Genomic DNA, 55,342 nt, shown 5'->3' with positions numbered 1-55,342 from the left:
GCGGAACCGCGGGGCGGTCGGGTCGGCCGCCATGGCGAGGATCGGCGCTGCGGCCGAGGCTCATGCCGGCTCTGCCACCACCGGGTTGCGCAGGATGCCGATGCCGCTGATCTCGATCTCCACCACGTCGCCGGGCACCAGCCAGGGCGGCGGCTTGCGGGCATGCGCCACGCCGTCCGGCGTGCCGGTGGCGATGACGTCGCCGGGCGCGAGCGGCGTGAAGGCGGAGACATATTCGATCAGCTGCGGCACCGACAGGATCATGTCGGCGGTGCTGGTGTGCTGGCGGCCTTCGCCGTTCACCCGGGTTTCCAGCGTCAGCGCCGCCGGGTCGGGGATTGCGTCCGCCGTCACCAGCCAGGGGCCGAGCGGGCCGGTATGGGGGAAATTCTTTCCCGCGGTGACCGAGTGCTTCTGGTAATCGCGCAGGCTGCCGTCGTTGAAGATGGTGTAGGCGGCGACATGGTCCAGCGCGCGCGCCGCCGGGATGCGGCGGCCGGGCTTGCCGATGACGACGGCCAGCTCGCCCTCATAGTCGAAATGCGTGGAGTTGACCGGACGCCAGAGCGGCGCGCCATGGGCGATGATGGTATCGGCCAGGCGGGCGAAGATGCGCGGGTGCTCCGGCACCTCCCGCCCTGCGGACTCGGCCACGTGCGCCTGGTAGTTCAGCCCGACGCAGAGCACCTTGCGGAGTGGGGAGGGTACCGCGGGCAGCAGCGTCACCTCTGCCAGCGCGAAGTCGGGCGCGGCCGCGGCATGGCGGGCGAGTTCCGGCAGCGCGCCGGCCGCCAGCACGGCGGAGACATCCGCGAAAGGCGTGCGGCGGCCGAGATCGACGATGCCGTCCGCGGTGACGATACCGAAGGACGCACCCTGGGCGGTGGCGTAGCTGGCGATCCGCATGGCTCAGGCCGCCCCGAGCCATCGGTGTTGGAAGCCCGGGTCGAAGACCGTCTCCGCCATGACCTGGCAGCGCAGCATCAGCCGCTCCTCGTCCGGGCCGTAATCCGGGATGGCGTTGTGCAGGGTCCCGAGATGGTCCCAGATCAGCACGTCGCCCACCGTCCAGCGATGGGCGTACTGGTACTTGGCCTGAAGCTGGTGCGCGAAGAGGAAATCGAGCATCTCCCGGCTCTCCGCCTCCCCCAGTTCCAGGATTCGCTCGGCATAGCCGGGGTTGCAATAGAGCACCGTGCGGCCGCTGATCGGATGGGTCATGCAGACGGGATGCACCGCGGGCGGCCGCTTGGCGCGCTGGTCGGGCGTCAGCGGCGCGCGGGCGCTGCCGGGGCGGGTGCGCATGGTTTCCCAGAAGACGTTGAAGTCGTGCCGCGCGGTCATCCCGGCGAGGCGCCGCTTCACTTCGGCCGGCAGGTCCTCGTAGGCTGCATGCATGTCGGCAAACAGCGTGTCGCCCAGCGCCCTGCCGTCCCGCATCGGCACCTTGACCGCATAGAGGACATTCACGAAGCCCTTGGTCGCCGTGTAGGACATGTCGGTGTGCCAGTCCTGCCCGGCATCGGCGATGCCGATCGGCGCACCATTCTCGACGATATTGGAGAGGATGCCGACCTCGGGCACCTCCCGATGGTGGAACTTACCCGTCACCGAGCCCTGGATGCTGCCGAAGCGGCGCGAGAAGTCGCGCAGGTCGCGCGCCTCGATGCGCTGGCCGGGGATGCGCAGCACGCCATGCTCGCCGAGCGCCCGCAGCATGGTGGCGAAATCGGCATCCGCCAGCGGCTGGGCCAGGTCCAGCCCGTGCACGGTGGCGCCCAACACCGCGCCGGTCGGTTCGATCGAGAGCATGGATACTTCCCCCTTGCCCGGATTCTCGCAGCCCCGCCACGGCCGTCAACAGTCGCGTTCGGCGGCGCAGGATATGGAACGCTGGCCGACGCGGCGGATCTCCTGGCCAGGCGCGCTACATCGGCTTGATCGTCGCCCCGAGTTGGCCTTCCTTCGCGGCGCCGGCATAGAGAATGGACAATTGTCGATCCATGATCGCCTTGTGCCGCGCCAGGGCATGCGGGTGCAGGTCCTCCTCCGGCGCGGTCTCGTGCTCGAAATGGCCGAAGCCGTCATGGCCACGCACCAGCAATGCGCTGTCCTGCGGGCCGCCTGCCTGGCGGACATGGGTCGGGACGTAGCGCACCGCGAGTCCGATCCGCGGCCAATCCGCGTTGTTCGGCTCCGACCCGTGCACGATCAGGACATGGTGCAGGCTCATCTCGCCGGGCTGCAGGGTGATGTCGACGGCGTCCTTCTCATCGACCTGCACCGCCACCTCCTGCCCGCGCGACAGCAGGTTGTCCTTGGCGAAGGTGTCGGTGTGCGGGACCTTGCCCCGGTGCGTGCCCGGCACCACCCGCATGTTGCCGCTGGCAGGGATGCTCGGGGTGAAGGCGATCCAGGCGGTCACGACATCCGGGCTCGACAGCCCCCAATAGGTGCCGTCCTGGTGCCAGGAGACATAGGCCGGGTCGTGCGCCCCCTTCATGAAGAACTGGCTGCTCCAGCAGAGCAGGTTCGGTCCCAGGACGCTTTCCACCGCGTCCAGCACCGCCGGGTGCTGCACCACGTCGCAGATCCAGGGAAACAGCAGATGCGGCTTCTGGTTCATCCGCCCGGCCAGCCTGCCGCCGAGCTTGGCTTCCGTGCCCTGCAGCTTCGCCAGCAAACCGGCGGCTTCGTCCGGCGTGAAGGCGCGGATGGGGAAGTGGTAGCCGAGGCGGTTGTAGTCGGCCACCGCGGCCTCGGAGAGGGAGGCGGGCATGCGATTTCCTCCGCGCCCCGTTCCAGGGCTTGCGGGGAAGCCGAGCATGGCGGTGATATGGCTGTCAATCACGCGGCCCGCCGCGCCACCGGAGGATCATCCATGGACACGCTGCTTCCCCTCGGCGCCCGCGCCGGCGCGCTGTTGAAGGCGCGTGGCGAGACCGTCGCGGTGGCGGAAAGCGCGACCGGCGGGCTGGTCTCGGCGGCGCTGCTCGCGGTGCCGGGCGCCAGCGCCTATTTCCTCGGCGGCGGCGTGGTCTATACGCGGGCGGCCCGCACCACGCTGCTCGGCGTGCCCATCGCGGCAGTGAAGGCCGCCGCACCCGCCTCCGAAGCCATGGCCGCGCTGCTCGCCGAGGCCGCGCGCGAACGCCTCGGCGCGGTCTGGGGACTGGGCGAGGCCGGGGCGGCGGGGCCGACCGGCAACAGCTACGGCCATGCCGCGGGGCACGGCGTCTTCGCGGTCGCCGGGCCGGTCGGCCGCTCGCTCACCATCGAGACCGGCGACGGCGACCGGATGGCCAACATGCGCGTATTCAGCGCGCGGCTGCTGGCCCTGCTGGTGGAATGCCTGGAAGCGGCGCCTCAGAAGTAGCCCAACCCCATGATGCCGTCCGGCCCCAAATCCTCACCGGCCAGCTTCCGTCCGATCAGGTCGCGCAGCGTCTCCGAGGCGCCGCCGCCGAGCGAGCCGTAGCGCGCCCCGCGGTACAGCCGCGAGACCGGATATTCGTCGGTGAAGCCGAAGCCGCCATGCAGCTGCACCGCCTCGTTGGTCACCCGGATCGCCATCTCGTTGCAGAAGACCTTGGCGGTCGCGGCCAGGAAGGGGTCGGGGAAGGGGTCGGCGGTCCAGCAGGCGCGGTAGAGCAGGCCGCGCGCCGCCTCGATATCCTTGTACATGTCGGCCAGCTTCCAGCGCACGCCCTGGAAGTCGGCGATCGGCTTGCCGAAGACCGGCCGGTCCCGCACGTAGCGCGTGGTCTCGTCGAAGGCGCCCTCGGCCAGGCCGAGGCTGATCGAGGGGTTCAGGCAGCGCTGGGTGTTGAAGGCCGACAGCAGCCGCTTGAAGCCATCCTCGCGCAGGACGAGGTTCTCCAGCGGCACCTCCATGTCGTTGAACTGCACCTCGTGCAGGTTCTCGCCGCCCATGGTGTGGTAGGTGCCGGTGACGGCCAGGCCCGGCGTGCCGCGCTCGACCAGCACGCAGCCGATGCCCTCGCGCCCCGGCCGTCCGTCGATGCGGGTGAAGACGACGAACATGCCCGCCTCCTCCGCCCGGCTGATCAGCGTCTTGGTGCCGTTGACGATGACCCGGTCGCCCCGCACCACCGCATTGGTGCGGTAGTTGGCGACGTCGGTGCCGGCGTGGGGTTCGGTCATGCAGATCGACAGGATGCAGTCGCCGCTGACCACCTGCGGCAGGATGCGGGCGCGGATCGACTCCGGCGCATAGCGGGCGATGACGCGGGTCTGCACGCCTGCCTCGCCCAGCACCGCCATCGCCGTCGGGTAGCAGACCTTGGCGATCTCCTCGAGCACGAGCGCGGTCTCGAAGACCGGCAATCCCAGGCCGCCGTATTCCTCCGGCACCGTCATCCCCAGCACGCCGAGACCCGCCAGGTCGCGGATGTTGTCCCAGGGGAAGGTGCCGTCCATCCAGCGCAGCGCCCGTTGCCGGAAGACGGTCTGCGACATCTCCCGCACCGGCGCGATCAGCGCGCGCTGTTCCCCGGTCAGCCGGAATTCCACCGGATCAGCCCCTGAACTGCGCGCCGCCATCGACGTCCAGCGTCGCGCCCGACAGGTAGCCGCCGCGCGGGCTGGCGCAGAACACCGCCAGGTCGGCGATCTCCTCAGGCTTGCCGGCACGGCCCAGCGGCAACCCCGCGAGCATCTCCTCCCACCGGCTCTCGTCGCCGAACTTGGTCTTCGCGCGCGACTTCGACAGGGTGATGATCCGGTCCGTCATGGTGGCGCCCGGGGCGATGCCGACCACGCGCACATTGTGGTCAGGCGCCTTGCCGCCCAGCGCTGCGGTGAAGGCGATGAGGGAGGCATTGCCGGCCGCGCCGCAGATGTAGTCGGCGCGCGGGCCGCGGCCGGCCATGCCGATGATGTTGACGATGACGCCGTCCTGCTTCGCCTCCATCCCCGGCAAATACAGCTGCGTCAGGTGGATGTAGCCGAAGACCTTCAGCGCCCAGGCCTGCTGCCAACGGTCGAGGCTGATATCGTGCACCGTGCCGCCCGGGATGGCGCCGGCATTGTTCACCAGCACGTCGATCTCCGGGTGCGCCGCATGCAGCGCGACACGCGCCGCGCTGTCGCCGAGGTCGCCGGCGAAGACCGCGACGTTCACGTTGTGCCGGCCGCGGATCGTGGATGCCGCCGTCTCCAGCGCCGCCGGGTCGCGGGAGGCCAGGACCAAGTCGCAACCCTCCGCCGCGAAGGCCTGGGCGCAGGCCAGGCCGATCCCCTTCGAGCCGCCGGTGACCAGCACGCGCTTGCCGCGGATGTCCATGTCCATGATCGTCGCCCCCTGCTTGCGGCCGGGCTTGGCACATGCGACCGCTTCGGCACGCCGCGCAGGACCCGTCCCTTCCGCATGACTATCGCCGCCGTTACCCGACGTCGCAAGGTCATGACGCTCGGGCTTGCCCTGCTGGCCGGCTGCGCGAGGCAGCCGCCGCTGCCCTGCGCCGCGCGGCCGGTCGGCCCGATCGCCTGGGTCGTCGACCAGGGCTGGCATACCGAGATCGCGCTGCGTGCGGCGGATCTTACCGGCCCCCTCGCCCGCTTCCGCACGATCTTCGCCGGGGCCGAGACGGTCGTCTTCGGCTTCGGCAAGCGCAGCTATGTCCTGGCGGAGGCGGGCGCCTTCGCCGAATTGCTGCTCGGCCCGCTGCCCGGTCCCGGCGTGGTCCAGCTGCGCGGCCTGCGCGCCCCGCCGGCCGAGGCCTGGCCGGGCCGTGCCGCCGCGCTGCCGCTCACCACGGCCGGCCTCGTCGCGCTGTCAGGCTTCATCCGGGACAGCATCGCGCCGCAGGCGGAGGAATTGGCTCTGCATGGCAGCCTCTTCCTCGCCGCCAGCCGCGACTATACGCTGGCCTTCACCTGCAACACCTGGACGGCGGCAGGCTTGCAACGCGCCGGCCTGCCGGTCGACCCCGCCGGGGTGGTGCTGGCCGGCGCCCTGCTGGCCCAGCTCCGCCCGCTTGGCTGCGCGGCCTAGCGGCAGGGTGGCGCGTAGCCGCCCGGGCAGACCACCGTGCTGCCCTGCGGCACCACGATCACTTCGCGCGGCTCGGGGCTGCTGAAGGTCGGGCTGCAACCCGCCAGCAGGCCGAACAGGCTGGCGGCAAACACGATTTTGGCCATGGGCACCCTTCTCTCACGCGATTGAGCCGCAGGGTGGGAAAGATCGGCGGTTGCCGCAACGCCGCGCGCGCCCGTCTCGCGCGCCGTTGATGCAGTGCACCGATCCGTGCAGCGCGCGGCTCAGAGCTTGGGCGCGATCCCCGACACGCCGGTCGCCGATTCCAGCTGCGCCAGCGACAGCAGATAGGCATAGCGCGCCTGGTTGGCCTGGATCCGCGTGGCGTTCAGCGTGCGCAGCGCATCCAGCACGTCGATCAAGGAACGCCCACCGGCCAGGTAGGCCTGCTCGGTGCTGCGATACGCCTCCTCGGCCCGGCTCAGCGCCCCGCCGGTGAACAGCGTCAGCAGCGCGCGGGACTGTTCGTAGGTCGCCCAGGACGCGGCGAAGTCGGCGCGGGCCTGCAGCAGCGCGGCGCGGGCCTGCGCCTCCGCCTGGCCGGCCTGGGCGCTGGCGACACCGATATTCCCCTCGACGATCCGCCGGGTGAAGATCGGCACCGACAGCTGGATGCCGAAGCTGTTCACCGCATCCAGCGGGTCGGTCGAGTTCGGCAGGTCCTGCGACAGCCGCGACCGGGCATAGCTGCCGTTCAGCGTGACGTCGCGCGACCGCCCCGCCTCGGCCAGCAGCCGGTTGGAATTCGCCGCGGCCAATTGCCGCTGCGCCGCGACGACGTCGGCTCGGGTCTCGATGCCGCGGGCCAGGTCGTCCCGCGCGATGCCCAATTGCGGCACCGCGTCGAACCGGCCACGCAGGTCGAAGGCGACCGGCGACAGGATGGTCCGCACGCTGGTCGGCGCACTGGCCGGGCCGGCCGGCGCCGCGGCCCGCTGGCTGGGTGGCACCGCGCCGAGCGACCCCGGCACCGATGGCGTGATGCCGAGGGCGCCGATCTGCCCCGCCCCCGCCTGGAAGGCGGCCGGGTCAGCCGAGAGCAGCGCCGCCACCGCGGCGACGCCGGCGGCATAGGCCTGGGCGTTGGTGGTCACGTCGGGCTCGAATTGCAGCCGGCTGGCCTGGAAGCGCAGCAGGTCGCCTTCCGGGATGGCGCCGTCGCGCAGCTGCCGGCGCAACAGGGTCTCGGTTCGGTCGAGGCTCATCCGGTTGCCCAGCGCCACTTCCAGGTTGGCCCGCGCCAGCAGCGCGCCGAGGAAGCCCTGCCGCAGGGCGAACAGCTGGGTGCGCACCGCGTCCAGCACCAGCGCCTCGGCCTGGCCGATCTGGTCCTCGGCGACCCGGGTGCGCAACGTCCGCTTGCCGCCGCGCTCGACCAGCACCGACAGGCCGGCGACGATGTTGTTGCTCGGGCTGAGGAAGCGGGCACCCTTGGTGCCGCCGCCCTTGGTCTCGTTGAACTGAGCGAAGCTGTTGCCCACCGTCACCTGCGGCGGCGGCAGGGAGGCGGCGACCAGCCGGTTGGCCCGCGCCGCATCCACGCCGCGCCGGGCGGCGATGACGCCCAGGTTGTGCTCGATCAGCAGTTGCTCCGCCTCGGCCAGGGTCAGCCGCGCCGCGTCGCGGCCCAGTGGCAAGGGCAGGCTGCCCGGCGTCGCCGGGGCGGTCTGCGCCCGGGCGGGCGATGCCAGCAGTGCCAGGCCCAGCAGGGCGATCCGCAGCCTCATGCCCGCACGCCCAGCGCCCGCGCGGCGGCGCTTTCCTGCCGCAGATGGCGCGGCTTGCCGAAGAGATCGATCATGACCGGGAAGACCACCAGGATGAAGAGCGGGACGAGGCCGATGCCGCCGACGACGACGAGGGCGAGCGGCTTCTGCACGTCGGCGCCGATGCCGGTGGCCAGCGCCATCGGCAGCAGGCCGGTGAAGCTGGCGAAGCACGTCATGAAGACCGGCCGCATGCGGTCGACCCCGGCCTGGTCCAGGGCCGTGCGCCAAGGCATGCCTTCCAGCCGCAGGTGGTTGAAGTGCGACAGCATGATGATGCCCTCCATCACCGTGATGCCGAACAATGCCAGGAAGCCGATGGCCGCGGGCACCGAGAAATTCAGCCCCGCCACCGCCAGCGCGGCGATGCCCCCGGTCAGCGACAGCGGCACGATGGCGAAGACCAGCAGCGTCTCCCGCAGCGTGTTGAACTGGACGTAGAGCAGCACGAGGATGAGCGCGAGCGCCGCCGGCACCACCACGACCAGCCGGCCGATCGCCTCCTGCAGGTTGCGGAACTCGCCGACCCAGTCCAGCCGGTAGCCCGGCGGCATCTCCACCCGTTGCGCCACCAGCTCCTGCGCCTCGGCCACCGTGGAGGCCGGGTCGCGGCCACGGACCGAGAAACGGATCGGCACGTAGCGGCTGGCATCCTCGCGGTAGATGTAGGAGACGCCGGAGACCAGGCGGATGTCCGCCACGTCGGCCAGGGTCGCCGCCCGCGTGCCGCCCACGGGTACCCGGCCGATCGCCTCCATGCTGTCGCGGAACGGCGCGTCGAGCCGCACCACCAGGGGGAAGTTGCGGTCGCCGCCGGGCTCGTAGAGCCGGCCGGCCTCGCTGCCGCCGATTGCCGCCTGCACCACCTCGTTGATGTCGCCGACCGAAAGGCCGAAGCGGGCGGCCCGCGCCCGGTCGATCTGCACCGCGACGGTCGGCTGGCCGAGCGAGCGGAACACCGCCAGGTCGGCGACGCCCTCGACCTCGGTCATCACCCTGCGGATCTCCTCCGCCTTGCGGGCGATGATGTCGAGCTCCGGCCCATAGACCTTGATGGCATTGGCGCCCTTCACGCCGGAGGCGGCCTCCTGGACGTTGTCGCTGATCGCCTGGGCATAGCTGAACTCGATGCCGACGAACTCGCGCGACAGCCGCGCCTGCATGGCATGCACCAGACCGTCGCGGTTCGGCGCGGTGGTCCACTGGTCGGGCGGCTTCAGCGGCAGGAAGAACTCGGCATTGAAGAAGCCGGCGCTGTCGGTGCCGTCGTCCGGCCGGCCCTGCTGGGACGTGGCGGTGACGACCTCGGGGAATTCCATCAGCACGCCGCGGATGCGGTTCACCGTGGCGTTGCCTTCCTCCAGGCTGATGGTGCCCGGCATGGTGGCGCGGACCCAGAGATTGCCTTCCTCGAGCGTCGGCAGGAATTCGGCGCCGAGGGTGGACAGCAGCAGCAGCGCCAGGCCGAACAGCGCCGCCGCCAGGCCGAGGCAGACCAGCCGCGCCCGCATCGCCAGCCCGTAGAGGTGGCGGTGGCAGTAGCGCAGCACGCGGACCAGGTAGGTGTCCTTCTCCCGGCTGTCCTCCTTCAGCATGGCCGCGGCCAGGGCCGGGGTGATGGTGAAGGTCGCCAGCAGGGCGCCGATGATGGCGTAGGCGTAGGTCTTCGACATCGGGCCGAAGATCCGGCCCTCGATCCCGCCGAGCGTGAACAGCGGGATGAAGGCGGCGATGATGATCAGCGCCGAGAAGAAGATCGCCTTGTCCACCTCGCCGGCCGCCCGCAGCACGGTCAGCGACAGGCCGGACAGCTCCTTCGACCCGGCCGGGGGCACGTAGCGATGCGCCGCCTGCCGGGCGAGGCCGAGATGGCGGTAGATGTTCTCCACCATGATGACGGTGGCATCGACCAGCAGGCCGAAGTCGAGCGCGCCCAGGCTGAGCAGGTTGGCGCTCTCGCCCCGGCTGAGCATGAGCAGGATGGCGAAGAGGAAGGCGAAGGGGATGGTCGCCGCCACCACCAGCGCGCCGCGGAAATCGCCGAGGAAGAGGTACTGGATCACCAGGATGAGGATCACGCCCTCGATGATGTTGTGCACCACCGTCCGCGTGGTGATCTTCACCAGGTCCTCCCGGTCATAGAGCGGGTGGATCCTGACCCCCGGCGGCAGCACGCCGCCGGCATTGATCCGCGCCACCTCGGCCTGCACGCCGCGGATGGTGGGCAGGGTCTGCTCGCCGCGCCGCATCAGCACGGTGGCCAGCACCACGTCGTCGTCGTCCTCGTGGCCGGCGATGCCGAGCCGCGGGGTATTGCCGATCTCGACCGTGGCGAGGTCGGACAGCAGCACCGGCACGCCGCCCTCGGCCGAGACCACCACGCCGCGGATGTCGTCGAGGTTGCGGATCAGGCCGATGCCCTGCACCACCGCGGCCTGCGGCCCGATCCGGATGGTGCCGGCGCCGACCGTCGCGTTGCCGGCCCGCACCGCCTGGATCACCTGCGGCAGGGTCAGGCCGTGCGCCGCCAGCCGCGGCAGGTCGACGACGATGTTGTAGCTCTTGGTCAGGCCGCCGAAGGAGGTGACGTCGATGACACCGGGCACCCGCTTGAAGCGGCGGTCCAGCACCCAGTCCTGCAGCGTCTTCAGGTCGGCCAGCGAATAGCCGGGCGGGCCGACCAGCCGGTAGCGCATGATCTCGCCGATCGGGCTGAGCGGGGAGATCTGCGGTTGGGCGCCTTCCGGCAGCCCGTCCAGCTGGCCCAGCCGGTTCAGCACCTGCTGCAGCGCCTGGTCGTAGGTGTAGTTGAAGTTGAACTGCACGCGGACGTCGGACAGGCCGAACAGGCTGGTCGAGCGCACCGAGGTCAGGTTGGGGAGGCCTGCCATCGCCACCTCGACGGGGATGGTGACGTAGCGCTCGATCTCCTCGGCGGACTGGCCGGGGTTCTGGGTGATGATGACGACCTGCGGCGGAACCGGATCCGGGTAGGCCTCGATGTTGAGCCTGGTGAAGCCGAACAGGCCGATGACGATGAAGGTGAAGAACAGCAGGATGACCAGCGGCCGGCGCTGCAGCGAGAAGGCGACGATCTGACGCATATATGGAGTCCCGGCGGGGTTCGGGGCGGCTTGCCGCCGCCCGCGTCACGTCGTTGTTCAGGTGCGGTTCCGCCCCGGCCGGGCCGGGGCGGGACGGATCAGTCGATCCGGGCGGCGCGGTCGATGAACAGGGCGCCGCCGGTGACCACGTGCTCACCCGGCTGCAGCCCTTCCGGCACCTCGACCATGTCGCCGCTGCGGATGCCGGTCTTCACCCGGCGCAGGATGAAGCGGTTGCCGTCGAGCGCGACCCAGACGCTGGCCTCGGCGCCGCGGTAGATCATCGCGTTCACCGGCACCGCCACGGCCCGCCGTTCCTCGCCGACCGAGATGCGGAAGGTGGCGAACATCTCCGGCTTCAGCAGGTGGTCAGGGTCCAGCACCTCGGCCCGCACGGTCATGCGGCGGGTGGTGGGGTCGAGCCCGGCGCTGGTGGCGGTGACGCGGGCATCGAATTCGCGCCCCGGCAGGGCGCCGACCGCGACCTTCACGCCCTGGCCGACCCGGATCAGCGGCGCGTCCAGCTCGCGCACCGCGGCGACCAGCCACATGGTGGACAGGTCGGCGATGGTGAAGACGGGTTCGGCGGCCCCGGTCGAGAGCCACTGGCCGGGGCCGACCCGGCGCTGGGTGACGGTGCCGCCGATCGGCGCCGGCACCACCACCACGGCATCGACCATGCGGGACTGCTCGATCTTGGCGATCTGCTCCGGGCTGCGGCCGAGCACGCGCAGCTTGTCGCGGCCGGCGGCCAGCGTCGCCTCGGCGCTGCGCAGGTCGGAGGCCGCGCCCATGGCGGCGACCCGGGCCTGCTCGACGTCGCGCTGCGAGGCGGCGCGGGCGGAGAACAGGCTGTTCTGCCGGCTTTCCTCCCGCTTCGCCTGGTCGAGCGCGGCGCGCGCCTTGCCGGCGGCATCGGCGGCGGCGAGCAGGTCGTTGGCGGCGCCGGCGAGGTCGGTGGTCTCGATCTCCAGCAGCGGGTCGCCGGCCTGCACCGTGTCGCCCATCCGCGCCAGGGCGCGGACCACACGCCCGTTATAGGGTGAGAAGACCGGGGTCGCGCGATCGTCGTTGTAGGCGATGCGGCCTTCCGCCACCCGCTCGGCATGGAAGTCGCGCAGCTGCATCTCCTCGATCCGCAGCGCCCGCATCTCGTTGTCGGACAGCCGGAACTCGCCCTGCGACATCGGCTCGGTCACGCTGGCGGCGGGCGAGATCGGCACCACCAGCGGCTGGTGGGTAAAGAAGTAGCCGGCGGCACCCCCGCCGGCGAGCAGCAGCAGCAGGGCGGGAATCCAGAGCCGGCGACGCGACGGCGGCGCTGCGGCGACCGGCGGCTCGGCCGCGGCTTCCACCGGCGGAACGCTGGGGGAGGGCGGCACGGCGACGCTTTGCACTGGTTGCCGCATGACGGTGTCCGCCGGCACAGGATGCGGCTGGGGGATCATGTTCATTGGTCAGTAGGACCCGCCGCTCGCCGCATTGCCGTGTGCCTCCCCCCGATATCCCGTTGACGCCCCGGGACATCGCGGGCCGGCTGGGGCAGTGGTCTACCCCAGTACCCGGCACATTGCACCAAGGCGCATTACGCGGACATTGGGCGAAACCTGAACGCTAGGAAAGTCCGATCATCGTCCCGCGTCTCATGCTGCGGCACAGCATGCACGGAACGCGACATCCCACGGGTCGCGTTCCGCGCGCATCGCTAGATCATCAGCTCGATCAGGAAGGGCCCGGGCCGGGCGAAGGACTGCGCCATCAGGTCGCCCAGCGCGTCCAGCGTGCTGGCCTGCGCCGCCTCGACCCCCATCGAATTGGCCAATTGAACCCAATTCAGGTCGGGGTTGCCGAGGTCGAGCATGTCCATCGCCGTCCGCCCCGGATTGGCGCCGACATTCTGGTACTCCCCGATCAGGATCTGGTACTTGCGGTTCGAGAGAAGCACGGTGGTCACCGGCAGCTTCTCCCGGGCCTGGGTCCAGAGCGCCTGCGGCGTATACATGGCGCTGCCATCGGCCTGCAGCGCGATCACCCGGCGCCCGGCGGCGCCGATCGCCGCCCCCACCGCGACCGGCGGGCCATAGCCGATGGCACCGCCGCAATTCTGCAGCCAGTCATGCGCCGGCGCGGCATAGGTCTCGGGGAAGAAGCCGCGGCCGTAGGTCACGCTCTCGTCCACGATGACCGAGTCATCGGGCATCAGCGCCGCCACGGTGCGGGCCAGCCCCTCCGGGCTCAACCCGCCGCGCGGCGCCTGCGGCCGCGGCCCCGGGTTCGGCATCGCCGCCTTCGGCGCGCCAAGCGCGTCCGCCAGCGCCCGCAGCGCCCCCTCGGCATCCTGGTCGAGGCGCGTGAGCAGGTGGATCTCGCATTCCGGCGGCCAGAAGCGGCTGGGCTTGCCGGGATAGCCGAAGAAGCCGATCGGCTCCTTGGCATTGACCAGCACCAGGTGCTCGATGCCCTTCAGGGCGGCGACCGCCTGCTCGTTCACATAGGGCACGCGGTCGAGCGCCAGGCGCCCCTGGCCGCGCTGGATGCGGGCGTTGGAGCCCTCGGCCAGCAGCCGGCAGCCGGTCGCGGCCGCGATCCGGTTGGCCTGGACCTGGGCGCCTTCCCTGAGCGCCAGGCCGCCGAGCAGCAGCAGCACGTTCTTCTTGCCGCGCAGCACCCGTGCCGCCTGCTCCACCTGATGCGGATCGGCCTGCGGCACCGCGGGGACGGTCAGCGGCGCCGCCACCACGCCGCCCTCGTTCCAGGACGAATCGGAGGGCAGGATCAAGGTCGCCACCTGGCCAGGCGAGGTACGGGCGGCCTGCACCGCCATCGCCGCATCGGCGCCGACATCCTCGGCGCGGGAGGAGGTGCGGATGAAGGCGGAGACGCCGCGCGCCCAGCCCTCGGCATCCGCGGTCAGCGGCGCGTCGAACGGCCGGTGGTAGACCGCCTGGTCGCCGACCACGTTGACGATGCCGGACCGGGCGCGTCGGGCGTCGTGCAGGCCGGCGAGGCCGTTGGCCAAGCCAGGGCCGCAATGCAGCAGGGTGGCGGCCGGCTTGTCGGCCATCCGCCAGTAGCCGTCCGCCGCGCCGGTGACGATGTTCTCCTGCAGGCCGAGGACGCAGCGCATGCCGGGGACGCGGTCGAGGGCTGCGACGAAATGCATCTCGCTGGTGCCGGGATTGGCGAAGCAGACATCGACGCCCCCCCCGAGCAGCGTCTTCACCAGGCTTTCGGCTCCGTTCACGGCAATTCCCTTCCCAGGCGGTTCCACCGGCCAAGGTGCGCGGGCCGGCGCCCGGCCGCAAGATGCCGAGGGGTAGCGTGACAAGCGGGCCGGGAGGGCGATAGCGTAACAGATGCTCCGCATCCTCCTGTTCGGCTTCGCCGCCGGCTTCGTCGCGGTCCCGGTCTTCCACCAGGGCACGGCCTTCCTGCTGCACACCGTCGGCAATGATATCCCGGCGGTGGTGGCTTTCCTCGGCAAGACCGGGGCGCCGTTCAACATGGCGCCAACCAAGCCGCTCGGCGTGCCGGTGATCGGCTCCCAGGCCTTCTGGGGCGGGGTCTGGGGCATGCTGCTGGCGCTGATCCTGGTGAAGCTGCGGCCGCCGGCGATCCTGTTCGGCACCGTCTTCGGCGCCCTGGCGCTGACCGCGGTGGCGGTGACGCTGGTGCCGTACCTGAAGGGCCTGCCGACCTGGAACGGCGCGATCCCCTGGCGCGGGCTGCTCTACAACGGTGCCTGGGGCTTCGGCGTGGCGCTGCTGCTGCTCATGCCGCTCGGGCTGCGGCGGTAGCCCCCCCTGCTGACGCTTGCGCCGGCGGCTGGGCGTGCCACCTTCCCGGTGACGAGGACCTTCGGGGAGAACGACCGGATGACCATCCACCGTTTCACCGTCTCGCGCCGTACGGCGCTCGGCCTGGTCGGCGCCGGGGCGCCGCTGCTGGCGGCCGTCCCCTCCCCCGCCCGGGCCCAGCCGAAACTCGACAAGGTGAGCTTCATCACCAACTGGCGCGCCCAGGCGGAACATGGCGGCTTCTACCAGGCCCAGGCGGCCGGCCTCTATCGCGCGGCGGGGCTCGAGGTCGAGCTGCGCACCGGCGGGCCGCAGATCAACCCGGCGCAGCTGCTGCTCGGCGGCCGGGTCGACATGGCCATGGGCAACGGGCTCTCGGCGCTGAATTTCGTGCGGGAGGGCATCCCCTTCCTCTGCATCGGCGCCATCTTCCAGAAGGACATGCAGGTCCTGATCGCCCACCCGAACACCGGCTTCACCGGATTCGAGGCGCTGCGCGGCCGCACCATCCTGGTCGGCGCCGAGGCGCGGGTGACCTGGTGGCCCTTCCTGGTGAGGAAATACGGCCTGAAGGAGGACCAGCTGCGGCCCTATACCTTCAACATGCAGCCCTTCCTGGCGGACAGGCAGGTGGTGCAGCAGGGCTATCTGGGGTCCGAGCCCTTCACCATCCGCCAGGCCGGGGTGAATCCCGACATGCTGCTGCTGCACGATGCCGGCTTCGAGAATTACGGCACCACCATCAATATCGGCGCGAAGACCCTGGCCGACCGGCGCGAGGTGATCCAGCGCTTCGTCGACGCCACCATGGCGGGCTGGGACCAGTACCTGAAGGGCCCGGCCGGGGGGGTGGACACCGCGCCCGCCAATGCGCTGATCAAGGCGGCCAACCCGGAGATGGGCGATGAGCTCATCGCCTTCGGCACCCGCATGATGAACGAGGCGGGGATCGTCCGGTCGGGCGATGCGGCGACGCTCGGGATCGGCGCCATGACCGAGGCGCGCTGGCAGCGCTTCCATGCGGCGATGGCCGATATCGGCGTGCTGCCGGCGGCGCTGGACTGGCGGAAGGCGTTCGATGCTTCGCTGGTGAACAAGGGGATCGGCAAGGCCTGAGTCGGAAGCAGGCTTGGGGCGGGAAAGGTGGTCCCTCCCCATTGGACGCACCGGGTCCCACGGGAGGATGCCGCTTTCCCGGCCGCGCCTGACATGGGCCACTGCCCCCTGCCGCGTCGCAACCTTTCGGCAGGGCCGACGCTTCACCCCGCGGCCCGTGGCGTGCATCCTGGCGCCGCCGGAGCCCGGGGGAAGGCGCATGCGGGCGCAGCGGCTGACGATCCTCATCATGGTCGGTATGGTCCTCGGGATCGCGGTCGGCCATTTCTGCCACATCCTCTGGCCCGACCCGGACACCGCCAAGGCGATCGCCGGCTACATCTCCCTCGTCACCGACATCTTCCTGCGGCTGATCAAGATGATCATCGCGCCGCTGGTCTTCTCGACCCTGGTGGTCGGCGTCGCCCATATGGGCGACACCAGGGCGGTCGGGCGGATCGGCGCCAAGGCGATGCTGTGGTTCGTCTCGGCCTCCGTCGTCTCCCTGGTGCTGGGGATGGTGCTTGTGAACATCCTGCAGCCGGGGGCGCGGCTGGACATGCCGCTGCCGGATGCCGCGGCGGCCAGCGGGATCGGCACCTCCTCGCTCTCGTTGAAGGACTTCGTCGCGCATCTGGTGCCGCGCTCGATCTTCGAGGCGATGGCGACCAACGAGATCCTGCAGATCGTCGTCTTCTCCATCTTCTTCGGCGTCGCCTGCGCGGCGCTGGGGGAGAAGGCCAAGACCGTGGTCGCCTGGTGCGAGGAGATCAGCCACGTCATCCTCAAGGTGACCGGCTACATCATGCTGATGGCGCCGCTGGCGGTCTTCGCCTCGATGGCGGCGATCATCACCACCCAGGGCTTGGGCATCCTCGTCACCTACGGGGTCTTCGTCGCCGAATTCTACCTCGGCCTGGCGATCCTCTGGTGCCTGCTGGCCGCGGTCGGCTTCCTGATCTTCGGCCGCCGGGTCTTCGAGCTGATCAGCCTGATCCGCCAGCCCTTCCTGCTCGCCTTCAGCACCGCGAGCTCGGAGGCGGCCTATCCGCAGCTGATGGAGCAGCTGGTGCGCTTCCCCGTGTCGCGGAAGGTGATCAGCTTCGTGCTGCCCTTGGGGTACAGCTTCAACCTCGACGGCTCGATGATGTACTGCACCTTCGCCACCATCTTCATCGCCCAGGCCTACAACATCGAGCTCTCGATGGGCCAGCAGATCACCATGCTGCTGCTGCTGATGCTGACCAGCAAGGGCATGGCCGGCGTCCCGCGGGCCTCGCTCGTGGTCATCGCGGCGACGCTGGCGACCTTCAACATCCCCGAGGCCGGGCTGCTGCTGATCATCGGCATCGACCAGTTCCTCGACATGGGGCGCTCGGCGACCAACGTCATCGGCAACTCGCTGGCCACCGCCGTGGTCGGCAAGTGGGAAGGCGAGATGGCGCCCGAGCCGGAGGACCGTGCCGACGCGGCCAGCGACCAGGAGGGCTATGCAGCGGCCGGACGAGTCGCCTGACCCCACCCAGGCCGATACATGAAGAAACGCTCATGTTCACCGATCGTTAGCGCCGAAAGCATCCCATCGGGACCGTAGATGGAGATGCCCCGATGTTCGGCAGTTTCAAACGCGATGCCGGCGCCGCGCCGAGGCTGGCGGCCCTGGATGCCGTGCATACCAGGATCATGGTCGCCGACGACGATCTTACCATCACCTACATGAACCCGGCGGTCGTCGAGCTGATGCGGGAAGCCGAGGCCGATCTGCGGAGGGAATTGCCCCGCTTCAACCTGGCCACCCTGATCGGCAGCAATATCGACGTCTTCCACAAGAACCCGACGCATCAGCGGCAGATGCTGGCGGGGCTGAACAAGCCGCATGCCGCGACCATCAAAGTCGGCCGGCACGTCTTCGACCTTCTGGTCACCCCGCTGCGGCAGGATGGCCGGCGGCTCGGCTACGTGGTGGAGTGGGCGGATGCGAAGGAGCGGCTGCTCAACCTCGACTACGCGGCGCAGATGAAGGCGGTCGACCGTGCCCAGGCCGTCGTTGCCTTCGCCCCCGACGGCACGCTGCTGCAGGCCAACGAGAATTTCCTGCAGGCGATGGGCTATTCCCCCGCCGAGGTGGCCGGCAAGCACCAGTCCATGTTCATCGACCCCGCCCAGCGCGACAGCGCGGACTATAAGGAATTCTGGGCAGCGCTGCGGCGCGGTGAGCCGCAGGCGGGTCAGTTCCGCCGCATCGGCAAGGGCGGCCGGCCGGTCTGGGTCGAGGGCTCCTACAACCCTATCCTCGACATGCACGGCAAGGTCACCAAGGTGGTGAAATTCGCCAGCGACGTGACCAGCCAGATCGCCCTGCTCGCCGACCTCAAGAAGCTCATCGACATCAACTTCGGCGAGATCGACGGCGCCATCGACCGCTCGACGCGGGAAGCCGGCTCTGCCTCCCATGCAGCGGAGGAGACCTCGAGCAACGTGCAGATGGTCGCCGCCAGCGCCGAGGAACTCGCCGCCTCAATCGCCGAGATCGCCCACAACATGGCCAAGTCGCGCACCGCGACCGAGGACGCCTTCGCCCAGGCCAATGCCGGCGGCGAGAGCACCGGGCAGTTGACCAACGCCGCCCAAGCGATGAACGGCGTGGTCGGGCTGATCCAGGGCATCGCCGGGCAGATCAACCTGCTGGCGCTGAACGCGACGATCGAGGCGGCACGGGCCGGCGATGCCGGCAAGGGTTTCGCCGTGGTCGCCTCGGAGGTGAAGAACCTGGCCAACCAGGCGGCCAAGGCGACCGAACAGATCTCGCGCGAGATCGAGGGCATCCAGGCGACCTCGGCCACGGTCGCCGCGGCGCTGACCGCGATCCGCGGCGCGGTCGAGGCGGTGCGGGAGCATGTGGCGGTGACCGCCTCGGCGGTCGAGGAACAGAGCGCGGTGACCCGCAGCATGTCGGCCAACATGCAGTCTGCCGCCAATGCGGTGCAGACCGTCTCGGGCAACATCACGGAAATCGCCTCCGCGGTGCACCAGGCCGCGGGTGCGGTGACCAAGACCAAGGAGGCCGCGGCCGTCCTGGTGCACTGAAATTGCAAAAGGAGCGGCCTGGCGGCCGCTCCCTTGCACCATGCCGTCCCGGCCCGGCTCGGTTCAGCCGCGGTCGAGGTAGCTCCGCAGCGCCCGGCCGCGCTGGCCGTTCTGCAGCTTCTTCAGCGCCTTGGCCTCGATCTGCCGGATGCGCTCCCGCGTCACGTTGAAGGTCTTGCCGACCTCCTCCAGCGTGTGGTCGCGCTCCATGCCGATGCCGAAGCGCATCCGCAGGATCCGCTCCTCGCGCGGCGTCAGGTCGGACAGCACCCGCGCCGCGGCCTCCCGCAGGCCGGACCGCGCCACCGCCTCGAAGGGGTGGATCGCGTTGCGGTCCTCGATCAGGTCGCCCAGGCGCCCGTCGTCCTCCTCGCCGATCGGCGTATCCAGGCTGACCGGCTCGCGGACGATGCCCTGCACCGACTTCACCTTCTCGGTCGGCACGCCGAGCCGCACCGCCAGTTCCTCGGCGGTCGGCTCGCGCCCGGTGCGGTGCGCCAGGATGCGGCCGAGGCGGGCGATCTTCGAGGCCGTCTCCGCCATGTGGACCGGCACGCGGATGGTCCGCGCCTGGTCGGCGATGGCGCGCGTCATCGCCTGCCGCACCCACCAGGTGGCGTAGGTCGAGAACTTGAACCCCTTGCGCCAGTCGAACTTCTCGACCGCCCGCATCAGGCCGATATTGCCTTCCTGGATCAGGTCGCCCAGCAGCAGGCCGCGGTTGCGGTACTTGCGGGCGATATGCACGACCAGGCGCAGGTTGGCCCGGGTCAGCTCCTCCTTCGCCCGGCGCATGTCGCGCTCGCCGCGGCTCATCTCGGCATGCAGGCGGCGCAGCGAGGCGGCGGCGACGCCGGCCTCGACCTCGACCGCACCGACCTCGACACGGATCTCCCGCAGCTCGCCGCCGGCGGCCTTCAACTTGGTCGCCAGCTTGGCCGTGCCGGCCTCGCCGCCGTCCCACAGCTTCAGGAAGTCGTCGCGGCTGACCTTGGCCGTGGCCGCCAGCCGCAGCGCACGGCCGTCGAGCGCGGTCAGCTTGCGGTGCGCCGCGCGCACCGCCTCGATCAGCGTCTCGATCCGGTCGGCGCGCAGCCGCAGCGCCGCGACCAGGGCCGCGGTTTCGGTCGCCGGGGCATCCGGGTCGCCCGACAGGGCGGCATCGAAGGCGACCAGGATCTCCGGCCGCAGCCGCTGGTCGAGCGTGCCCTCCGTCGCCTCGCTCTCCTCGCCCTCGGCCGGTGCCTCCGCCGCGGCGGCCATGGCCTCCAGCTCGACCAGGTCGCGCAGCGGCAATTGGCCCGCGGCGACGGCATCGCGCCAGGCGCCGAGCTGGGCGCGGGTCGCCGGGCAGGCGCCGAGCGCCCCCAGCATCGCCTCGCGGCCGGCCTCGATCCGCTGGGCGAGCGCGACTTCCTGCTCGCGCGTCAGCAACTCGGTGCGCGATGCCTCGCGCAGGAACATGCGCACCGGGTCGTCGGTCCGGCCCAGCGAGGCTTCGTCGTAATTGCCGGCAGCGGGCTGCGCGGCCTCGGCGGCGGGGGCGGCCTCGCCGTCCTCGCTCTCCTCCTCGACGAGTTCCTCGGGGGCGTCGTCGCCCTCCTCGGCCGCCTCGCCTTCCTCCCAAGCGGCATGATCCTCACCCGGGACACGAGCCACCAGATCATCGAAGGCAGGCGCGCCGTGGGGACGCGAGACCCGGATCTCGGGCTCGCCCTCATCCAGCATCGTCTCGGTGACAAACCCGTCCATCACTCGATCCACTCCTCGGCGGGCCTTCGCGGGCCCGCTGCATGTCGGCCAGCACCCATGCGGCGCGACCCTCAAACGACGAAACGCCGGCCGGGCCGCAAAGGCGGCACGGAGGAGCGAAGGCCGTGAGGGAGGCACGCCACCGGGGGGTGCAGGGGGATGTGGTGATAGACGCAAGCGTTAACCAGCCCCGCTGCGCAATTGGCAGGGCTGGGTTGCGTCGACGGCATGGGTGCCGCTCAAGCTCGTCTCTAGGCACCGCCAAGAGGGCGGGTCAAGGGAGACAGGCGGAATTTTGGTTGACTTTTCGTGAGTCGGGCGAGCGCGGCATTCGCCGGCCCGACCAGCCTCCGTGCCGCATCCCACCGAGCCCTCCAGGCCCGAGCCTGCCGTCCGCTTTCGCCCGCCCTATCGCGGCGGTACCCTCAGCACCATCCCCGGCCGCAAGGCCCCGGCACCCGACAGCACCGCGGCGTTGCATTCCAGCAACCAGCCGGCGCCCGCCGTGTCGTGATAGTGCCGCGCCGCGATCCCCTCCAGCGTCTCGCCCGGCTGCACCAGGTGCAGGATGCTGCCGCCCGGGCCATAGCCGGTATCGCCCGGGTCCGGCACCGCGCGGTGCACCGCGCGCTCGGCGGCTTCGGTGCTGGCGCTGCCCGCCGGTAGACGGGCGAAGCCGCCCAGCGTGTCCAGCAGCCCGGAGCCGCGCGCCACGGTCAGCCGGTCCTCCACCCGCGCGATGCCCTGCAGGTTGCCCACCACGAGCAGCACGCGTTCCCGCGTCGCCTCGTCCGGCACCTGGCCTTCCAGCGTCGCGGCATCGTCGTGCCGGGTGATCATCACCCCCTGCCGCGTCAGGCCAAGCTCGGCGAGCCTGTCGCTGATGGCGGCGGCGGTCGGCGCTCCGCCGTCCAGGGCCAGGCCGGCCTCGGCGGGGAAGCGGTAGGTGGGCATGTCGTACCTCCCTGAAACGTGGTGCAAAACGCCAACGCCGGCACGCGGGTTGCGCCGCCATGCGCGTCGCACCACCCTTTCCCGCATGGAAGAGATCCCCTTGCTGGTGCAGCCCGATCCCGCCGATCCGCGGCTGACGCGGCGCGTCACCGGCATCGACCAGACCGGCGCACCGATCGAGGCCAGCGTAACCGTCGAACGGCCGCTGACGCTCTACCTGAATGGGCAGGAGATCGTCACGATGATGACGATTCTCGACCGGCCGGAGGATCTGGCGCTGGGCTACCTGCTGAACCAGGGCATGCTGCGGCGGGACGATGCCGTCACCGGCGTGGAGTACGACGACGACCTGCAGGTGGTGGTGGTGCGGACCGAACGCCGCACCGACTACGAGGCCAAGCTGAAGAAGAAGACGCTGACCAGCGGCTGCGCCCAGGGCACCGCCTTCGGCGACCTGCTGGAGGATTTTTCCAGGGCGCGGCTTCCGCCATCCGCCGAGATCCGGACCAGCTGGCTGTATCGCCTGCTGCACCGGATCAACACCCTGCCGACGCTGTATCTGGAGGCCGGCGCCATCCATGGCTGCGCGCTCTGCGAGCGGGACCGGCCGCTGGTCTACATGGAGGATGTCGGCCGGCACAACGCGGTGGACAAGATCGCCGGCTGGATGTTCCGCAACGCCTGCCCGCCCGGCGACAAGGTCTTCTACACGACGGGGCGGCTGACCTCCGAGATGGTGATCAAGACGGTGCGGATGGGCATCCCCATCCTGGTCTCCCGCAGCGGCTTCACCGCATGGGGGGTGGAGCTGGCGCAGGAGGTCGGCCTGACGCTGATCGGCCGCTGCAAGGGCAAGCGGTTCACCGCCCTGGCCGGGACCGAACGGATCGTCTTCGACGCCGACCTGGATTACGTCGCGGAGGAAAGCGCCCGGCACTGGCGGAAGAACAGCCGGGAGGCCTTGGGTGAATAACGTCATCGCCGTCGTCCTGGCCGGCGGCCTCGCCCGGCGGATGGGCGGCGGCGACAAGCCGCTGCGGCCGCTCGGCGGCCGGCCGCTGCTGGACCACGTGCTGGCCCGGGTCGCGCCGCAGGTGGCCGGCGTCATCCTCAACGCCAATGGCGATCCGGCGCGTTTCGCTTCCTACGGGCTGCCGGTGGTCGCCGACCCGCTGCCGGATTTCCCGGGGCCGCTGGCCGGGGTGCTGGCCGGGCTCGACTGGGCGGCGGCGCACCGGCCGGAGATCCCGACGGTGCTGTCGGTCCCCGGCGATGGCCCCTTCCTGCCGGCCGACCTGGTGGAGCGGCTGGAGGCGGCGCGCGCCGCGGCCGGGGTGCCGATGGCCTGCGCCGCATCCGGCGGCTGGACCCATCCGCCGATCGCCCTCTGGCCCGTGGCGCTGCGCGGCGAACTCCGCGCCGCCCTGCTGGCCGGGGAGAAGAAGATCGACCGCTGGACCGCCCGCTTCGGCTGCGCCGCGGCGGAATGGCCGACCGACCCGATCGACCCCTTCTTCAACGCCAATGCGCCGGAGGACCTGGCCGCGGCCGAAGGCCTCTTGCAAGGCAACTGACGCGGACCCATACGCAGACCGCTGAACCCAAGGGAGACCGCCGACGTGAAGGCCATCCTCACCGGCATCCTCGCCGCCCTCGCCATCGCGGTCTGCGCAGCGGTGGTGCTGGACACCGAATTCCAGAAGACCGCGGCCGACCGCTTCCAGACCGAGGGCGTGCGGCTGTAGCGATTAGCCGGGCGCAGCGTGGCGGCCGATGCCGCGATTCCTCCGCCGCCACTCCAGCCTCCTCGTCATCCTGTCGATCGGCCTCGTCTCCGGCAGCCTGGTCTGGGTGCTGCATGGGCCCGAGGCCTTCCGCCGCGCGCTCGGCGTCGCCTTCGATGTCTTCCTCACCGTGCTGCCGGCGCTGCTGGCCGGGCTGCTGCTGGCCGGCAGCCTGAAGCAGCTGGTCCCGCCCGGCGCCCTGGCGAAGTGGATGGGCGCAGAATCGGGGACGCGCGGGCTGCTGGTGGCGACGCTCTGCGGCATGGCGATGCCGGGCGGGCCGATGGCGGCCTTCCCGCTGGTCCTCGTCCTGGCCCAGGCCGGGGCCGACCGCGGCGCGCTGATCGCCTTCATCGTCGCCTGGGCGCTGAACGGCTTCCAGCGCGTGCTGGTCTGGGAGGTGCCGCTGCTCGGCGCCGATTTCGCCCTGCTGCGCTTCCTCTGCGGATTGCCGCTCTCGGTCGTCGCCGGCGCCGTCGCGCGCCGCATCCCCATCGCCTGGGTGCCACCCGGCACCTCCTCCGGAACCCGCGCGTGAGCATCGGCCAGGCGATCCTGCTGGTCCTGGCGCTCGGCGCCTTCGGCCTGACGCTGCGGCGCGGCGTGCCGACGGCGCAGCGGGCGCTGCGGGAGACCGGCGAGACCATCCTCCGCGTCCTGCCGCTGCTGCTGGCCGCGCTGCCCATGGCGGCCTTCCTGGCCGAGCTGATCCCGGCCGACCTCGCCGCCGGCTGGCTCGGGCCGGAATCGGGCCTCGCCGGCATCGCCATCGCCGCCTTCGCCGGCGGCTTCATCCCGGGCGGCCCCTTCGTCTCCTTCCCGCTGGTGCTGACCTTCATCAAGGCGGGCGCAGGCGGGCCGCAGATGGTGGCGCTGATCACCGGCTGGGCGATCCTCGGCTTCCACCGGGTGATCGCCTGGGAATGGCCGGTGCTCGGCGGGCGCTTCATCCTGATCCGGCTGCTGGCGTCCGGCCTGCTGCCGATCCTGGCGGGCGTGCTGGCGCAGTGGCTGCTGCCGCTGTTCCCGCACGCCCTCGTCAGACCTTGAGCCCCCACCCTGCCCGCGCCGGCCTCAGGCCGCCTTTTGGTCGTTCGCGGCCAGGAGGCGGGCGCGTTCGGCGTGCCAGAACTGGAAGCGGTTGTTCTGGGCCCCGAGACGCTGCTCGATCCGATTGGTGATCTGGCGCAGGCGTTGGACATGCAGGTCGTCAAGCGCGTTGTCGACCAGCGCCACGATCGTGTAGTCGTCGAGAACCATGTCCGGCGCCGCCCTGAGATCGGTCAGGGTTGCCGGGTCGGCATCCGCGATCAAGGCACGGCCCACTGCTTGGCGCAGTGGCCGGGTGCTGTAGCCCGGCGCCAGGACGGCCCTTTCGAGATCGAAGATGGTGCGGATGCCGAGCTTCTAGAGCCGCAGCACCGCATGCGGCCCGACCGCGGCGCAAAGCTGCGCCTGGGCCACCCAGTCGATGGACTGGTAGATCCCGTAGGGCGTCTCCACGAACAGCATGATCGGGTTGGCGGTCGCCAGGTTCTGCACGCTGACGATGTTGAGCTCGGCCAGGCGGCTGCGGATTTCGGTGTCGATGCCGTCGATCACCTCGACCGGGGTCGCCTTGAAGCTCCGGTAGAGGTCGCTGTCCTCGAGCTTGAACAGCAGCAGCTTCGATGAGCGATAGAGGGTCCGCAGGCCGAACTCCGGGATGAAGCCGATGATGAAGGCGACGACGATCGCGCCCGGCACTGCAACCGATGTCAGTGTCCTGCCCTGGATCAGCGACCCGAGGCCGCCGACCATGATCACCAGCGCGGTGGCGACGCCGAGCAGCAGCTGCAACGCCGCGGCGACGAAAGAGCCGGGCGTCAGGTCGAAATTGTTCACCACCCGCAGCAAGCTGCGCACGGCGAAGAGGTAGCCGCCAAGAAAGGCGACGATGAAGACCCAGAGTCCGGCGATCCATTGTTCGGACATCCCGCCGCCCGTCACGTGGCGGAAGGGTGGCAGCCCCCCGCTGCCGAGCCCGGGCGTCAGCAACTGCGCCAGGATCATGCTGATGGCGACGACGCTGAAGGCGAGGACGAGCAGCACCAGCGGCAAGCTGCAGATCAGGTAGGTCAGGAGCGATGCCTCGGCATCCGGCGCCCTGCCTTTTTCCTTCGCCAGGGTGCTGGCATTCGGCTCGGCCCTCGTGGCGCCGGCATCGTCATGCGCCTGAGCCTTGGCTTCCGAGCGTGGAAAGTATTTGTACTTCACGAATTCGAAGGAGGGGATGATCGCCTCCTCGCCGGTGCGCGTGTCGCCCAACTCGAACATGCGCTGAAGATCGAGGATGACTTCCTGCCGCCGCAGGCGGACCGTTCGGCGCAGCGACAGAATGGCGAAGGGCAGCACCGCACTGAAGCAGACGGCCAGCCCATAGGTGAGCCATGCGAACATCCCGGGTACCTCGCGATATGACGGCCGAAATCGCTTCCGGCGCAACTCCGTCCGAACCTGGACGGCAGGACAGGGTGCGGCCGCGATCGCGCCGGGGCCTGTGCGCGGGCGCACAGACCCTATGCGTGAGAATGAAAAAGCCCTGGCCGCCCTGGCATCGCGCCGCACCCGTATGGTGTTCGCGCTGGTGTTCCGGCATGGTCCGCGCCGCATGGATGGATCGACCCTGGCTCCTGATTGGGACGCATTGCTCGCGCTGCGCGACGCGCCCGGCCGGCTGCCGGCCGGGCCGCTCGGCGCGCTGTTCGGCCCGTTGCTGGCGCCGCCGCGCGCGGCCGATGGCTGCATGGTGGTCGGCCGACTGGCGCAGACCCTGGACGGGCGGATCGCCACCCTGTCGGGCTCCTCGCAATGGATCGGCGGGCAGGGCGACCTGCTGCACACCCACCGGCTGCGGGCGCTCTGCCATGCCGTGGTGGTCGGCGCCGGGACGGTGCGCAACGACGATCCGCGGCTCACCACGCGCGATTGCCCGGGGCCGAATCCGGTGCGGGTGGTGCTCGACACCGACCGCCGGCTCGGCCCCGACTATGGCGTGTTCCGCGAGGGCCCGCCGACCCTGCTGCTCTGTGCCGCGGACGCGCCCGGGCCCGAGAGGCTCGGCATCGCCGAGGTGCTGCGGCTGCCGCGCGATGCGGTGGTCGGCGGGCTGGCGATCCCGGCGATCCTCGCAGCACTTGCGGCACGCGGACTGACGCGGCTTTTCGTCGAGGGCGGCGGCGTCACCGTCAGCCGCTTCCTCGCCGCCGGCTGCCTCGACCGGCTGCACGTGACGGTGGCCCCCGTCCTGCTCGGCTCCGGCATCCCGGCCTTCACCCTGCCGGAGGCGGCGCGGATCGCCGATGGGCTGCGCTTCGGCTGGACGGTGCACAGCCTCGACCCCGACGTGCTGTTCGACATCGCGCTGGACCGGGCGCGGCCGGGGGTCTGCGGGTGAAGGCGACCGCCCTGTGGACGGTGGCGCCCGGCGTCGCCGAGCTGCGCGAGGAAGTGCTGCCGCCGCGGGCCGAGGACCAGGCGCTGGTCCGCACCCGCGCCACCGCCCTGTCGCGCGGGACCGAGCGCCTGGTGCTCGCAGGCCGTGTGCCGCCCAGCCAGTATGCCGCGATGCGGGCGCCGCTGATGGCGGGCGAGTTCCCCCATCCCGTGAAATACGGCTACTGCGCCATGGGCGTGGTCGAGGCAGGGCCCGCAGCGCTGCTCGGCCGCCGGGTCTTCGTCCTGCACCCGCACCAGGACCTGTTCCTGGCGCCGGCCGCCATGTGCATCCCGATCCCCGATGCGGTGCCCGACCACCGCGCGGTGCTGGCGGCGAACATGGAGACGGCGCTCAATATCCTTTGGGATGCGCGGCCCTTGGCCGGGGAGCGCTGCCTGGTGATCGGCGCCGGCGTGGTCGGGCTGCTGGCGGCGGCGCTGCTGGCGCGCATCCCCGGCATCCGGCCCACCGTGGTCGACATCGATCCCGCCCGCGCCGCGCTGGCCGGGGCGCTCGGCGGCCGCTTCGCCCTGCCGCCGGACGCGCCGGCCGAGCAGGAGCTGATCATCCATGCCAGCGCCAGCGCCGCCGGGCTGCAACTGGCGCTCGACCGCGCCGGCTTCGAGGCACGCATCGTCGAGGCCAGCTGGCACGGCGACCGCATGGTGCCGCTGCCGCTCGGCGAGGCCTTCCATGCGCGGCGGCTGACGATCCTCTCGACCCAGGTCGGCGCCGTGGCGCCCGCCATGCGCGGCCGGCGCAGCTACGCCGAGCGTCTGGCCCTGGCGCTCGACCTGCTTGCCGACCCGCGCTTCGATGCGCTCTGTTCCCCGGTCGCCCGCTTCGCCGACCTGCCGGCGGCGCTGCCCGCGCTGCTGGATGCGGCAGGCAGCGCGCCCCCTTGCCCCGTCATCACCTATCCATAAGAGAGGCGCGCGATGTACTCGCTGACCGTCTGCGACCACATCATGGTCGCCCACAGCTTCCGCGGCGCCGAATTCGGCCCGGCCCAGCGCCTGCACGGCGCCACCTTCGCGGTGGAGGCGGAGTTCCGCGCGCCGCAGCTCGACCACCTGCACCTGCTGGTCGATATCGGCCTGGCCAAGGTGGAATTGCGCAAGGCGCTCGACGGGCTGGACTACCGCAACCTGGATGGCGAGCCGGCCTTCGCCGGGCTGAACACCACCACCGAATTCCTCTGCGCGCATATCCACGGCCTGCTGGCCGCGGCACTGCGGGACGGCAAGCTCGGCGCCCAGAGCGGCAACGTCACCTCGCTCAAGATCCTGTTGCGCGAAAGCCCGAATGCCTGGGCGGCCTACGAGGGAGATATCGCTTGAAACTGGCGCTGCTGGTCCCCGGCCCCTTCGACACCATCTCCGGCGGCTACATCTACGACCGCCGGATCGTCGAGGGCCTGCGCGCCCTCGGCCAGGAGGTCCAGGTCGTGCAGCTCGCCGGCCGCCACCCGCTGCCGGATGCGGCGGCGAAGGATGCGGCGCGCGCGGCGCTGGCCGCTCTGCCAGAAGACGTGCGGCCGGTCATCGACGGGCTCGGCCTGCCCGCCTTCGCGCCGCTGGCGGACGACTTGGTCCGCCGCCGCGCCATCGGCCTGATCCACCACCCGACCGCGCTGGAACACGGCGCGCCGCAGGAGGACCGGGAGGCGCTGCGCGGCATCGAGCGCGACCTCTTCTCCCGCCTCGCCCGGCTGATCGCCACCTCGCCGCATACCGCCGAGCGCCTCGCTGCCGATTTCGGCGTCCCCCCCGGGCGCATCGGCATCGTCGAGCCGGGCACCGACCCGGCCGAGCGCTCCTCCGGTTCGGGCGGGCCGGGGGTGGCGATCCTCGCGGTCGGCACGCTGGTGCCGCGCAAGGGGCATGACGTGCTGCTGCGGACGCTGGCCGGCCTGCCCGACCTCGACTGGACCCTGACCATCGCCGGCGGCGCGCGGGATGCGGTGCATGCGCACGGCCTGCAGGCGCTGGCCGAGGAACTGGCCATCGCCCAGCGCGTGACCTTCGCCGGCGAGCTTCCGGCCGCGGCGCTCGAGGACGCCTACCGCCGCGCCGACATATTCGCGCTGGCGACCTGGTGGGAAGGCTATGGCATGGCCGCGGCCGAAGCGATGGCGCGCGGCCTGCCGCTGGCCATCACCGCCGGCGGCGCCATTGCCGACCTCGTGCCGATGGAGGCCGGCGCCGTCTCGCCGCCCGGCGACGTGGTGTCGCTGACCAAGGCGCTGCGGCGGATGATCGTGGATACCGAGATGCTGCGCGAGATGGCCGCGGCCTCCTGGGCTGCGGGCCAAGCGCTGCCGCGCTGGGCTGACCGCGCCGGCGCCTTCGCCGCGGAGCTGGAGCGGGCGTGAGCGAGGAATTCGACCTTGCCTGGCTCGACCTGCGCGAGCCTTTCGACGCCTTCGCCCGCAACCAGGCACTCGCCGACGCGCTGGTCGCCCGGCTGCCGGCACGGCCGCGGCTGATCGATCTCGGCGCCGGCACCGGCAGCCTGCTCCGCTGGCTGGCGCCGCGCATCGGCCGCGCGCAGGCCTGGACCCTGGTGGATTCCAGCCAAGAGATGGCCGAGGCGGCCTTCGACACCATCGCCGACCGCGCCGACCAGATGGGCTTCCCGGTCACCGCGCCGAGCAAGCGCACCCTGCTGGTGCACGCCCCGGGCGGCGCCTGGCGGATCGAGGCGCTGATCGCCGACCTGGTGGAGGCCCCGGCCAACCTGCCCTTGCCGAATGCCGATGCGGTGCTGAGCTCGGCGCTGTGCGACCTGGTGTCGCGCGGCTGGCTGGAGCGGATGGCGGCGACGCTGCGCATCCCCTTCTACGCCGCGCTCTGCGTCGACGGGCGGGAGGGCTTCGCCCCGCCGCACCGGGCGGATGCGCGCGTCGCCGCCGGCTTCCGCCGCGACCAGTTGCGCGACAAGGGGTTCGGCGGCAGGGCGCTCGGGCCTCTGGCGCCGGCGGCGATCGCCGAGGTCTTCGGCGCGCGCGGCTTCACGGTGGCGACGGCGCCGAGCGACTGGAGCATCCGCGCCCGCGGCGCCGTGCCGCACCCGGCATTGCGGGACACCGCCGGGCGTTTCCTCACCGAGTTGGTGCTGGGCCATGCCGAGGCCGCCGGGCGGCAGGACCGCCGCGGCGATGCGCGGATCGAGGCCTGGATGGATGCGCGGCTGGACCAGGTGGCGGGCCGGCGGCTGGCGGCGCGGATCGGGCATCGGGACGTGCTGGCGCTGCCGCCCCCGCGGTGAGGCGCCGCGGACCACCCGCCCGGCCCCGCGGGTTGCTCCCCGACCATCACCCCCGGGGAGGACCGCGTGGCCGACGACCCACAGGCGACGTCGCCGCCCCCCGGCACCCCCGCCACCGGCGAGACCCCCTGCCCCGACTGCCAGGGCAAGGCCCGCATCGGCGGCCAGCCCTGCCGGGCCTGCGGCGGCGGCGGCATCGTCATCCAGGGGGTGGCGGGCGGCTGAACCGCGCTATGCTCGGCCCATGCACCTGCCGCCCGGACTGACGCTCAGCATCGAGGACGCCCCGGCCGAGGCCGATATCGACGTCCTGCCCGAAGGCCTCGAGGCCTTCAACGAGGCGGCGTGGCCCGGCCACCAACCCTGGGGCACGCTGGCGGTCTTCCTGCGGGACGCCGGCCGGATCCGCGGCGGGCTGCACTGCGAGACCTATGCCGGCTGGATGTTCCTCCGCTATTTCTGGCTGGACGCACCGCTGCGGCAGGCCGGCCTCGGCGCCGACATCGTCGCCGCCGCCGAGCAGCGGGCGCGCGAACGCGGCTGCCATTCCGCCTATGTCGACACCTTCAGCTTCCAGGCGCCCGGCTTCTACCAGCGGCAGGGCTACGTGGAATTCGCCCGCCTCCCCTACCCGCCCAAGGGGGAACGCATCTGGCTGCGCAAGCCGCTGACGGACGGCGCGCCATGACCGAAGGCCCGACCGCCCTGCGCGCCGCAGATGTCCCGCCACGCCCGCGCCCGAGCGGCTATCCGCCCGACCTCGCGCCGAAGCTCGCCGGCCGGGAGAAGCGGGTGCTGGGCGATCCCTTCGGCCTGGCGAATTTCGGCGTGAACCTCACCCGCCTCGCGCCGGGCGCCGCGTCGTCCATCCACCATGTGCATGCGAAGTCGGACGAGTGGATCTACGTGCTGGAAGGCACGCCGACGCTGCATGTCGGCGAGGCGGAGCGGCTGCTCTCGCCCGGCGACTGCGCCGGCTTCCCCGCCGGCGGCCCGCCGCACCACCTGGTGAACCGCGGTGACCGCGATGCCGTCATCCTGGAGGTCGGCGACCGCGCCGCGGGCGACAGCGTCTTCTACCCGGAGGACGACCTGGCGGCGGCGATGCAGCCGGACGGCACCTGGCGCTACACGCGGAAGGACGGCTCGCCGCTGTAACCGCGGTTTGCGCCGCGGCTGCCGCTGCGGCGATACTCGCCTCTCACGCCGTGGAGAGGACGCGCGATGGGAGGCGACGGCACGCCCGGTCTTCTGCAGGTCTGGGGCTTCTTCTTCCTGCTGCTGGGGCCGATCAAGATCCTCGGCCCCTTCCACCGCATGACCGCGGAGGCCGAGCCGGCGCTGCGCCGAAGCCTGGCGATCCGCGGCTTCCTCTTCGCCACCTGCATCGTGCTGCTGGCCGGCACCATGGGGGTGCAGACGCTGCGCACCTACGCCGTGCCGCCGCCGGTGCTGGCGCTCACCGGCGGGCTGGTGCTGTTCCTGGTCGCGCTGCAGGGTCTGCTGGAATCCTTCAACCCGCGCCCGCGCGCGGCCCCGGCCGAGCCACCCAGCCTGCAGGCCGCGGCCATGCCGCTGGCCTACCCGATCATCGTCACGCCGTCCGGCATCGCCGCCGTCATCATCTACATGACGCTGGCGCCCGGCTGGCCCGACAAGAGCGCGATCGTCGGACTGCTGCTGGCGGTGATGCTGCTGAACCTGCTGGCGATGCTCTTCGCCGCCACCGTGCTGCGCTGGCTCGGCATGCCGCTGCTGGTGCTGGGGACGGTGCTGGGGGTGGTCCAGGCGGCGCTCGGGCTCAACATCATGCTGAACGCGCTGCGGGTCCTCGGGGTGATCGCCGCGGCGCCCGCTGCGGGGTAGAAGGGGGCGACCGCCCCCTGGGAGAGAGACGACCATGCCCCTGCTCGGCTGCATCGCCGACGACTTCACCGGCGCCACCGACCTGGCCAATACCCTGGTCAAGGGCGGCATGACCGCGGTGCAGGTGATCGGCGTCCCCACCGGCCCCCTGCCCAAGGCGGACGTGGTCATCGTCGCGCTGAAATCCCGCACCGCCCCGGTGGCCGAGGCCGTGGCGGAGAGCCTGGCCGCCTGCGAGGCGCTGCTGGCGGCGGGCGCCCGGCAGATCTTCTTCAAGTACTGCTCGACCTTCGACAGCACGGAGGCGGGCAATATCGGCCCGGTGGCGGATGCGCTGGTGAAGCGCCTCGACTGCGGCTTCGCCCTCGCCAACCCCGCCTTCCCGACCAATGGCCGCACCGTCTACCAGGGGCATCTCTTCGTCGGCGACAAGCTGCTGAACGAGAGCGGGATGGAGAACCACCCCCTCACCCCGATGCGGGATGCCAACCTCGTGCGCGTGCTGGGGCGGCAGACCAGCGGCACGGTGAAGCTGATCCCCTTCCCCGTCGTCGAGCAGGGCGCCACCGTCATCCGCCACACCATGACCGGCCTGAAGGAGAGCGGCTGGCGCTACGCCATCGTCGACGCGGTCACCGACGCGCATCTGGTCGCCATCGGCGAGGCCGCCGCCGACCATGCGCTGATCACCGGCGGCAGCGGCATCGCCATGGGCCTGCCGGCCAACTTCCGCGCCAAGGGGCTGCTGCCGGACCGCGGCGAGGCCGCCGCGACGCTGCCGCCGATGCAGGGCCACGCGGCGGTGGTCGCCGGGTCGTGCTCGCGCGCGACGCTCGGGCAGATCGGCTATGCGCGGGACCATGCGCATACGCTGGAGCTCGACGTGCTGGCGACGCCGGATGCCGCGGCGCTGACGGCCGAGGCGCTGGCCTGGGCCGAGGGCAAGCTCGGCGAACACCCGGTGGTGATCGCCGCCTCCGCCCCGCCCGACAAGGTGGCGGCGCTGCAGGCGAAGCTGGGGCGCGACGCCGCCGGCGCGTTGGTGGAGGACGCGGTGGCGAGCATCGCCGCGGGCCTGGTCGCGCGCGGCGTGCGGCGGCTGGTGGTGGCGGGCGGCGAGACCTCGGGCGCGGTGGTCTCGCGGCTCGGCGTCACGGCGCTGCGGATCGGGCCGGAGATCGACCCGGGCGTGCCCTGGACATACGCGGAACCCGTGGGGCTGCACCTGGCGTTGAAGTCGGGGAATTTCGGCGCACGGGACTTCTTCCTGAAGGCCTTCGGCGTGTGACCCGGGGGAGAGAGGGCACCTCTCTCCCGCGTACCCCCACGGAAAACGAGGATAGGGCCTGGGGAAGGCGCGCCTCCTTTCCCCAGCCCTCAGGAGACCGATCATGGACGAAGCCCAGCTCCGCGACCGCCTGGCCGAGCACGGCCGCCTGCTCTTCGGCCGCGGCTACAGCGTCGGCTCCGCCGGCAACATCAGCGTGCGGCTGGCCGACGGCTACCTGATGACGCCGACCAATTCCTGCCTCGGCCGGCTCGACCCGGCGCGGATCAGCAAGCTCGACCGGCAATGGCGCCACGTCTCCGGCGACAAGCCCTCCAAGGAGGTCTTCCTGCACCGCGCGGTGCTGGAGACGCGGCCGGAGGCCGGCGCCGTGGTGCACCTGCATTCCACCCACGCCACCGCCATCGCCTGCCTGGCCACGCCGGGCGAGGCCGCGCCGATCCCGCCGCTGACGCCCTATTTCGTCATGCGGGTCGGCCGCGTGCTGCCGGTGGTGCGCTACTACCGTCCGGGCGACGCCGCGATGGAACCTGCCGTCGCCGCCGCGGCGAAGGATGCCCGGGCGATGCTGCTGGCCAACCACGGGCCGGTGGTCAGCGGCAGGACGCTGGACGACGCGGTCTATGCGGCGGAGGAGCTGGAGGAGGCGGCGAAGCTCGCCCTGATGCTGCAGGGCCGCAACGCCCGCACCCTGACGCCGGCCGAGGTGGACGACCTGCTGGCGACCTTCGGCTAGCGCGGATCGCGGGGGGCGTGAACGCCCGGACGCGTGAATCCGCCCTGGAGACAAGGCGCTGCAGCGATGCCGCGTTCACGTTCGAGGGCAAGCCGCTGCAGTCAGGCAGTCGGGTCGAAGTCGAAGGGCCGCTCCATTATGGCGGCCCCCCTATGCGGGATCGCCTCGGGGAAGGTCGCCAGCGGTCGGTCTCGCCGGACGCTTCCGACCGGGCGGTGTCCCAGGCCTCGGCGATCGCATCATCGAGGCGCGCCTTCGGGCCGGGGTCTTCCCGACCACGTTCAGCGCGTGCTTCCGCTGGGTGCCGATCCTCGCCTCCCAGCGCCGCCCCCGCCGCTCCGCCTGGTGATCCCATGTCGGCATATGCATCGGCAGCATGCGCAGCGCGCTTTCCAGGCGTACTGCCCGCTGCCATGCCATCCAGCGCCTCAGCGAGGTTCGCGGCATCCGCCTCGGTATCCGGCCGGCGCGCAGCAAGGGCACCGGCTCCCGCATCCAGGCATGCAGGTCGCTGCGGCCGTTTGCGCGGGGCGTCGCGGTCTTGCCGGCGCCCGGCGCGGCGGGCCTGCGGTCGGAGAGGGCGTTCATCGGGCCGGCCTCCCTCCCGCCACCATGGCACCTGCGCCGCCCGCCGCCGCCCTTGACCAACGGCGCCGGGCGCCGACCATGGGGCGGCACGCCCACGGACAAAGGACACCCCCCATGACCACCGGCCGCGACGCCCCCGCCGCGCATCCCATCGACCCGCTGCTGGCCCGCCGTTGGAGCCCGCGCAGCTTCACCGCAGCCCCCCTCCCCCCCGGCGCGCTGGAAACCCTGCTGGAGGCCGCCCGCTGGGCCGCCAGCAGCAACAACCAGCAGCCCTGGCATCTCGTCGTCGCCCGGCGCGATGCCGAGCCGGACGCCTTCGAAAAGCTCGTCGGCGTGCTGTCGCCGAACAACCAGAGCTGGGCACGCAATGCCGCGGTGCTGATGCTGTCGGTCGCCCGCAGCCACAACGCGGCCAACGGCAACCCGCTCCGCCACGCCTGGCACGATACCGGCGCGGCGATGGCGCAGATGGCGCTGCAGGCCGCATCCATGGGCCTGCAGGCGCATCAGATGGCCGGCTACGACGCCGCCGCGGCGCGCACCGCCTTCGGCATCCCCGAAGGCTTCGATCCCGTCGCCGCCATCGCCATCGGCGAGCCCGGCCCGCCCGAGGCGCTGCCGGAGGCGCTGGCGCAGCGCGAGACCGCGCCGCGGCAGCGCCGGCCGATCGAGGAATTCGCCTTCCTCGGCGGCTGGAAGGGCTGACCGCGATGGACGAGGAATTGCACGACCGCATCGCCATCCGCGCACTGGTGGAGAACTGGGCGGTGTGGCGCGATGCCGGCGACTGGGACCGCTTCGCCACCTGCTGGCATGCCGATGGCTACATGTGCGCCACCTGGTGCCAGGCGCCGTGGCAGGAGTTCATCGCCGCCAGCATCGCCGGCTGGGAGAAGGGCGTCTCCATCCTGCATTTCCTCGGCGGCCACAGCGCCGACCTGGCGGGGGCGCGGGCGATCGCCCAGACCAAGATGACCATCAGCCAGCGCGCCGCGGTGCACGGCGTGATGGTGGACGTGGTCTGCACCGGCCGGTTCTACGACTTCCTGGAGAAGCGGGACGGCCGTTGGGGCGTGGTCCTGCGCCAACCGATCTACGAGAAGGACCGGATGGACCCGGTCGACCCGGCGGCGCGGCTCGCACTCGACCCCACGCTGCTGGCGCGCTTCCCCGAGGGCTACCGGCACCTCGCCTATCTGCAGACCGGCATCGGCTATGACGTGAAGACCGACATGCCCGGGCTGAAGGGGCCGGAGGTCGCGGCACTTCTTGCCCGCGGCGCAGGCTGGCTGGCGGGCGGCGCGCACGGCTGACACGGACCGGTCGCGAAAAGGGCGCCGTCCCTCGCGGGACGGCGCCCTCTCGCCGGGATCAGCGGCGCGCTTAGCTCGACGAGGTCTCGTCGCCCATCGCTTCCGGCATCGGCGCGGTGACCGCAGCGGCAGCGGCGGCCTTCTTCGCGGCGCGCGTGGCAGCGGCCTTCTTCGCGGCTTCCGAACGCGAGGAGGTCGCGGCGCTGGCGGCGGCAGCGCGCTTCGGCGCGGCCTTCGGAGCGGCGGCCTTGCGCGGCGCGGCAGCCTTGGCGGCCGGCTTGCGGGTGGTCGCGGCCTTGCGGGCGACCGGCTTCCTGGCGACGGCCTTCTTCGCGGTCGTGGCCTTCTTGGCGGCGGCCTTCTTCGGCGCGGCCTTCTTCACGGCGGCCTTCTTCGGCGCGGCCTTCTTGGCGACGGCCTTCTTCGGCGCGGCCTTCTTGGCGACGGCCTTCTTCGCTACCGGCTTCCGGGCGGCGGCCTTCTTCGGCGCGGCCTTCTTGGCGACGGCCTTCTTCGCGGCCGGCTTCCGGGCGGCGGTCTTCTTCGGCGCGGCCTTCTTCGCGGCCGGCTTCTTGGCGACGGCCTTCTTCGGCGCGGCCTTCTTCACCGCCGGCTTGCGCGCCGCCGGCTTCTTCGCGGCGACACGGCCACGCGCGGTCGCGGGCTTCTTCGCGGTGCGGCGGGTGGTGGACATCGCCATCGCCTGGGCGGTGGCCGTCGGGGCGGCGGGGGTTTCGGGGGTATCTGTCACGGTCAGGATCTCCTTGCGCGTTCCGTGGCGGGCCGGACTGCCGTTCGGCGGACGGCCCGGGTAGAAGCAGGATCGGTCGTGCGATGGCGGCGGCGCGCGGATCCCGTAGCGCGTGGCGCCGACTTGGTCGCTGTCCAGGCGGTGCGGACAGAAAGCGGCGACGGGCGATCGGCGGCGCCGTGCCGCATCGCGTCCCTGTTCGCCGCGTCTCCCTCGCCGGGCTTCAACCTGCCGCCCCGCGGTGGCGGGGCTGTCCGACGCAGCGCGCCGCCATCCCGTCCTGTCTGCGGTCCATGGACCGTCCTTCCCTGCTGCGGCATTCTGTCGCTGCGATCAGGCGATTCGAATTCGCGCGAATCGCGTACGACATCATGCGCAGTCGCACGCTATCTGCACCCGCAACCTGCATGTCAAACGAAAACGCAATTCGCGTGTTGATTTTTTGCGCGCGCATGCGGTCGGGCGATGCGCCGCACGCCGCGGCACTGCCGATGCGAGTCCTGCGACGCCGGCGCGCGACTCTCGCAGCACCATGTCGACGCGCGGCGCCGGCCACCACGATGCGCCGCGGCGAAGACGGCAACGGCCGCCGGATCGCGCCGGCGGCCGTTGGTTCCTTCCCGCCGCCGCGCTGCCGCGCGACGCCGGCCTTGACGGGCCCTTAACGCGCCGCCACCGGCGGTATGCCCCGGTTCAGCGCGCCGCCATCGGCGGCACGGGGCGCTGCTCCGGCCCCTCGTACCAGGACAGCGGGCGGATCAGCCGGTTGTCGGCGCCCTGCTCGAAGACATGCGCCGCCCAGCCGGTAATGCGCGAGGCGACAAAGATCGGGGTGAACAGCGGGATCTCGAAGCCCATCAGGTAGTAGGCAGGACCGGCCGGGAAATCGAGGTTGGGGTGGATGTTCTTCTTGGTCAGCATCTCGTCCGCGAGGATGCGGGAGATCTCCATCCAGGTGCGGTCGCCCACCACCTCGGCCATCTTCTCGGCGTATTTACGCATCGTCGGCACGCGGCTGTCGCCCGACTTGTAGACCCGGTGGCCGAAGCCCATGACCAGCGCCTTGTGGTCGAAGCGGCTCTGCAGCCACTCCCGCGCGATCGCCGGGTCGCCGATCTCCTTCAGCATGTGCATCACCGCTTCGTTCGCGCCGCCGTGAAGCGGCCCCTTCAGGGAGGCGATGCCGGCGGTGATCGCGCCGTGCAGGTCGGCGCCCGAGGAGGTCACCAGCCGTGCCGTGTAGGTGGACGCGTTGAAGGTGTGCTCGGCGTAGAGGATCATCGAGACGTCGAAGGCCTTCAGCACCTCGGGCTGCGGCACCCGGCCCTGGATCAGGTGGAAGACGTTCTCGGCGAAGCTGTGCTTCGGGTCGGGCGCCACCACCTCCTGGCCCTTGGCCGCGCGATAGGCGGCGGCGATGGCGGTCGGGATCTTGGCAAACAGCCGCATCGCCTTCCGCCGCTGCGCCGCGTCGGAGACATCGGCCGTCTCCGGGTCCTCGAGTCCCATGAAGGACACCGCGGTGCGGATCGCGTCCATCGGATGGGCGTCGGTGGGGAATTCCCGGATGACGCGGTGCAGCGCCGGGCTGATCTCCCGCTGCGAGGAGGTCTCGGCCTTGAAGGCGGCAAGCTGCGCGGCGTTCGGCAGCTCGCCGTGCCACAGCAGATAGGCTACCTCCTCGAAGGAACAGGTCTCGGCCAGGTCCTGCACGGCATAGCCGCCATAGGTGAGGCTGTTGGTCTCCGGCATCACCTTCGAGACGGTGGAGACGTCGGCATAGACGCCGACCAGGCCCTTGTAGATGTCCGGTTTCTGCGTGGAGTCGCTCATGGTTCGCGTTCCTCAGTCTGGTTCGGCGCAGCCTTGGGGGCGCGGACGTAGCGGAGGTCCGGCTCCCCGTCCTCATGGGCCGATGCCGCTTGGCGATCGGCGATGCGGAAGCCATGCCGTTCATAAAGTTGGCGGGCGGCCTGGTTCCGCTCGAAGCTAGGCACGGCGAGGCCGACCGGCGCGGCGGCGATCGCCTCCGCCGGCAGCCTGCCCCCGATGCCGCGCCGCTGGAAGCCGGCCGCGGCATGCAGGTGGAGCACCTCGGCCCGATCGAGGCCGAGACAGGCGACGGGGCTGCCGGCCACCACCGCGACCCGGACGCGGCGGTGTGTCGGCAGCGTCGTGTCCCCGGGCCGGGCGACCACCGCCGCCTCGCCCCAGGGCTCGCGCAGGCCGGGCCGTGCCGCGGCCCGCGCCAGGCAATGGATGCGCGCCGGCGCCGCGACCTCCGCGGCCGGGCCGGGGCGCAGCGTCACCGCCGCCCCGCCCTCGCCCGCATCGGCCGCCCGCGCCACGCGCATCGCCTCAGAAGATGCCCGGCTTGCCTTCGAGCAGCGTGCCGGCCGGCAGCGCCACGTTGAGCAGGTGCAGCTCGCCGGCCGGCAGCTTGGCCAGGTCCTGCACCACCTCGAGGAAGCGGTTCGACTCGCGGGCCGAGATGATGCCCTCGGTCAGCGTGCGGAACTTCTGGATGTACTGCTCCCGGCCGAAGGGGCGGGCGCCGTTCGGATGGGCGTTGGCGACGCCCAGCTCATCGACCAGCTTCGAGCCGTCCTTCAGGAAGATCTCCACCCGGCCGCCGAAGGACAGCTCCTCGGGGTCCCGGCTGTGGTACTTGCGGGTCCATTCCGGATCCTCGGTGGTCTCGATCTTGTGCCAGAGCCGGACGGTGTCGGCCCGCTGCGCCCGCCTCGGCGCGTAGCTGTCGACATGGTGCCAGCGGCCGTCCTGCAGGGCGACGGCGAAGATGTACATGATCGAATGGTCCAGCGTCTCGCGGCTGGCCTTCGGGTCCATCTTCTGCGGGTCGTTGGCGCCGGTCCCGATCACGTAGTGCGTGTGGTGCGAGGTATGGATGACGATCCTCTCGACCGCATCGGTGTCCGGCACCTGCTCCCGCATCCGGAAGGCCAGGTCGATCAGCGCCTGGGACTGGTACTCGGCCGAGTGCTCCTTGGTGTAGCTGTCCATGATGGCGCGCTTGGCCTCGCCCGGGGCCGGCAGCGGCACGGTGTAGTAGACCGGCTCGTAGGCGGCGGCGCGGCCGTTCTTGTCGGCCTCGGTGCGGCCCGACAGGATCCAGCCGATCACGCTGTCCTCGCCCTCGTAGATCGGGCTCGGGGCGCCCTCGCCGCGCATGGCGCGGTCGGCGGCCTCGACCGCCAGCTTGCCGGCATGCGCCGGGGCGAAGGCCTTCCAGGTGCTGATCTCGCCCTTGCGCGACTGCCGGGTGCTGACCGAGACATGCAGCGCCTGCTGGATCGCCTGGAAGATGATGTCCTGCTTGAGGCCGAGCAGCGTGCCGATGCCGGCGGCGGCCGAGGGGCAGAGATGCGCGATGTGGTCGATCCGGTGCTCGTGCAGGCAGATGGCCCGGACCAGGTCGATCTGCAGCTCGTAGCCAGTGGCCAGGCCGCGGATCAGGTCGCGGCCGGACTTCTCCATCGCCTGGGCGACCGCCAGGATCGGCGGGATGTTGTCGCCGGGGTGCGAGTAGTCGGCCGCCAGGAAGGTGTCGTGGAAGTCCAGCTCGCGCACCGCGGTGCCGTTCGCCCAAGCCGCCCATTCGGGCGAGAAGCCCTTCGAGGCCGGCATGCCGAAGATCGCGGCGCCGCCCTTCCTCGGGTGGCCGAGCGCCATGGCGCGGGCCGAGACGACCGGCTTGCGGTTGACCGAGGCGATGGCGACCGAGGCGTTGTCGATGATCCGGTTGATGATCATCTCCCGCACGTCGCGCTCGACGGCGACCTTGTCGGCGGCGACGCCGGCCATCTTCCAGGCCAGCTGGTCCTCGCGCTTCAGCAGCGACTTGGACGGGTGGAGCTTGACGGGATGCATCTGCATGGCGGGTGTGGTTCCCCTTTGCTATTGGATCGACGAGTCGAAGGACGGCTTTGTCCTGCCGCCGGCGCTATACGTCCATTCCGAATGATGGCGTAGTCCGATAGGGTTTCCGTATCGCCGATCGCGCGCAAGCCGGCGAGGCAGCCAATGAGAGCCGGCCGATTCAGACCTGCGCGCCAAGCGGCGCTCCGGCCATCGGACGACAGGGGACCAGCAACCCATGGACTTCCGCATCCTCCGCCGCATGGCGCATTTCCTCGCCGTGGCGGAGGAAGGCCACTTCGGAAGAGCCGCCGCCCGGCTCGGCCTCTCGCAGCCGCCGCTGTCCGCGCAGATCCAGGCGCTCGAGGCCGAGCTCGGCGTCAAGCTGCTGGAACGGACCCGCAAGGGCGCCCGGCCGACGCGGGAGGGCGAGGCGCTGCTGCCGGTGATCCGCCGCCTGACCGAGGACGCCAAGCAGGTCGAGGCCCTGGCCCGCGACCTGCGCAACGGCCGCCAGTTGCCGATGGCGCTGGCCTGCGTCACCTCCGCGCTGTTCGACTTCCTGCCGCCGCTGGTCCGCGCCCTGCGCGACGCCCAGCCGGATGCGGCGATGGCGGTCGAGGAGATGGACACGGCGGACGCGGTCGAGGCGTTGCGGCGCGGCGAGGTCGATTTCGCCCTGGCGCGCCTCGACCGCGACCGCCCGCCGCTGCGCGTGCTGCGGCTCGGGCTCGACGCGCTGGTGGTGGCGCTGCCGGAGGGGCATGCGCTGCTCGGCCGCCCGGGGCCGCTGCCGCTGTCCGCCCTGGCGCGGGAGCCCTTGATGCTGCTGCCGCGCAGCATCAGCCCGGCCTATTTCGACGCCCAGGTCAGCGCCTGCCGCGCCGCGGGGTTCGAGCCGGTGGCGGTGCGCGAGGTGGGCTCGGCCATGGCGCAGCTCGCCTTCGTCGCCGCGGGCCTTGGCGTCGCGCTGGTCAGCTCCGGCATGGCGGTGCTGCGGCCGCCGGGGGTGGGCTTCCGTGAACTCGCCGGGCCGGTGGCCTCCGTCGGCGTCTCCCTGGTCTGGAACGCGGAACGCGAGACGGAAGCGGCGAAGCTCGCGGTCGCCGTCGCGCAGCGCGTCTTTCCGCACAGCGCCGGCCTGCCCGCGGTGGCAGGCTAGGCCGCGCAACCGGAGGCGCGGTGATGGACCCGATGGCCAGGACCACGGCAGCGCCGGCCACGCTGCTGACCTTCCCGCCGATGATCGATGGCGAGCTGACCCGCTTCGTGCTCGACCAGCATGGCGTGGCGTATGAGGAACGGCCGCATATCGCCATCGTCGCCAACCTCATCGCCCTGGCCCGGGCGCGGACGATCGCCCTGCCCGTCCTGTCCGGCACCGTCCCCGCGATCGCCGGCGCCCGGCCGGTGATCGACTGGGCCGAGGCGCAGCGCCCGCCGGCACAGCGCCTCGTGCCGGCCGGCCCGGCCCAGGCGGCGACGGTGGAGCGCCTGTGGCACCGCGCCAACGCCGACCTGGCCACGGCGACCGCGGCCTATGCCTACTTCCACCTGCTGCCGCACCGCGAGATCATGATCGCGCCGCTCAGCCGCGGCGCGCCGGGCTGGGAAGTGTTTGCCACGAGGCTGGCCTACCCGGTCTTCGCCGGCTTCATCGGCAAGGTCCTGGGCCTGTCGGCGGACAAGGCGGCGACGTCGCTGACGACGATCCGCGCGGTCTTCGCCGAATGCGACGCGCTGCTGGCCGACCAGCGGACCTTCCTGACCGGCGACCGGCTGACCCTCGCCGACATCGCCATGGCGACCGCGGCCGCCCCGCTATTATTGCCGGAGGGCTATGGCGCCCCGATCCCGCCGCTGGAGGCGATGCCACCGGTGCTGCAGGACCTGGTGGCGGAGCTGCGGCGGACCAGGACCGCGGGCTTCGTGCGGAAGGTGTACCGGCAGCGGCCGGCGAAGGCCTGAGCCGCGGCGGATTGGAAGCGGGGCCCGCCCGGCCTAGGCTCCCGGCACCAGCACCGCCGGAGTCCGCCATGCCCGCCTCGCCCTTCGACCGCGTCATCCTTGGCGACCTGGTGCTGCCCGACGGGGTGCTGCCCGGCGGCTGGGTGGCGATCCGCGGCGAGGTGATCGCCGGCCTCGGCCAGGGCGCACCGCCGCCGGCCGCCGCCATCGCCGACCATACGGGCATGCTGGTGCTGCCCGGCCTGGTCGACGGCCACATGCATACCTCCAGCAGCACCGGCTGGGCGGGGATCGAGGGCGCGTCGATGTCGGCCGCCGCCGGCGGCGTCACCACCTGCGTCGACATGCCCTACGACGTGCCGCGGCCGGTCACCGACGCCGCCATCTTCGCCGAGAAGGTCGCGGTGGTGGAGGCGACCAGCCATGTCGACATGGCGCTCTACGGCACCATCACCAAGGCGGGCGGCGTGGACGCCATCGCCGGGCTGGCCGAGGCGGGCGCCTGCTCCTTCAAGCTGTCCACCTATGAATACGACGCGGTGCGCTTCCCGCGCATCGACCACCCGACCATGCTGGCGGCCTTCCGCGAGATCGCCAGGACCGGCCTGATGTGCGGCATCCACAACGAGGACCAGGAACTGGTCATCAAGCTGACTGAGCAGGCCAAGGCCGCCGGCCGCACCGACCCGATCATGCATGCCCGCACCCGCCCGCCGCTCGCCGAGTCCATGGCCGACCTCGAGATCTTCGAGATGGCGGTCGAGACCGGCTGCCACGTGCATATCGCGCACAGCTCGATCGCCCGCGGCTTCGACCTGGCCGCCGCCTTCCGCCAGATGGAAGGGGCGAAGACCAGCGGCGAGGCCTGCATCCAGTACCTCTGCATGACCGAGGAGGACCTGGTCCGGCTGGAGGGCTTCGGCAAATGCAACCCGCCCTTCCGCACGGCGGAGGAGGTGGAGCGGGTCTGGCAGCGGCTGCTGGCCGGCAAGGTCGCCTATGTCTCGACCGACCACGCGCCCTGGCCGCGCGAACGGAAGGTCTATCGCGGCGACATCTTCGCCCCCGGCGCCGGGCTGACCGGCCTGCAGTCCTTCGCGCCGCTGATGTACACCCTGCTGGCCGAGCGCGGCCTGCCGCCAACGCTGATGGCGCGCTACTGCGCCGAGCGGCCGGCCCGCTTCCACGGGCTCTTCCCCAAGAAGGGGGCGATCCGCATCGGCAGCGACGCCGACCTGCTGGTGCTGGAACGCGGCCGCTTCACCTTCGACGAGGCCGCCATCCAGGACCGTGAGGACGCGCGCTGGTCGCCCTATCACGGCCGCGCCATGCAGGCCCGCGTCGCCGCCACCTGGCTGCGCGGCACCTGCATCTGGGACGGCACCACGGTGCTGGCCAGGCCGGGGACCGGCCGCTTCGTCCCGCGCCAGCACCGCGACACCTATCTGGGGGAAGACTGAGCCATGTCCCGTATCCTGCGTGTCGCCGGCGCCCAGATGGGCCCCAACCAGCGCGCCGACGACCGCGCCGCGATCCTCGCCCGCATGCTCGCGCTGCTGGAGACGGCGGCGGCGCAGGGCGCGAAGCTGGTGGTCTTCCCGGAACTCGCCTTCACCACCTTCTTCCCGCGCTGGCCGATGGACCGGGACTCGCCGGAACTGCTGGCCAGCTTCGAGACGGCGATGCCCAACCCGGCGGTGCAGCCGCTGTTCGACCGGGCGCGCGCGCTCGGGGTCGGCTTCTACGTGGGCTATGCCGAGCTCACGCCGGACGGCCAGCGCTTCAACAGCGCGATCACCGTCGGACCGGACGGCGCCATCCTGTTCAAGTACCGCAAGATCCATTTGCCCGGCAGCGACCGGGTGAAGGAAGGCCAGCGCTACCAGCAGCTGGAGAAGATGTACTTCGAATACGGCGACCTGGGCTTCCCCGCGGTGCGCGGGCCGGCGGCCTGGGGCGGGCCGGTGCTGGGGATGCTGGTCTGCAACGACCGCCGCTGGCCGGAGGGCTGGCGGGTGCTCGGCCTGCAGGGGGTGGAGCTGGTCATGGTCGGGTACAATTCCGCCGCCTACGACCCCAATGGCGGGGAGGGCGAGAGCGCCGAGACCCGCACCTTCCACTCGACGCTGGCGGCGCAGGCCAACGCCTACATGAACGCGACCTGGGCGGTGGCCGTGGCCAAGGCGGGCGACGAGGACGGCGCCGGGCTGATCGGCGGGTCCTGCATCGTCGACCCGAACGGGCAGATCGTGGCGCAGGCGAAGACCTTGGCGGACGAAGTCATCGTCGCCGATATGGACTTCGACGCATGCCGGCAGGGCAAGGAGAAGATGTTCAACTTCGCGGCGCACCGCCGGCCGCAATGGTATGGCCCCATCACCGCCCAGGTGGGCGCGACGCCGCCGGACTGACCGCCCGGCGGCTCAGGCCGCCAGGCAGCATTTCTTGAACTTCTTCCCGCTGCCGCAGGGGCAAAGGTCGTTGCGCCCGACATCGCGGTGCGGGTTGACCGCGGTCGTCGGCGCCACGGCCGGCCGCGCGGCGCGCGCCGCCTGCTTCGCCGCCTCCGCCGTGCGGATGCGGTGCCACTCGGCGAACATCGCCACCACGTCGCCGAGCGGCGCGACGCCCTGCTCCTCCAGCAGCTCCAGCCGGTCGACGCCGGGCGTCGTGCCGTCCTTCAGGTCGGCCTCGAAATCCTTGGCCGACATGATGGACGCGCCGATCCTGCCGCCGCGGAACAGCGCCTGCGCCTGCGCCCGCAGCCCGGCCAGGCCCAGCATCGACACCGCCTGCTGCCAGCCGACCCAGACCCATTCGTCCAGCGTCTCCTGCCGCAGCAGCCGGTCGTGCAGGTCGCGCAGGCAGGGCTCGGCCTGGGCCATCGGCAGGACGCGGGTGGCGAACAGCAGCGTCAGCGCCTCGAGCGCCGCATGCCGCACCATCTCGCCCGCCCCGGCGTCGAGGATCAGCGCCCGCAGCGGGTCGAGGTCGCCGTCGAAGGTCGCCGCCAGGATGCCGGGCAGGTCCTCGATCGCCCCGTCGCCGATGGCGGCATCCAGCGCCTCGCTGTCCCGCGCCAGGCGGCAGAGCAGCGGGAAGGCCCGCCGCTCCCGCGTCTGCGCCACGAGGTAGACGGCGTAGAGGGCGATCGCGGTCGTGGCTTCGCCGCGGTCGCGCCCCTCGGCATAGTCGGCCAGCGCCGTCAGCAGCCGCGGCGCCTCGGCGTCCCAGCGGGCCAGGGCCCGTTCCATGGCGGCGCGCGGAAAGCCGTCGCCAGCGGTGGCGAAGGCGTGGAGGATGTCGTCCATGGCCCTGTCCTTTTCGCCAGAGCGCCCGATGTAGCGCAGGAACCCCGGTTTGCGGAGCAGCACGCATGGACGACGCGGCGCCTTTCTTCAGCAGCGGCAACTACGCCCCGATCGACGCCGAGCACGATGTCGCCGACCTGCCCGTCCGCGGCGAGATCCCGCGCGGCCTGCGCGGCACCCTGTTCCGCAACGGGCCGAACCCGCAATTCCTGCCCGACCCGGCGCGGCACCACTGGTTCCTCGGCGACGGCATGGTGCATGGCTTCACCCTGGGCGACGGCCGGGCCGCCTGGCGCAACCGCTGGGTCCGCACCGACAAGTTCCTGGCCGAACGCGCCGCCGGCCGGGCGCTGGCGACCGGCTTCGGCGGCGCGCGGGACAGCGGCATCGCCGATACCGGCGTGGCCAATACCAGCCTCGCCTGGCATGCCGGGAAGCTGCTGGCGCTGGAGGAGGCGCACCTGCCCTGGGCGCTCGACCCCGCCACCCTGGAGACCCGCGGCGTCGAGGATTTCGGCGGCCTGCCCCGCCCCTTCACCGCGCATCCGAAGGCCGATCCGGTGACCGGCGAACTGGTCTTCTTCGGCTATTCCGTCGCCGGGCCGCTGAGCGCCGGGATGGCCTGGGGCACGCTGTCCCCGGCCGGTGCGGTCACCCGGTACGAGCGCTTCCCGGTTCCCTTCTGCGCCATGGTGCACGATGTCGCGGTGACGGCGCACCACGTGCTGTTCCCGCTGATGCCGCTCACCGGCAGCCTGCCGCGCGCCATGCAAGGCGGCCCGGCCTTCGCCTGGGAACCCGAGCTCGGCGGCCATATCGGCCTGCTGCGGCGGGATGCCGGCATCGCCTCCCTCCGCTGGTTCCGGGCCGAGGCCTGCTACGCCTTCCACGTGCTGAACGCCTGGGAGGACGCGTCCGGCCGGGTGCTGGCGGACGTGATGGAATTCGCCGCCCCGCCGCTGTTCCCGCGGGCGGATGGCAGCGCCAGCCCGCCGGCGGCGACGCGGGCCTATCTCACCCGCTGGACCCTGGACCCGGCGGCGGGCACCGATGCCTTCCGCCGCGCGCGGCTGGACGACCTGCCCGGCGAGTTCCCCCGCATCGACGACCGCCATGCCGGGCTGCCCAACCGGTTCGGCACCTATATGGGCCAGTCGCGCGGCGAGGGTCTCGACACGCTCGCCTGGTGCGACCTGGGGACCGGCGCGCGGCGGCATTTCACCGTGCCGGCGGGCGATGCGCTGTCCGAGGCAGTCTTCGCCCCGCGCGGCACGACGGAGGGCGATGGCTGGCTGCTGACCATCGCCTGGCGCGCGGCCGAGGCGCGGAGCGAGTTGCTGGTGCTGGACGCGGCCGACGTGGCGGCCGGGCCCGTCGCCACGGTCGCCCTGCCCGGCCGCGTGCCGCACGGCTTCCACGGCACCTGGGTGGCGGAGCCGGCCCAGGGTGTGACCGGCTGAGCCGGACCCAGCGAAAAACCTGAATTATACGCCGGACACGAGGCGCCGCCGGGCCGCGGCTATTCGACCCGGATGTTCGCGCGGCGGATCACCGGCTCCCAGCGGGCGCTGTCCTCGGCGATGATGCGGGTGACGGCGGCGCCGTCGGCGAAGCTGGCCTCGATGCCGCGCGCGGCGAGGGCGGCGCGGCCCTCGGGCGTGTCCACCGCCTGGCGGCAGGCGGCTTCGAGCCTGGCGCGGATCGGCTCCGGCAGGCCGGCCGGGGCGAGCACGGCGCCCCAATTGTCCACCGCATAGCCGGGCAGGCCGGCGGCGGCGGCAACCGTGGGGATGCCGGGCATCAGCGGGCTGTCCTGGCCGGCGACGTTGCCCAAGGCACGGAGCTGGCCGCCCTTGATCAGCCCGTCCACCGCCGACAGCGGGGCGGAGACCAGCTCGACCTCGCCCGAGACGCAGGCGGTCACCGCCGGGCCGGTGCCGCGGTAGTGCACATGGGTCAGCCGGCCGCCGGACATCGAATCCATCAGCTCGGCGCTGACATGGGTGATGGTGCCGAGGCCGGGGGTGCCGTGGTTGAGCCGGCCGGGCTCGCGCCGGGTGATCTCGACGACCTCGCGCAGGTCTTTCGCCTGCAGCTTGGGGCCGCCGCAGATCAGCGTCGGCGCCAGGGCGACCTTGGCGACCGGCACCAGGTCCCTGGTCAGGTCGAAGGGCAGCTTGGCATAGACGAATTGGTTGACCACGACGGTGTTGAAGACGGTGACCAGCGTATAGCCGTCCGCCGGCGACTTCGCGACCGCGTCGGTGCCGATGTTGCCGCCGGCGCCGGAGCGGTTCTCCGGGATCATCGGCTGGCCCAGCGCCTCGCCGATCCGCTGGGCGAGCAGGCGGCCGAGGATGTCGCTGCCGCCGCCCGGCGGGAAGGGGATGACCATCTTCAGCGGGCGGTTGGGGAAGTCGCCTTGCGCAATGGCGGGGGCGGCGAGCGGAGCGGCGGCGAGCGCGAGGACCGCGCGGCGGGTGGGGTGGGTCATGGTGCCGCCTTGATGCCCGGCGGCGGGGGGCCGGGCAAGCCGGGGCGAACTCGGCCGGGGCATTTGGTTTGAGGCCGGATCGGGCCGGATGCCGGGAAAGCCGGGCGGAAGCTTGGGATTCGGGGCGCCGGGGTTTTGGAATTCCGGCCTTGAAGCGGTTTTACGCGGGGTGGGACGCGCGGTTTCGGACAAAGCCCCGGGGTGGCTCGGGCCCCGGGATGGGGCGGCCTGCGGCTTTCGGACGAAGCCGCAGGCGGCGGCATGCCGCGGCGGGCCCGGCTGGCGGGGGATGAGGGGGCGGATGCGGGTTTCAAAGAGCGCTGGATAATATTCCTACATACTGCGGGGCGGAAAGTCCAGGGAAATGGCCGCGGCGGGACGCTGCGCAGGCGGGCGGGGGGATGGCGGCCCGAACCGGCCAGCGCCGCCGGGGTGCCCGGGGCTTGCCGCGCTCCGGCACCCTGCCCGCAGCGGCACCAGGCGCGCCGCTCGCCCGGCGTTCAACGGCGCGGTGCGCGGGAAATCGACGCCGGCGGCGGGCAGCCCTGCCCCGGCAATCCGCCGGAGGGCACCGGTGGCCGTGCCGCCCTCGGTGCGGACCGGCGCCATCCCCCCCCTCCCGCCATCCGATGCCGAGGGCCGGATCCGGCGGAGGCGTCGGTATCTGCAACCATGACGTGTATTCTCGGGAGGGGCATCTGCCGTCGCCCCTGGCCTCGCGAGACCCGTGTCGCGGCCCCGGGGCCGTCTTCCCGCCCGCGGCCGGGCACAGTGCGCATGGTGACAGAAGCCATTACATTACAATGGCTTGTTCCGGATGGGGCAAGGCATGGCAGCACCATGGCGGCATTATTTATGGATAATCATCAATTCATGATTGTGGCCGCCAATCCGTTGCGGCGCGCGTCGAAAAGCGTGCTTCCGCGCTGCACCATTAAGATTCGGTCAGCAGACGGTTGTGAGAAGGGGCACTCGCTCGCGCTTCCTGCGAGCACTCCTGGCGGGGGCTACCATAGATGGGTGATTTCGCATCGGTCATCGGGTCCGGACCGATCGTCGGTCTCGATGACATACCGAACAATCTCAGCGCCTATTATCAGGTCGTGTCGGCCGGCATCGCGCTGGACCTGTCGGACCACACCGGCTCGAACATCATCGACGGCCATCTCAACCTGTTCGACCTCTCGGTCGTCTCGGGTTCGGGCAACGACTACATCTTCGGCGGCTACGCCGATGACACGCTCGCCGGCGGCGGCGGCACCGACACCGTCAACGGCTACATCGGCGACGACGTGATCAGCGGCGGCAGCGGCAACGACTGGCTCTCGGGCGGGCAGGGTTCGGACAGCGTCGCCGGCGACAAGGGCGACGACACGATCAACGGCGACCAGGGCGACGACACCCTCTCGGGCGGCGACGGCAACGACTGGATGGTCGGCGGCGCCGGCGATGACGTCATCTCCGGCGACAAGGGCGACGACACCATCTTCGCTGGCGCCGGCGACGACGTGGTGCGCGGCGGCGCGGGCAACGATTCGCTCAGCGGCGATGCCGGCAACGACACGCTCTTCGGCGACGCCGGCGACGACATCCTCGACGGCGGCGCCGGCGACGACCGGATGGATGGCGGCACCGGCGACGACTGGCTGGCGGGCGGCATCGGCGACGACCTGCTGCTCGGCCAGACCGGCGCCGACACGCTGATCGGCGGCGACGGTGGCGACCGGATGGCCGGCGGCAACGGCAGCGACACCTTCCTGTTCGACAGCGGCTTCGGCGATGACGTCATCGCCGATTTCACCAAGGCGGACCAGATCTGGCTGACCGCCAACATCAACGATTCGGGCATCAGCAATGCCCGGGACGTGGCGCAGTATGTCTCCGGCGACGCCAGCCACACCACGATCAAGATCGGCGACGACAGCATCCGGCTGGAGGGCGTCGGCAAGGACGACTTCCTGTCGCACCTGACCTCGTGGGTGAAGATCGTCTGACGGCCCGCCGCCGGGCGCGCCGCGCCCGGCCGCCCTGCGCAACACCCGCGCAGCATAAGGCGCGCGCCGGCGGTCCCGGGGGCAACCCCGGGCCTGCCGGCGCGCTCCGCCTGCCGGGCGCCATCCGCCGGCGCCGGGAGACCACCCGACCATGCGCCGCCGCATCTTCCTCGCCACGCTGGCCGCCCTGCCGCCGGCCCATGCCGAAACCCCGGCCGAACAAGCCTCCCGCGAATTGCAGCAGGGGATCCGCGAGGACCGCGCGGCCGAGGCCGCCGGGCCGGAGGCGCCGCGGCCGCCCAGCCCCAACCCGGCCACCCGGGCGATCGACGCCGACCGCCGCTCGATCGCGCCCAGTGTCGGCCGGCCGGAGGGCACCGCCGCCCCGATCACCGGCGGCGAGCGGGCCGCGACCGGCGGGGGCAGCAATCCGCAGCGATAGGAAGCCGGGCCGGGGAGGAAGCCTTCGCCTCCGGGCCCCGCATCGGCTTGCTCGCGGCGCGACCCGCCGTGTGGCGGGTCCCGATCCGGGAGAAGCCAGGCCGAGGGGCGACCGATGCCGGGGGCGGGCATGTCGTTCGGCCCCCGGCCCTGCCCCGGCTCCAGCGGCTTGTGTTCGCAAGCGAACGCGGCACCGCGGCCGCCCTGCGTTCCCGGAGCGCATTCACGCGACCCGGTGCTGACGCCCTCCGGCGTGGCTTTTCCAAGGGAATCTATCGCCCTGACGGGAACCGCGCGGCGGTTCCCGTCAGGGCGATCCTGCTCTAGCCCGCGCCACGCGCCTCCAGCACCGCGGCGATCGCCGCGCGCAGCGCGTCGGGGCCGATCGGCTTGGTCTCGAACCGGTCGATCCCGGCGGCGTAGCACTCCGCCGCCGCCTCCGGCGAGCCATGCGCGGTCAGCGCGATCACCGGGATGCGGCCGGCCGGGCCTGGCAGGGCGCGGATCGCCCGCGTCGCCGCCAGCCCGTCCATCACCGGCATCATCACGTCCATCACCACCAGGTCGAAGGGCGCGTCGGCGGACGCCTTGACCGCCGCCACCGCCTCCGCCCCGTTCGCCGCCGCCTCCACCGCATGGCCGAGCCGCTTGAGGTTGTGGGTGATCAACAGCCGGTTGGCGGCGATGTCCTCGGCCACCAGCACGCGCAGCGGCCTGCCCGCCGCGGCCGCCTCCGCCGGCGCGGCGCGGCGCAGCGGCAGCGTGCAGCGGAAGGTGCTGCCGGCGCCGGCCGCGCTCTCCACCGCGATGCTGCCGCCCATCCGGTCCAGCAGCATGCGGCAGATCGCCAGGCCCAGCCCCGCGCCGGCGAAGCGCCGCGCGGCGCCGCTGTCGCCCTGCACGAAGACATCGAACAGCCGCGCCTGCGCCTCCGGCGCGATGCCGATGCCGCTATCGGCCACCGCCAGCCCCAGCCGCACCATGCCTTCCTGCGTCTCGGGCAGCAGCGTCAGCGTCACCTCGATGCCGCCGGCATCGGTGAACTTCACCGCGTTGCCCAGCAGGTTCAGCAGCACCTGGCGCAGCCGCGCGGCATCGCCGACCAGCCGCGCCGGCACCGCCTCGGCCACCGCGAAGGCGAGCGTCAGGCCCTTCTCCTCGGCCTGGCGCCGCATCAGCTGCACCGCCGCGCCGAAGGTCTGGCGCGGGTCGAAGGGTGCCTCCTGCAGCGGCAGGTGGCCGCGCTCCAGCCGCGTGACGTCGAGGATGTCGTTGACCAGCGCCAGCAGATGGTCGCCCGCCTCGCGGATCAGCCGCAGGTGCTGCGCCTGCGCCTCCGGCAGTCCCTGGTCCAGCAGCAGGCCCGAGAGGCCGATCACCGCGTTCAGCGGGGTGCGCAGCTCGTGGCTCACCATGGCGAGGAATTCGGTGCGCGCGCGGGCATTCTGCTCGGCCGCCAACCGCGCCGTCTCCTGCGCCTGGGCCGCGGCGCGGCGTTCGGTCACGTCGGTGTAGGTCCGCACCGCCCTGCCATCCGCCAGCACCGTGCTGCGCACCTCGATCACCCGGCCGTTGCGCAGCGCGCGCTCGTAGGTCGGGATCACCGCCGGGCGTTCGGCCAGGGCCATGCGGGTGCCGTCGCCGATATCCGGGACCTGGGCCAGGTCGCCGCGGGCCACCTGGGCGTGGAACAGCGCCCGCACGTCGGTGCCGGGCCGGCCCAGCTCCTCCGGCAGTTCCAGCATCTCCAGCGCCCGGCGGGTCAGCACCACCACGCGGTTGTCGGCATCCACCATCAGCACGCCATGCGGCACGTTCTCGATCGTCGCGGCGAGCGCGGCTTCCGCCGCCACCGCCCGGTCGCGCGCCTCGGCGATGCTCTCGGCCGCCCGGCGCGGCGCGGTCAGGTCGGTATAGGTGCGGACATGGCTGCCATCCGCCAAATGTTCCGTGCGGATCTCCAGCACCGTCCCGTTCGGCCGCACCCGTTCATGGAGGTCGGGCGGCGCGCCGGGCGCGGCCGAAAGGCTGCCGTAGCGGGTCTCGGGCGGCGGCGCGTCGCCGAACTCGCCGGCCGCCGCCTGCCAGGCGATGATGTCGCGCAGCGGCCGCCCCGGCACCGCGAGCCCCGCCGGCAGGCCGAGCAATTCGATCGCCCTGGCATTCACCAGCGCGACGCGGCCGGCGGGGTCGACCATCAGGATGCCCTGGCCGATATGGCCGACCGCCGCCTCCAGCACCGCCCGCGCCTGGCCGGCGGCGCGGCGCTTCTGCGCCAGCATGGCGGAGACGGCGCCGACCAGCAGGCTCAGCGCGCCGCCGAACACCGCCTGGCGCCAGGCGCCGGCCCAGACCGGGGCCAGCACCGCCTCGGCCGGCAGGCCGACCGCGACCAGCATGTCCTGCCCGGCGACCCGGCGCAGCGTGGTGAAGCGGTCGACGCCGTCCACCACGCTCGCCATCCGCTGCGAGAGCTGCGGCGTCCCGGCAAGGATGGAGGCCGCCTGCGGCTGCGGCAATTGCCGGCCGACCACCTCCTCCGGGTTCGGCACCCAGGCGCGGACGATGCCGTCGAAGCCGACCAGCGAGATGACGCCCTGGCCGATGTCGAGGCTGAGGTAGAGCCGCGAGAAGCTCCAGGCATCCACCCCCAGCAGTACCACGCCGACCAGCACGCCGTCGCGCCGCAGCGGGCGGGAGAAGACCAGCAGGCTGCGGTCGACGCTGCGCGCCCGGATCGGCGCGCTGATATGCAGCCGGTCCTCCCCCGGCGCACCCAGGTGCGCCCGCATGTAGTCGCGCCCGGAGCGGTCGATGCCGTCATCCACCGGCCCCTTGGCGCCGATCCGGGCGACGCCGTCGAGGCCGACGACGAAGCCGGCGGGAATGTCGCCGGCGGGGTCGATGCCGCTCCAGGCGCCGAAGCGGAAGCCGTCCGGGTCGCGCTCATGCAGCGCCTGGGCGAAGCGCAGCCGGGCGTCGATCGCCTCGAACCGGCCGGCGATCTGCGCCTCGACGGTGCGGACCATGTTGGCGGTGTCGCGGAAGGCGCCGTCGCTCGCCCGCCGGTACTCGCCGCGGATGGACAGGGCGATCGCCCCCCAGGCCAGCAGCACCACCGCCGCGGCGACGCCGATCGCGCTGGCGGACAGCCCCCGGCGCCCGCCCGGCGCGGCGCTCACCATGCCGGCAGCGGCATGGCCGGGCCACGTCGGCGCGGCGGGCCGGGATGGCTCCGCTGAGCATGGCGGGTCGGCATGGGGCGCAAAAAAGCAAGGCGGGCGGCGGAGCGCAACCTGCAGGTGTGGGACGCCGCGGTCACGCTACCCACACCGGAACGGTCAGGGCCGCAGGGCGGCAAGCAGCGCCATGGCGCCGGCGGCCTCGCAGGGCTCGATCACCGGCAGGCCGGAGGCATCGGCCACCAGCGCGGCATGGCCGGCCAGGCCGGTGCAGCCGAGGATGATCGCCTCCGCTCCCCCGGCGGCGAGGCCGCGGGCGGTGGCGGCGATGCGGTCCCGCGGCGCCTCGGGGTCGCAGAGCACCTCCATTCCCAGGTCGAGCGGGGCCCAGGCCGCCAGCCGGGCCTCCAGCCCCATGGCCTGCAGGGCGCGGCGCTGCCGGGCCTGGCTGGCGGCGACGAAGCCGATGATGCCGAAGCGCTCGGCCCGGGTGACGGCGGCGGCGACGGCGCAGCGGAACATCCCCAGCACCGGACGGGTGGTGACGGCCCGCACCGCCTCGAGCCCCGGATCGGAGACGCAGGCGATGACATAGGCCGCCGCCGGCTCGCGCTCGACCATGCGGCAGAGCGGCTGGGCGACGCCATGCCAGTCCTCCCAGCTGGCGATGGCGGGCGGGCCTTCGGCCAAATGCGTCACCTCCAGCGCCAGGCCGGGCGGCAGGGGCAGCGGTGCCAGCGCCGCGGCGATGCCCCGGGTGCAGGCCAGGGATGCGTTCGGGTTGATGACCAGGATGCGGTTGCCCATGCGGCGAGGCTTGCCTTCCGGCCCAGGGCTGCGCAAGTCCTCGGGCCGATGCCATCTTGCAGGCAAGCCCGGCCAGGGAACGCCAGGCGGCACCACGGCGCTTGAAGCCGGTGGGGTCGCAGGCCGATATTGCGTCGCACCATGCGCCAGCCGGCGAGACGTCATCGTAACGGGGCCGGTGCCTCCGGCCAGGACAGGGCCGCGCCATCGGCCAGGAGAACGACAACCATGCGCTGGACCCCCGAGAGCGCCGCCCCGCCGCCGCCAGCCGGCACCCCCGCCGGGCCGGAGCTGGCCACGCCGCCGCTCTGGGTCGCCGCCCGGCGTGGCCTCGCCAACCGCTGCCCCTTCTGCGGCGAGGGCCGCGTCTTCGCCGGCTTCCTCACCGTGGTGCGGGAATGCAGCCATTGCCACGCGCCGCTCGGCCTGCTGCGGGCGGACGATGCGCCGCCCTACTTCACCATCTTCCTGGCCGGTCACATCCTGGTGCCCATCGTGCTCTGGGTGGAGAAGGCCTACGAGCCGCCGATGTGGCTGCACATGGTGGTCTGGTTGCCGCTGTTCGCGATCATCTGC

General features: G+C 72.0%; 54 protein-coding genes (1 of these 54 only partly in view). 32 read left to right on the top strand and 22 right to left on the bottom strand.

The window, feature by feature from the left end; translation table 11 throughout:
• Nucleotides 1-60: 60 nt before the first annotated feature.
• From ACFQS7_RS20900 to ACFQS7_RS20890, 3 genes are all read right to left on the bottom strand, one after another.
• Nucleotides 61-906: a fumarylacetoacetate hydrolase family protein gene (locus ACFQS7_RS20900; RefSeq protein ID WP_380069069.1), complete on the bottom strand. Its 846-nt coding sequence runs from the start codon at nt 904-906 to the stop codon at nt 61-63.
• Nucleotides 907-909: 3 nt separating this feature from the next.
• Nucleotides 910-1,812, bottom strand: coding sequence for a TauD/TfdA dioxygenase family protein (locus ACFQS7_RS20895; protein ID WP_380069068.1), 903 nt, complete (start codon nt 1,810-1,812; stop codon nt 910-912).
• Nucleotides 1,813-1,927: 115 nt separating this feature from the next.
• Nucleotides 1,928-2,779 (bottom strand): phytanoyl-CoA dioxygenase family protein, encoded by an 852-nt coding sequence (locus ACFQS7_RS20890; protein WP_380069067.1) that lies wholly within the window; start codon nt 2,777-2,779, stop codon nt 1,928-1,930.
• Nucleotides 2,780-2,881: 102 nt separating this feature from the next.
• Between ACFQS7_RS20890 and ACFQS7_RS20885 the strand changes: the two genes are divergently transcribed.
• Nucleotides 2,882-3,376 carry a CinA family protein gene (locus tag ACFQS7_RS20885; protein ID WP_380069066.1) on the top strand — a complete coding sequence of 165 codons (495 nt, stop codon included), beginning with the start codon at nt 2,882-2,884 and terminating at the stop codon, nt 3,374-3,376.
• Here the strand turns inward: ACFQS7_RS20885 and ACFQS7_RS20880 are convergent.
• Complete coding sequence (locus tag ACFQS7_RS20880; RefSeq protein ID WP_380069065.1) at nt 3,367-4,533, bottom strand: acyl-CoA dehydrogenase family protein; 1,167 nt, start codon at nt 4,531-4,533, stop codon at nt 3,367-3,369. The genes ACFQS7_RS20885 and ACFQS7_RS20880 overlap by 10 nt on opposite strands.
• A gap of 4 nt (nt 4,534-4,537) precedes the next feature.
• A complete protein-coding gene (locus ACFQS7_RS20875; RefSeq protein WP_380069064.1) occupies nt 4,538-5,311 on the bottom strand; it encodes an SDR family oxidoreductase in 774 nt (257 codons plus the stop codon).
• A 78-nt stretch (nt 5,312-5,389) separates the two neighbouring features.
• Between ACFQS7_RS20875 and ACFQS7_RS20870 the strand changes: the two genes are divergently transcribed.
• Nucleotides 5,390-6,016, top strand: a complete 627-nt coding sequence (locus ACFQS7_RS20870) for a DUF2459 domain-containing protein (RefSeq protein WP_380069063.1) — start codon at nt 5,390-5,392, stop codon at nt 6,014-6,016.
• On the opposite strand, the gene ACFQS7_RS20865 is transcribed toward ACFQS7_RS20870, so the two are convergent.
• From ACFQS7_RS20865 to ACFQS7_RS20845, 5 genes are all read right to left on the bottom strand, one after another.
• Nucleotides 6,013-6,162, bottom strand: a complete 150-nt coding sequence (locus ACFQS7_RS20865; RefSeq protein ID WP_380069062.1) for a hypothetical protein — start codon at nt 6,160-6,162, stop codon at nt 6,013-6,015. The two genes, ACFQS7_RS20870 and ACFQS7_RS20865, sit on opposite strands and share 4 nt — an antisense overlap.
• Nucleotides 6,163-6,282: 120 nt before the next feature.
• A complete protein-coding gene (locus ACFQS7_RS20860; protein ID WP_380069061.1) occupies nt 6,283-7,785 on the bottom strand; it encodes a TolC family protein in 1,503 nt (500 codons plus the stop codon).
• Nucleotides 7,782-10,928 carry an efflux RND transporter permease subunit gene (locus ACFQS7_RS20855; protein ID WP_380069060.1) on the bottom strand — a complete coding sequence of 1,049 codons (3,147 nt, stop codon included), beginning with the start codon at nt 10,926-10,928 and terminating at the stop codon, nt 7,782-7,784. Before ACFQS7_RS20855 ends, ACFQS7_RS20860 begins: the two co-directional genes overlap by 4 nt.
• A 98-nt stretch (nt 10,929-11,026) precedes the next feature.
• Nucleotides 11,027-12,337, bottom strand: coding sequence for an efflux RND transporter periplasmic adaptor subunit (locus ACFQS7_RS20850; RefSeq protein ID WP_380069059.1), 1,311 nt, complete (start codon nt 12,335-12,337; stop codon nt 11,027-11,029).
• Nucleotides 12,338-12,633: 296 nt separating this feature from the next.
• Nucleotides 12,634-14,172, bottom strand: coding sequence for an acetolactate synthase large subunit (locus ACFQS7_RS20845; protein ID WP_380069058.1), 1,539 nt, complete (start codon nt 14,170-14,172; stop codon nt 12,634-12,636).
• A gap of 112 nt (nt 14,173-14,284) precedes the next feature.
• Here ACFQS7_RS20845 and ACFQS7_RS20840 point away from each other — a divergent pair, with 112 nt between their 5' ends.
• From ACFQS7_RS20840 to ACFQS7_RS20825, 4 genes are all read left to right on the top strand, one after another.
• Nucleotides 14,285-14,725 (top strand): hypothetical protein, encoded by a 441-nt coding sequence (locus tag ACFQS7_RS20840; RefSeq protein ID WP_380069057.1) that lies wholly within the window; start codon nt 14,285-14,287, stop codon nt 14,723-14,725.
• A 78-nt stretch (nt 14,726-14,803) separates the two neighbouring features.
• Nucleotides 14,804-15,841, top strand: a complete 1,038-nt coding sequence (locus tag ACFQS7_RS20835) for an ABC transporter substrate-binding protein (protein WP_380069056.1) — start codon at nt 14,804-14,806, stop codon at nt 15,839-15,841.
• Between the two features lie 199 nt (nt 15,842-16,040).
• Nucleotides 16,041-17,336, top strand: coding sequence for a dicarboxylate/amino acid:cation symporter (locus tag ACFQS7_RS20830; RefSeq protein ID WP_380069055.1), 1,296 nt, complete (start codon nt 16,041-16,043; stop codon nt 17,334-17,336).
• A 92-nt stretch (nt 17,337-17,428) separates the two neighbouring features.
• On the top strand, nt 17,429-18,907 hold the full coding sequence (locus tag ACFQS7_RS20825; RefSeq protein ID WP_380069054.1) for a methyl-accepting chemotaxis protein: 1,479 nt from the start codon (nt 17,429-17,431) through the stop codon (nt 18,905-18,907).
• A 63-nt stretch (nt 18,908-18,970) separates the two neighbouring features.
• Here ACFQS7_RS20825 and ACFQS7_RS20820 read toward each other — a convergent pair whose 3' ends face one another.
• Both ACFQS7_RS20820 and ACFQS7_RS20815 read right to left on the bottom strand, forming a co-directional pair.
• A complete protein-coding gene (locus ACFQS7_RS20820) occupies nt 18,971-20,659 on the bottom strand; it encodes a sigma-70 family RNA polymerase sigma factor (RefSeq protein WP_380069053.1) in 1,689 nt (562 codons plus the stop codon).
• A 408-nt stretch (nt 20,660-21,067) separates the two neighbouring features.
• Nucleotides 21,068-21,613, bottom strand: coding sequence for a BON domain-containing protein (locus tag ACFQS7_RS20815; RefSeq protein WP_380069052.1), 546 nt, complete (start codon nt 21,611-21,613; stop codon nt 21,068-21,070).
• Between the two features lie 85 nt (nt 21,614-21,698).
• Between ACFQS7_RS20815 and fdhD the strand changes: the two genes are divergently transcribed.
• From fdhD to ACFQS7_RS20790, 5 genes are read left to right on the top strand one after another with little or no spacing between them, the layout of a single operon-like run.
• Nucleotides 21,699-22,586: a formate dehydrogenase accessory sulfurtransferase FdhD gene (gene fdhD, locus ACFQS7_RS20810; protein WP_380069051.1), complete on the top strand. Its 888-nt coding sequence runs from the start codon at nt 21,699-21,701 to the stop codon at nt 22,584-22,586.
• The gene (gene mobA, locus ACFQS7_RS20805) at nt 22,579-23,187 is read left to right on the top strand and encodes a molybdenum cofactor guanylyltransferase MobA (RefSeq protein WP_380069050.1); all 609 of its coding nucleotides are present in this window, start codon (nt 22,579-22,581) and stop codon (nt 23,185-23,187) included. Before fdhD ends, mobA begins: the two co-directional genes overlap by 8 nt.
• A gap of 45 nt (nt 23,188-23,232) precedes the next feature.
• The gene (locus ACFQS7_RS20800) at nt 23,233-23,358 is read left to right on the top strand and encodes a hypothetical protein (protein ID WP_380069049.1); all 126 of its coding nucleotides are present in this window, start codon (nt 23,233-23,235) and stop codon (nt 23,356-23,358) included.
• Between the two features lie 28 nt (nt 23,359-23,386).
• The gene (locus ACFQS7_RS20795) at nt 23,387-23,935 is read left to right on the top strand and encodes a permease (RefSeq protein ID WP_380069048.1); all 549 of its coding nucleotides are present in this window, start codon (nt 23,387-23,389) and stop codon (nt 23,933-23,935) included.
• Complete coding sequence (locus ACFQS7_RS20790) at nt 23,932-24,447, top strand: hypothetical protein (protein WP_380069047.1); 516 nt, start codon at nt 23,932-23,934, stop codon at nt 24,445-24,447. Before ACFQS7_RS20795 ends, ACFQS7_RS20790 begins: the two co-directional genes overlap by 4 nt.
• Before the next feature lie 24 nt (nt 24,448-24,471).
• On the opposite strand, the gene ACFQS7_RS20785 is transcribed toward ACFQS7_RS20790, so the two are convergent.
• Both ACFQS7_RS20785 and ACFQS7_RS20780 read right to left on the bottom strand, forming a co-directional pair.
• Entirely contained in the window at nt 24,472-24,711 is a 240-nt protein-coding gene (locus ACFQS7_RS20785; RefSeq protein WP_380069046.1) for a hypothetical protein, read from the bottom strand.
• Between the two features lie 93 nt (nt 24,712-24,804).
• A complete protein-coding gene (locus ACFQS7_RS20780; RefSeq protein ID WP_380069045.1) occupies nt 24,805-25,836 on the bottom strand; it encodes a hypothetical protein in 1,032 nt (343 codons plus the stop codon).
• Between the two features lie 211 nt (nt 25,837-26,047).
• Here ACFQS7_RS20780 and ACFQS7_RS20775 point away from each other — a divergent pair, with 211 nt between their 5' ends.
• The 13 genes from ACFQS7_RS20775 (at nt 26,048) to ACFQS7_RS20715 (ending at nt 35,939) form a co-directional block, all read left to right on the top strand.
• A complete protein-coding gene (locus tag ACFQS7_RS20775) occupies nt 26,048-26,833 on the top strand; it encodes a RibD family protein (RefSeq protein WP_380069044.1) in 786 nt (261 codons plus the stop codon).
• Nucleotides 26,830-27,801, top strand: a complete 972-nt coding sequence (locus ACFQS7_RS20770) for a zinc-binding alcohol dehydrogenase (protein ID WP_380069043.1) — start codon at nt 26,830-26,832, stop codon at nt 27,799-27,801. Before ACFQS7_RS20775 ends, ACFQS7_RS20770 begins: the two co-directional genes overlap by 4 nt.
• Nucleotides 27,802-27,813: 12 nt before the next feature.
• Nucleotides 27,814-28,215, top strand: coding sequence for a 6-pyruvoyl tetrahydropterin synthase family protein (locus ACFQS7_RS20765; protein WP_380069042.1), 402 nt, complete (start codon nt 27,814-27,816; stop codon nt 28,213-28,215).
• Nucleotides 28,212-29,249, top strand: a complete 1,038-nt coding sequence (locus ACFQS7_RS20760) for a glycosyltransferase family 4 protein (protein WP_380069041.1) — start codon at nt 28,212-28,214, stop codon at nt 29,247-29,249. The genes ACFQS7_RS20765 and ACFQS7_RS20760 overlap by 4 nt, the downstream gene beginning before the upstream one ends.
• A complete protein-coding gene (locus tag ACFQS7_RS20755; RefSeq protein ID WP_380069040.1) occupies nt 29,246-30,145 on the top strand; it encodes a class I SAM-dependent methyltransferase in 900 nt (299 codons plus the stop codon). Before ACFQS7_RS20760 ends, ACFQS7_RS20755 begins: the two co-directional genes overlap by 4 nt.
• A 66-nt stretch (nt 30,146-30,211) precedes the next feature.
• The gene (locus ACFQS7_RS20750; protein WP_380069039.1) at nt 30,212-30,370 is read left to right on the top strand and encodes a hypothetical protein; all 159 of its coding nucleotides are present in this window, start codon (nt 30,212-30,214) and stop codon (nt 30,368-30,370) included.
• A gap of 19 nt (nt 30,371-30,389) precedes the next feature.
• Nucleotides 30,390-30,833, top strand: a complete 444-nt coding sequence (locus ACFQS7_RS20745) for a GNAT family N-acetyltransferase (RefSeq protein ID WP_380069038.1) — start codon at nt 30,390-30,392, stop codon at nt 30,831-30,833.
• A complete protein-coding gene (locus ACFQS7_RS20740) occupies nt 30,830-31,303 on the top strand; it encodes a cupin domain-containing protein (RefSeq protein ID WP_380069037.1) in 474 nt (157 codons plus the stop codon). Before ACFQS7_RS20745 ends, ACFQS7_RS20740 begins: the two co-directional genes overlap by 4 nt.
• Before the next feature lie 66 nt (nt 31,304-31,369).
• Nucleotides 31,370-32,011 (top strand): MarC family protein, encoded by a 642-nt coding sequence (locus ACFQS7_RS20735; protein WP_380069036.1) that lies wholly within the window; start codon nt 31,370-31,372, stop codon nt 32,009-32,011.
• A 34-nt stretch (nt 32,012-32,045) separates the two neighbouring features.
• A complete protein-coding gene (otnK, locus tag ACFQS7_RS20730; RefSeq protein ID WP_380069035.1) occupies nt 32,046-33,299 on the top strand; it encodes a 3-oxo-tetronate kinase in 1,254 nt (417 codons plus the stop codon).
• Between the two features lie 103 nt (nt 33,300-33,402).
• Nucleotides 33,403-34,035: an aldolase gene (locus tag ACFQS7_RS20725; protein WP_380069034.1), complete on the top strand. Its 633-nt coding sequence runs from the start codon at nt 33,403-33,405 to the stop codon at nt 34,033-34,035.
• A 702-nt stretch (nt 34,036-34,737) separates the two neighbouring features.
• Nucleotides 34,738-35,331: a nitroreductase family protein gene (locus ACFQS7_RS20720; protein WP_380069033.1), complete on the top strand. Its 594-nt coding sequence runs from the start codon at nt 34,738-34,740 to the stop codon at nt 35,329-35,331.
• A 5-nt stretch (nt 35,332-35,336) separates the two neighbouring features.
• Complete coding sequence (locus tag ACFQS7_RS20715; protein WP_380069032.1) at nt 35,337-35,939, top strand: nuclear transport factor 2 family protein; 603 nt, start codon at nt 35,337-35,339, stop codon at nt 35,937-35,939.
• A 70-nt stretch (nt 35,940-36,009) separates the two neighbouring features.
• Here ACFQS7_RS20715 and ACFQS7_RS20710 read toward each other — a convergent pair whose 3' ends face one another.
• The 4 genes from ACFQS7_RS20710 to ACFQS7_RS20695 all read right to left on the bottom strand — a co-directional run bounded on the left by ACFQS7_RS20710 (nt 36,010) and on the right by ACFQS7_RS20695 (nt 40,587).
• Nucleotides 36,010-36,690, bottom strand: a complete 681-nt coding sequence (locus ACFQS7_RS20710; protein WP_380069031.1) for a histone H1-like repetitive region-containing protein — start codon at nt 36,688-36,690, stop codon at nt 36,010-36,012.
• Between the two features lie 693 nt (nt 36,691-37,383).
• The gene (locus tag ACFQS7_RS20705; RefSeq protein WP_380069030.1) at nt 37,384-38,523 is read right to left on the bottom strand and encodes a bifunctional 2-methylcitrate synthase/citrate synthase; all 1,140 of its coding nucleotides are present in this window, start codon (nt 38,521-38,523) and stop codon (nt 37,384-37,386) included.
• Nucleotides 38,520-39,044 (bottom strand): GNAT family N-acetyltransferase, encoded by a 525-nt coding sequence (locus tag ACFQS7_RS20700; protein ID WP_380069029.1) that lies wholly within the window; start codon nt 39,042-39,044, stop codon nt 38,520-38,522. Before ACFQS7_RS20700 ends, ACFQS7_RS20705 begins: the two co-directional genes overlap by 4 nt.
• Nucleotides 39,045-39,048: 4 nt before the next feature.
• Nucleotides 39,049-40,587, bottom strand: coding sequence for an MmgE/PrpD family protein (locus ACFQS7_RS20695; RefSeq protein ID WP_380069028.1), 1,539 nt, complete (start codon nt 40,585-40,587; stop codon nt 39,049-39,051).
• A gap of 220 nt (nt 40,588-40,807) precedes the next feature.
• On the opposite strand from ACFQS7_RS20695, the gene ACFQS7_RS20690 reads away from it, so the two are divergent.
• From ACFQS7_RS20690 to ACFQS7_RS20675, 4 genes are all read left to right on the top strand, one after another.
• A complete protein-coding gene (locus ACFQS7_RS20690; RefSeq protein WP_380069027.1) occupies nt 40,808-41,731 on the top strand; it encodes a LysR family transcriptional regulator in 924 nt (307 codons plus the stop codon).
• 23 nt (nt 41,732-41,754) lie between these two features.
• Nucleotides 41,755-42,537: a glutathione S-transferase C-terminal domain-containing protein gene (locus ACFQS7_RS20685; protein WP_380069026.1), complete on the top strand. Its 783-nt coding sequence runs from the start codon at nt 41,755-41,757 to the stop codon at nt 42,535-42,537.
• A 68-nt stretch (nt 42,538-42,605) separates the two neighbouring features.
• Nucleotides 42,606-43,997, top strand: coding sequence for a dihydroorotase family protein (locus ACFQS7_RS20680; RefSeq protein ID WP_380069025.1), 1,392 nt, complete (start codon nt 42,606-42,608; stop codon nt 43,995-43,997).
• A gap of 3 nt (nt 43,998-44,000) precedes the next feature.
• A complete protein-coding gene (locus ACFQS7_RS20675) occupies nt 44,001-44,948 on the top strand; it encodes an N-carbamoyl-D-amino-acid hydrolase (RefSeq protein WP_380069024.1) in 948 nt (315 codons plus the stop codon).
• Between the two features lie 12 nt (nt 44,949-44,960).
• On the opposite strand, the gene ACFQS7_RS20670 is transcribed toward ACFQS7_RS20675, so the two are convergent.
• Nucleotides 44,961-45,848, bottom strand: coding sequence for a DUF1186 domain-containing protein (locus tag ACFQS7_RS20670; RefSeq protein ID WP_380069023.1), 888 nt, complete (start codon nt 45,846-45,848; stop codon nt 44,961-44,963).
• Nucleotides 45,849-45,913: 65 nt separating this feature from the next.
• Here ACFQS7_RS20670 and ACFQS7_RS20665 point away from each other — a divergent pair, with 65 nt between their 5' ends.
• Nucleotides 45,914-47,308, top strand: a complete 1,395-nt coding sequence (locus ACFQS7_RS20665) for a carotenoid oxygenase family protein (protein ID WP_380069022.1) — start codon at nt 45,914-45,916, stop codon at nt 47,306-47,308.
• A gap of 59 nt (nt 47,309-47,367) precedes the next feature.
• On the opposite strand, the gene ACFQS7_RS20660 is transcribed toward ACFQS7_RS20665, so the two are convergent.
• Nucleotides 47,368-48,342: a Bug family tripartite tricarboxylate transporter substrate binding protein gene (locus ACFQS7_RS20660; protein ID WP_380069021.1), complete on the bottom strand. Its 975-nt coding sequence runs from the start codon at nt 48,340-48,342 to the stop codon at nt 47,368-47,370.
• Nucleotides 48,343-49,445: 1,103 nt separating this feature from the next.
• Here ACFQS7_RS20660 and ACFQS7_RS20655 point away from each other — a divergent pair.
• Both ACFQS7_RS20655 and ACFQS7_RS20650 read left to right on the top strand, forming a co-directional pair.
• On the top strand, nt 49,446-50,336 hold the full coding sequence (locus ACFQS7_RS20655; RefSeq protein WP_380069020.1) for a calcium-binding protein: 891 nt from the start codon (nt 49,446-49,448) through the stop codon (nt 50,334-50,336).
• Between the two features lie 151 nt (nt 50,337-50,487).
• Nucleotides 50,488-50,778 carry a hypothetical protein gene (locus tag ACFQS7_RS20650; RefSeq protein ID WP_380069019.1) on the top strand — a complete coding sequence of 97 codons (291 nt, stop codon included), beginning with the start codon at nt 50,488-50,490 and terminating at the stop codon, nt 50,776-50,778.
• Between the two features lie 322 nt (nt 50,779-51,100).
• Here the strand turns inward: ACFQS7_RS20650 and ACFQS7_RS20645 are convergent, their stop codons facing one another.
• Nucleotides 51,101-53,962, bottom strand: coding sequence for a PAS-domain containing protein (locus tag ACFQS7_RS20645; protein ID WP_380069018.1), 2,862 nt, complete (start codon nt 53,960-53,962; stop codon nt 51,101-51,103).
• Between the two features lie 156 nt (nt 53,963-54,118).
• Nucleotides 54,119-54,766, bottom strand: coding sequence for an aspartate/glutamate racemase family protein (locus tag ACFQS7_RS20640; RefSeq protein ID WP_380069017.1), 648 nt, complete (start codon nt 54,764-54,766; stop codon nt 54,119-54,121).
• A 228-nt stretch (nt 54,767-54,994) separates the two neighbouring features.
• On the opposite strand from ACFQS7_RS20640, the gene ACFQS7_RS20635 reads away from it, so the two are divergent.
• Nucleotides 54,995-55,342: the 5' portion of a DUF983 domain-containing protein gene (locus ACFQS7_RS20635; protein ID WP_380069016.1), read on the top strand. It continues 141 nt past the right edge of the window; only the first 348 of its 489 coding nucleotides appear in the window; it begins with the start codon at nt 54,995-54,997; the stop codon falls past the right edge of the window.

The sequence above is a fragment of the Dankookia sp. GCM10030260 genome (assembly GCF_042666655.1).
Classification (GTDB): Bacteria; Pseudomonadota; Alphaproteobacteria; order Acetobacterales; family Acetobacteraceae; genus Paracraurococcus.
Note: the sequence above shows the minus strand (reverse complement) of the source record. Positions and strands in the feature narration are given on the sequence as shown.

Excerpts from the sequence above, each read along its gene's own strand:
- ACFQS7_RS20640 (WP_380069017.1), bottom strand. The coding sequence starts at position 54,766 with ATGGGCAACCGCATCCTGGTCATCAACCCGAACGCATCCCTGGCCTGC.
- ACFQS7_RS20840 (WP_380069057.1), top strand. The coding sequence starts at position 14,285 with ATGCTCCGCATCCTCCTGTTCGGCTTCGCCGCCGGCTTCGTCGCGGTC.
- ACFQS7_RS20660 (WP_380069021.1), bottom strand. The coding sequence starts at position 48,342 with ATGACCCACCCCACCCGCCGCGCGGTCCTCGCGCTCGCCGCCGCTCCG.
- ACFQS7_RS20695 (WP_380069028.1), bottom strand. The coding sequence starts at position 40,587 with ATGCAGATGCATCCCGTCAAGCTCCACCCGTCCAAGTCGCTGCTGAAG.
- ACFQS7_RS20870 (WP_380069063.1), top strand. The coding sequence starts at position 5,390 with ATGACTATCGCCGCCGTTACCCGACGTCGCAAGGTCATGACGCTCGGG.
- otnK (WP_380069035.1), top strand. The coding sequence starts at position 32,046 with ATGCCCCTGCTCGGCTGCATCGCCGACGACTTCACCGGCGCCACCGAC.
- ACFQS7_RS20900 (WP_380069069.1), bottom strand. The coding sequence starts at position 906 with ATGCGGATCGCCAGCTACGCCACCGCCCAGGGTGCGTCCTTCGGTATC.
- ACFQS7_RS20850 (WP_380069059.1), bottom strand. The coding sequence starts at position 12,337 with ATGCGGCAACCAGTGCAAAGCGTCGCCGTGCCGCCCTCCCCCAGCGTT.
- ACFQS7_RS20895 (WP_380069068.1), bottom strand. The coding sequence starts at position 1,812 with ATGCTCTCGATCGAACCGACCGGCGCGGTGTTGGGCGCCACCGTGCAC.
- ACFQS7_RS20885 (WP_380069066.1), top strand. The coding sequence starts at position 2,882 with ATGGACACGCTGCTTCCCCTCGGCGCCCGCGCCGGCGCGCTGTTGAAG.
- ACFQS7_RS20675 (WP_380069024.1), top strand. The coding sequence starts at position 44,001 with ATGTCCCGTATCCTGCGTGTCGCCGGCGCCCAGATGGGCCCCAACCAG.
- ACFQS7_RS20860 (WP_380069061.1), bottom strand. The coding sequence starts at position 7,785 with ATGAGGCTGCGGATCGCCCTGCTGGGCCTGGCACTGCTGGCATCGCCC.
- ACFQS7_RS20780 (WP_380069045.1), bottom strand. The coding sequence starts at position 25,836 with ATGTTCGCATGGCTCACCTATGGGCTGGCCGTCTGCTTCAGTGCGGTG.
- ACFQS7_RS20830 (WP_380069055.1), top strand. The coding sequence starts at position 16,041 with ATGCGGGCGCAGCGGCTGACGATCCTCATCATGGTCGGTATGGTCCTC.
- ACFQS7_RS20825 (WP_380069054.1), top strand. The coding sequence starts at position 17,429 with ATGTTCGGCAGTTTCAAACGCGATGCCGGCGCCGCGCCGAGGCTGGCG.
- ACFQS7_RS20735 (WP_380069036.1), top strand. The coding sequence starts at position 31,370 with ATGGGAGGCGACGGCACGCCCGGTCTTCTGCAGGTCTGGGGCTTCTTC.
- ACFQS7_RS20745 (WP_380069038.1), top strand. The coding sequence starts at position 30,390 with ATGCACCTGCCGCCCGGACTGACGCTCAGCATCGAGGACGCCCCGGCC.
- ACFQS7_RS20855 (WP_380069060.1), bottom strand. The coding sequence starts at position 10,928 with ATGCGTCAGATCGTCGCCTTCTCGCTGCAGCGCCGGCCGCTGGTCATC.
- ACFQS7_RS20680 (WP_380069025.1), top strand. The coding sequence starts at position 42,606 with ATGCCCGCCTCGCCCTTCGACCGCGTCATCCTTGGCGACCTGGTGCTG.
- ACFQS7_RS20700 (WP_380069029.1), bottom strand. The coding sequence starts at position 39,044 with ATGCGCGTGGCGCGGGCGGCCGATGCGGGCGAGGGCGGGGCGGCGGTG.
- ACFQS7_RS20665 (WP_380069022.1), top strand. The coding sequence starts at position 45,914 with ATGGACGACGCGGCGCCTTTCTTCAGCAGCGGCAACTACGCCCCGATC.
- ACFQS7_RS20650 (WP_380069019.1), top strand. The coding sequence starts at position 50,488 with ATGCGCCGCCGCATCTTCCTCGCCACGCTGGCCGCCCTGCCGCCGGCC.
- ACFQS7_RS20705 (WP_380069030.1), bottom strand. The coding sequence starts at position 38,523 with ATGAGCGACTCCACGCAGAAACCGGACATCTACAAGGGCCTGGTCGGC.
- ACFQS7_RS20765 (WP_380069042.1), top strand. The coding sequence starts at position 27,814 with ATGTACTCGCTGACCGTCTGCGACCACATCATGGTCGCCCACAGCTTC.
- ACFQS7_RS20795 (WP_380069048.1), top strand. The coding sequence starts at position 23,387 with ATGCCGCGATTCCTCCGCCGCCACTCCAGCCTCCTCGTCATCCTGTCG.
- ACFQS7_RS20690 (WP_380069027.1), top strand. The coding sequence starts at position 40,808 with ATGGACTTCCGCATCCTCCGCCGCATGGCGCATTTCCTCGCCGTGGCG.
- ACFQS7_RS20890 (WP_380069067.1), bottom strand. The coding sequence starts at position 2,779 with ATGCCCGCCTCCCTCTCCGAGGCCGCGGTGGCCGACTACAACCGCCTC.
- ACFQS7_RS20645 (WP_380069018.1), bottom strand. The coding sequence starts at position 53,962 with ATGGTGAGCGCCGCGCCGGGCGGGCGCCGGGGGCTGTCCGCCAGCGCG.
- ACFQS7_RS20815 (WP_380069052.1), bottom strand. The coding sequence starts at position 21,613 with ATGCCCACCTACCGCTTCCCCGCCGAGGCCGGCCTGGCCCTGGACGGC.
- ACFQS7_RS20715 (WP_380069032.1), top strand. The coding sequence starts at position 35,337 with ATGGACGAGGAATTGCACGACCGCATCGCCATCCGCGCACTGGTGGAG.
- ACFQS7_RS20865 (WP_380069062.1), bottom strand. The coding sequence starts at position 6,162 with ATGGCCAAAATCGTGTTTGCCGCCAGCCTGTTCGGCCTGCTGGCGGGT.
- ACFQS7_RS20835 (WP_380069056.1), top strand. The coding sequence starts at position 14,804 with ATGACCATCCACCGTTTCACCGTCTCGCGCCGTACGGCGCTCGGCCTG.
- ACFQS7_RS20820 (WP_380069053.1), bottom strand. The coding sequence starts at position 20,659 with ATGGACGGGTTTGTCACCGAGACGATGCTGGATGAGGGCGAGCCCGAG.
- ACFQS7_RS20875 (WP_380069064.1), bottom strand. The coding sequence starts at position 5,311 with ATGGACATGGACATCCGCGGCAAGCGCGTGCTGGTCACCGGCGGCTCG.
- fdhD (WP_380069051.1), top strand. The coding sequence starts at position 21,699 with ATGGAAGAGATCCCCTTGCTGGTGCAGCCCGATCCCGCCGATCCGCGG.
- ACFQS7_RS20725 (WP_380069034.1), top strand. The coding sequence starts at position 33,403 with ATGGACGAAGCCCAGCTCCGCGACCGCCTGGCCGAGCACGGCCGCCTG.
- ACFQS7_RS20775 (WP_380069044.1), top strand. The coding sequence starts at position 26,048 with ATGGATGGATCGACCCTGGCTCCTGATTGGGACGCATTGCTCGCGCTG.
- ACFQS7_RS20720 (WP_380069033.1), top strand. The coding sequence starts at position 34,738 with ATGACCACCGGCCGCGACGCCCCCGCCGCGCATCCCATCGACCCGCTG.
- ACFQS7_RS20685 (WP_380069026.1), top strand. The coding sequence starts at position 41,755 with ATGGACCCGATGGCCAGGACCACGGCAGCGCCGGCCACGCTGCTGACC.
- ACFQS7_RS20740 (WP_380069037.1), top strand. The coding sequence starts at position 30,830 with ATGACCGAAGGCCCGACCGCCCTGCGCGCCGCAGATGTCCCGCCACGC.
- ACFQS7_RS20670 (WP_380069023.1), bottom strand. The coding sequence starts at position 45,848 with ATGGACGACATCCTCCACGCCTTCGCCACCGCTGGCGACGGCTTTCCG.